The 55,229-nt window shown below is 73.5% G+C and carries 56 protein-coding genes (2 of these 56 cut by a window edge); 23 read left to right on the top strand and 33 right to left on the bottom strand.

Annotated features, from left to right (window positions below; translation table 11 throughout):
* Both ACFWJB_RS08305 and ACFWJB_RS08300 read left to right on the top strand, forming a co-directional pair.
* Positions 1-220 carry the 3' end of an APC family permease gene (locus ACFWJB_RS08305; RefSeq protein ID WP_385457345.1) on the top strand. Its footprint begins 1,160 nt before the window's first position, so 220 of the gene's 1,380 nt are visible here — the last part of the coding sequence; the start codon falls outside the window, past its left edge; it ends in the stop codon at positions 218-220.
* An 82-nt stretch (positions 221-302) separates the two neighbouring features.
* Positions 303-854, top strand: a complete 552-nt coding sequence (locus ACFWJB_RS08300) for a GNAT family N-acetyltransferase (protein WP_385457343.1) — start codon at positions 303-305, stop codon at positions 852-854.
* A gap of 19 nt (positions 855-873) precedes the next feature.
* On the opposite strand, the gene ACFWJB_RS08295 is transcribed toward ACFWJB_RS08300, so the two are convergent.
* The 10 genes from ACFWJB_RS08295 to ACFWJB_RS08250 form a co-directional block, all read right to left on the bottom strand.
* Positions 874-1,167, bottom strand: a complete 294-nt coding sequence (locus ACFWJB_RS08295; RefSeq protein WP_385457342.1) for a DUF1330 domain-containing protein — start codon at positions 1,165-1,167, stop codon at positions 874-876.
* A 33-nt stretch (positions 1,168-1,200) separates the two neighbouring features.
* The gene (locus ACFWJB_RS08290; RefSeq protein WP_385457340.1) at positions 1,201-2,634 is read right to left on the bottom strand and encodes an MFS transporter; all 1,434 of its coding nucleotides are present in this window, start codon (positions 2,632-2,634) and stop codon (positions 1,201-1,203) included.
* Positions 2,631-2,993 carry a MarR family winged helix-turn-helix transcriptional regulator gene (locus ACFWJB_RS08285; RefSeq protein WP_384034395.1) on the bottom strand — a complete coding sequence of 121 codons (363 nt, stop codon included), beginning with the start codon at positions 2,991-2,993 and terminating at the stop codon, positions 2,631-2,633. Before ACFWJB_RS08285 ends, ACFWJB_RS08290 begins: the two co-directional genes overlap by 4 nt.
* 198 nt (positions 2,994-3,191) lie before the next feature.
* The gene (locus tag ACFWJB_RS08280) at positions 3,192-4,019 is read right to left on the bottom strand and encodes an alpha/beta fold hydrolase (RefSeq protein WP_385457338.1); all 828 of its coding nucleotides are present in this window, start codon (positions 4,017-4,019) and stop codon (positions 3,192-3,194) included.
* A 179-nt stretch (positions 4,020-4,198) separates the two neighbouring features.
* Positions 4,199-4,810, bottom strand: coding sequence for a hypothetical protein (locus ACFWJB_RS08275; RefSeq protein ID WP_385457337.1), 612 nt, complete (start codon positions 4,808-4,810; stop codon positions 4,199-4,201).
* Positions 4,807-6,147 (bottom strand): DUF58 domain-containing protein, encoded by a 1,341-nt coding sequence (locus ACFWJB_RS08270; RefSeq protein ID WP_386921041.1) that lies wholly within the window; start codon positions 6,145-6,147, stop codon positions 4,807-4,809. The genes ACFWJB_RS08275 and ACFWJB_RS08270 overlap by 4 nt, the downstream gene beginning before the upstream one ends.
* Entirely contained in the window at positions 6,144-7,142 is a 999-nt protein-coding gene (locus tag ACFWJB_RS08265) for an AAA family ATPase (RefSeq protein ID WP_385457333.1), read from the bottom strand. The genes ACFWJB_RS08270 and ACFWJB_RS08265 overlap by 4 nt, the downstream gene beginning before the upstream one ends.
* Entirely contained in the window at positions 7,139-7,726 is a 588-nt protein-coding gene (locus tag ACFWJB_RS08260) for a hypothetical protein (RefSeq protein WP_385457332.1), read from the bottom strand. Before ACFWJB_RS08260 ends, ACFWJB_RS08265 begins: the two co-directional genes overlap by 4 nt.
* Positions 7,723-8,664 carry a DUF4129 domain-containing protein gene (locus ACFWJB_RS08255; RefSeq protein ID WP_386921039.1) on the bottom strand — a complete coding sequence of 314 codons (942 nt, stop codon included), beginning with the start codon at positions 8,662-8,664 and terminating at the stop codon, positions 7,723-7,725. Before ACFWJB_RS08255 ends, ACFWJB_RS08260 begins: the two co-directional genes overlap by 4 nt.
* A gap of 136 nt (positions 8,665-8,800) precedes the next feature.
* Positions 8,801-9,427 (bottom strand): TetR/AcrR family transcriptional regulator, encoded by a 627-nt coding sequence (locus ACFWJB_RS08250; protein ID WP_385457328.1) that lies wholly within the window; start codon positions 9,425-9,427, stop codon positions 8,801-8,803.
* A 71-nt stretch (positions 9,428-9,498) separates the two neighbouring features.
* Here ACFWJB_RS08250 and ACFWJB_RS08245 point away from each other — a divergent pair, with 71 nt between their 5' ends.
* Positions 9,499-10,353 carry a class I SAM-dependent methyltransferase gene (locus ACFWJB_RS08245; protein WP_386921037.1) on the top strand — a complete coding sequence of 285 codons (855 nt, stop codon included), beginning with the start codon at positions 9,499-9,501 and terminating at the stop codon, positions 10,351-10,353.
* Here the strand turns inward: ACFWJB_RS08245 and ACFWJB_RS08240 are convergent.
* Positions 10,258-11,562 carry an MFS transporter gene (locus ACFWJB_RS08240; RefSeq protein ID WP_385457326.1) on the bottom strand — a complete coding sequence of 435 codons (1,305 nt, stop codon included), beginning with the start codon at positions 11,560-11,562 and terminating at the stop codon, positions 10,258-10,260. The two genes, ACFWJB_RS08245 and ACFWJB_RS08240, sit on opposite strands and share 96 nt — an antisense overlap.
* A 67-nt stretch (positions 11,563-11,629) precedes the next feature.
* On the opposite strand from ACFWJB_RS08240, the gene ACFWJB_RS08235 reads away from it, so the two are divergent.
* The gene (locus ACFWJB_RS08235) at positions 11,630-12,625 is read left to right on the top strand and encodes an ArsR/SmtB family transcription factor (RefSeq protein WP_386921213.1); all 996 of its coding nucleotides are present in this window, start codon (positions 11,630-11,632) and stop codon (positions 12,623-12,625) included.
* Between the two features lie 8 nt (positions 12,626-12,633).
* Here the strand turns inward: ACFWJB_RS08235 and ACFWJB_RS08230 are convergent, their stop codons facing one another.
* The gene (locus tag ACFWJB_RS08230) at positions 12,634-13,086 is read right to left on the bottom strand and encodes a hypothetical protein (RefSeq protein WP_385457324.1); all 453 of its coding nucleotides are present in this window, start codon (positions 13,084-13,086) and stop codon (positions 12,634-12,636) included.
* A gap of 409 nt (positions 13,087-13,495) precedes the next feature.
* Between ACFWJB_RS08230 and ACFWJB_RS08225 the strand changes: the two genes are divergently transcribed.
* The 5 genes from ACFWJB_RS08225 to ACFWJB_RS08205 all read left to right on the top strand — a co-directional run bounded on the left by ACFWJB_RS08225 (position 13,496) and on the right by ACFWJB_RS08205 (position 19,197).
* Positions 13,496-14,857 (top strand): bifunctional o-acetylhomoserine/o-acetylserine sulfhydrylase, encoded by a 1,362-nt coding sequence (locus ACFWJB_RS08225; RefSeq protein WP_386921034.1) that lies wholly within the window; start codon positions 13,496-13,498, stop codon positions 14,855-14,857.
* Positions 14,854-15,999, top strand: a complete 1,146-nt coding sequence (locus ACFWJB_RS08220) for a homoserine O-acetyltransferase (RefSeq protein ID WP_386921211.1) — start codon at positions 14,854-14,856, stop codon at positions 15,997-15,999. Before ACFWJB_RS08225 ends, ACFWJB_RS08220 begins: the two co-directional genes overlap by 4 nt.
* Before the next feature lie 128 nt (positions 16,000-16,127).
* Positions 16,128-16,283, top strand: coding sequence for a hypothetical protein (locus ACFWJB_RS08215; protein WP_386921032.1), 156 nt, complete (start codon positions 16,128-16,130; stop codon positions 16,281-16,283).
* Between the two features lie 39 nt (positions 16,284-16,322).
* Positions 16,323-16,868 carry a GNAT family N-acetyltransferase gene (locus ACFWJB_RS08210; RefSeq protein ID WP_385457318.1) on the top strand — a complete coding sequence of 182 codons (546 nt, stop codon included), beginning with the start codon at positions 16,323-16,325 and terminating at the stop codon, positions 16,866-16,868.
* A gap of 262 nt (positions 16,869-17,130) precedes the next feature.
* Positions 17,131-19,197, top strand: coding sequence for a SpoIIE family protein phosphatase (locus ACFWJB_RS08205; RefSeq protein ID WP_386921030.1), 2,067 nt, complete (start codon positions 17,131-17,133; stop codon positions 19,195-19,197).
* Positions 19,198-19,287: 90 nt separating this feature from the next.
* On the opposite strand, the gene ACFWJB_RS08200 is transcribed toward ACFWJB_RS08205, so the two are convergent.
* From ACFWJB_RS08200 to ACFWJB_RS08185, 4 genes are all read right to left on the bottom strand, one after another.
* Positions 19,288-19,551: a hypothetical protein gene (locus ACFWJB_RS08200; protein WP_386921028.1), complete on the bottom strand. Its 264-nt coding sequence runs from the start codon at positions 19,549-19,551 to the stop codon at positions 19,288-19,290.
* A 29-nt stretch (positions 19,552-19,580) separates the two neighbouring features.
* Positions 19,581-20,810: a PP2C family protein-serine/threonine phosphatase gene (locus tag ACFWJB_RS08195; protein WP_386921209.1), complete on the bottom strand. Its 1,230-nt coding sequence runs from the start codon at positions 20,808-20,810 to the stop codon at positions 19,581-19,583.
* A 142-nt stretch (positions 20,811-20,952) separates the two neighbouring features.
* Positions 20,953-21,399, bottom strand: a complete 447-nt coding sequence (locus ACFWJB_RS08190) for a hypothetical protein (RefSeq protein WP_386921026.1) — start codon at positions 21,397-21,399, stop codon at positions 20,953-20,955.
* 34 nt (positions 21,400-21,433) lie between these two features.
* Positions 21,434-21,901, bottom strand: coding sequence for an SHOCT domain-containing protein (locus ACFWJB_RS08185; protein WP_386921024.1), 468 nt, complete (start codon positions 21,899-21,901; stop codon positions 21,434-21,436).
* Between the two features lie 311 nt (positions 21,902-22,212).
* Between ACFWJB_RS08185 and ACFWJB_RS08180 the strand changes: the two genes are divergently transcribed.
* Complete coding sequence (locus ACFWJB_RS08180) at positions 22,213-23,616, top strand: DUF2252 domain-containing protein (RefSeq protein ID WP_386921022.1); 1,404 nt, start codon at positions 22,213-22,215, stop codon at positions 23,614-23,616.
* Between the two features lie 73 nt (positions 23,617-23,689).
* Here the strand turns inward: ACFWJB_RS08180 and ACFWJB_RS08175 are convergent, their stop codons facing one another.
* From ACFWJB_RS08175 to ACFWJB_RS08150, 6 genes are all read right to left on the bottom strand, one after another.
* The gene (locus ACFWJB_RS08175) at positions 23,690-24,742 is read right to left on the bottom strand and encodes a hypothetical protein (RefSeq protein WP_386921020.1); all 1,053 of its coding nucleotides are present in this window, start codon (positions 24,740-24,742) and stop codon (positions 23,690-23,692) included.
* Between the two features lie 197 nt (positions 24,743-24,939).
* Positions 24,940-25,137 (bottom strand): hypothetical protein, encoded by a 198-nt coding sequence (locus ACFWJB_RS08170; RefSeq protein WP_385457304.1) that lies wholly within the window; start codon positions 25,135-25,137, stop codon positions 24,940-24,942.
* Between the two features lie 131 nt (positions 25,138-25,268).
* Positions 25,269-25,802, bottom strand: a complete 534-nt coding sequence (locus tag ACFWJB_RS08165; RefSeq protein WP_386921018.1) for a hypothetical protein — start codon at positions 25,800-25,802, stop codon at positions 25,269-25,271.
* 19 nt (positions 25,803-25,821) lie between these two features.
* Positions 25,822-27,453, bottom strand: coding sequence for an MFS transporter (locus ACFWJB_RS08160; protein WP_386921016.1), 1,632 nt, complete (start codon positions 27,451-27,453; stop codon positions 25,822-25,824).
* A gap of 118 nt (positions 27,454-27,571) precedes the next feature.
* Complete coding sequence (locus ACFWJB_RS08155; RefSeq protein WP_386921014.1) at positions 27,572-30,244, bottom strand: LuxR C-terminal-related transcriptional regulator; 2,673 nt, start codon at positions 30,242-30,244, stop codon at positions 27,572-27,574.
* A gap of 114 nt (positions 30,245-30,358) precedes the next feature.
* Positions 30,359-30,547: a DUF6381 family protein gene (locus ACFWJB_RS08150; RefSeq protein WP_386921012.1), complete on the bottom strand. Its 189-nt coding sequence runs from the start codon at positions 30,545-30,547 to the stop codon at positions 30,359-30,361.
* 421 nt (positions 30,548-30,968) lie between these two features.
* Here ACFWJB_RS08150 and ACFWJB_RS08145 point away from each other — a divergent pair, with 421 nt between their 5' ends.
* A complete protein-coding gene (locus ACFWJB_RS08145; protein ID WP_385466376.1) occupies positions 30,969-31,241 on the top strand; it encodes a DUF4190 domain-containing protein in 273 nt (90 codons plus the stop codon).
* A gap of 235 nt (positions 31,242-31,476) precedes the next feature.
* Here the strand turns inward: ACFWJB_RS08145 and ACFWJB_RS08140 are convergent, their stop codons facing one another.
* Positions 31,477-31,923, bottom strand: coding sequence for a MarR family transcriptional regulator (locus ACFWJB_RS08140; protein ID WP_386921010.1), 447 nt, complete (start codon positions 31,921-31,923; stop codon positions 31,477-31,479).
* Positions 31,920-32,411, bottom strand: a complete 492-nt coding sequence (locus tag ACFWJB_RS08135) for a MarR family winged helix-turn-helix transcriptional regulator (protein WP_385466370.1) — start codon at positions 32,409-32,411, stop codon at positions 31,920-31,922. Before ACFWJB_RS08135 ends, ACFWJB_RS08140 begins: the two co-directional genes overlap by 4 nt.
* Positions 32,412-32,584: 173 nt before the next feature.
* On the opposite strand from ACFWJB_RS08135, the gene ACFWJB_RS08130 reads away from it, so the two are divergent.
* The 5 genes from ACFWJB_RS08130 to ACFWJB_RS08110 all read left to right on the top strand — a co-directional run bounded on the left by ACFWJB_RS08130 (position 32,585) and on the right by ACFWJB_RS08110 (position 37,906).
* Positions 32,585-33,277, top strand: coding sequence for a response regulator (locus tag ACFWJB_RS08130; protein ID WP_386921008.1), 693 nt, complete (start codon positions 32,585-32,587; stop codon positions 33,275-33,277).
* A 100-nt stretch (positions 33,278-33,377) separates the two neighbouring features.
* The gene (locus ACFWJB_RS08125) at positions 33,378-35,108 is read left to right on the top strand and encodes a GAF domain-containing protein (RefSeq protein WP_385466364.1); all 1,731 of its coding nucleotides are present in this window, start codon (positions 33,378-33,380) and stop codon (positions 35,106-35,108) included.
* A 235-nt stretch (positions 35,109-35,343) separates the two neighbouring features.
* Complete coding sequence (locus ACFWJB_RS08120; RefSeq protein WP_385466390.1) at positions 35,344-36,414, top strand: zinc-dependent alcohol dehydrogenase family protein; 1,071 nt, start codon at positions 35,344-35,346, stop codon at positions 36,412-36,414.
* A gap of 73 nt (positions 36,415-36,487) precedes the next feature.
* Positions 36,488-36,910 (top strand): pyridoxamine 5'-phosphate oxidase family protein, encoded by a 423-nt coding sequence (locus tag ACFWJB_RS08115; RefSeq protein ID WP_385466361.1) that lies wholly within the window; start codon positions 36,488-36,490, stop codon positions 36,908-36,910.
* 132 nt (positions 36,911-37,042) lie between these two features.
* Positions 37,043-37,906 (top strand): CBS domain-containing protein, encoded by an 864-nt coding sequence (locus ACFWJB_RS08110; protein ID WP_385466358.1) that lies wholly within the window; start codon positions 37,043-37,045, stop codon positions 37,904-37,906.
* A gap of 63 nt (positions 37,907-37,969) precedes the next feature.
* Here the strand turns inward: ACFWJB_RS08110 and ACFWJB_RS08105 are convergent, their stop codons facing one another.
* From ACFWJB_RS08105 to ACFWJB_RS08090, 4 genes are read right to left on the bottom strand one after another with little or no spacing between them, the layout of a single operon-like run.
* On the bottom strand, positions 37,970-38,857 hold the full coding sequence (locus ACFWJB_RS08105; RefSeq protein ID WP_385466355.1) for a universal stress protein: 888 nt from the start codon (positions 38,855-38,857) through the stop codon (positions 37,970-37,972).
* A 37-nt stretch (positions 38,858-38,894) separates the two neighbouring features.
* Positions 38,895-39,782 (bottom strand): universal stress protein, encoded by an 888-nt coding sequence (locus ACFWJB_RS08100; RefSeq protein ID WP_386921006.1) that lies wholly within the window; start codon positions 39,780-39,782, stop codon positions 38,895-38,897.
* Positions 39,783-39,828: 46 nt separating this feature from the next.
* Entirely contained in the window at positions 39,829-40,698 is an 870-nt protein-coding gene (locus ACFWJB_RS08095) for a universal stress protein (RefSeq protein ID WP_386921004.1), read from the bottom strand.
* A gap of 26 nt (positions 40,699-40,724) precedes the next feature.
* Positions 40,725-41,234 carry a hypothetical protein gene (locus ACFWJB_RS08090; protein WP_386921002.1) on the bottom strand — a complete coding sequence of 170 codons (510 nt, stop codon included), beginning with the start codon at positions 41,232-41,234 and terminating at the stop codon, positions 40,725-40,727.
* A 357-nt stretch (positions 41,235-41,591) separates the two neighbouring features.
* Here ACFWJB_RS08090 and ACFWJB_RS08085 point away from each other — a divergent pair, with 357 nt between their 5' ends.
* Complete coding sequence (locus tag ACFWJB_RS08085; RefSeq protein WP_386921000.1) at positions 41,592-42,503, top strand: pyridoxamine 5'-phosphate oxidase family protein; 912 nt, start codon at positions 41,592-41,594, stop codon at positions 42,501-42,503.
* Between the two features lie 51 nt (positions 42,504-42,554).
* Here ACFWJB_RS08085 and ACFWJB_RS08080 read toward each other — a convergent pair whose 3' ends face one another.
* Both ACFWJB_RS08080 and ACFWJB_RS08075 read right to left on the bottom strand, forming a co-directional pair.
* On the bottom strand, positions 42,555-43,007 hold the full coding sequence (locus tag ACFWJB_RS08080) for a universal stress protein (RefSeq protein ID WP_385466340.1): 453 nt from the start codon (positions 43,005-43,007) through the stop codon (positions 42,555-42,557).
* An 87-nt stretch (positions 43,008-43,094) separates the two neighbouring features.
* A complete protein-coding gene (locus ACFWJB_RS08075) occupies positions 43,095-44,447 on the bottom strand; it encodes a nicotinate phosphoribosyltransferase (protein WP_386920998.1) in 1,353 nt (450 codons plus the stop codon).
* A 310-nt stretch (positions 44,448-44,757) separates the two neighbouring features.
* Here ACFWJB_RS08075 and ACFWJB_RS08070 point away from each other — a divergent pair, with 310 nt between their 5' ends.
* Positions 44,758-45,750, top strand: coding sequence for an Acg family FMN-binding oxidoreductase (locus ACFWJB_RS08070; RefSeq protein ID WP_385466387.1), 993 nt, complete (start codon positions 44,758-44,760; stop codon positions 45,748-45,750).
* 6 nt (positions 45,751-45,756) lie between these two features.
* Here ACFWJB_RS08070 and ACFWJB_RS08065 read toward each other — a convergent pair whose 3' ends face one another.
* Positions 45,757-46,317, bottom strand: a complete 561-nt coding sequence (locus tag ACFWJB_RS08065; protein WP_386920996.1) for a sigma-70 family RNA polymerase sigma factor — start codon at positions 46,315-46,317, stop codon at positions 45,757-45,759.
* 118 nt (positions 46,318-46,435) lie between these two features.
* On the opposite strand from ACFWJB_RS08065, the gene ACFWJB_RS08060 reads away from it, so the two are divergent.
* From ACFWJB_RS08060 to ACFWJB_RS08045, 4 genes are all read left to right on the top strand, one after another.
* Positions 46,436-47,266, top strand: coding sequence for an alpha/beta fold hydrolase (locus tag ACFWJB_RS08060; RefSeq protein ID WP_385466331.1), 831 nt, complete (start codon positions 46,436-46,438; stop codon positions 47,264-47,266).
* Positions 47,267-47,547: 281 nt separating this feature from the next.
* Complete coding sequence (locus tag ACFWJB_RS08055) at positions 47,548-49,119, top strand: AAA family ATPase (protein ID WP_385466328.1); 1,572 nt, start codon at positions 47,548-47,550, stop codon at positions 49,117-49,119.
* A 168-nt stretch (positions 49,120-49,287) separates the two neighbouring features.
* Positions 49,288-51,618, top strand: coding sequence for a heavy metal translocating P-type ATPase (locus ACFWJB_RS08050; RefSeq protein WP_386920994.1), 2,331 nt, complete (start codon positions 49,288-49,290; stop codon positions 51,616-51,618).
* Between the two features lie 246 nt (positions 51,619-51,864).
* On the top strand, positions 51,865-52,737 hold the full coding sequence (locus ACFWJB_RS08045) for a universal stress protein (protein ID WP_386920992.1): 873 nt from the start codon (positions 51,865-51,867) through the stop codon (positions 52,735-52,737).
* An 82-nt stretch (positions 52,738-52,819) separates the two neighbouring features.
* On the opposite strand, the gene ACFWJB_RS08040 is transcribed toward ACFWJB_RS08045, so the two are convergent.
* Both ACFWJB_RS08040 and ACFWJB_RS08035 read right to left on the bottom strand, forming a co-directional pair.
* A complete protein-coding gene (locus ACFWJB_RS08040; RefSeq protein WP_385466319.1) occupies positions 52,820-53,485 on the bottom strand; it encodes a CBS domain-containing protein in 666 nt (221 codons plus the stop codon).
* A complete protein-coding gene (locus ACFWJB_RS08035) occupies positions 53,485-53,946 on the bottom strand; it encodes a cyclic nucleotide-binding domain-containing protein (protein WP_386920990.1) in 462 nt (153 codons plus the stop codon). Before ACFWJB_RS08035 ends, ACFWJB_RS08040 begins: the two co-directional genes overlap by 1 nt.
* A gap of 424 nt (positions 53,947-54,370) precedes the next feature.
* On the opposite strand from ACFWJB_RS08035, the gene ACFWJB_RS08030 reads away from it, so the two are divergent.
* Positions 54,371-55,229, top strand: the 5' portion of a protein-coding gene (locus ACFWJB_RS08030; RefSeq protein ID WP_385466313.1) for a universal stress protein. It continues 5 nt past the right edge of the window; 859 of the gene's 864 nt are visible here — the first part of the coding sequence; its start codon is at positions 54,371-54,373; the stop codon falls past the right edge of the window.

The raw sequence follows: 55,229 nt of genomic DNA, 5'->3' as shown, positions 1-55,229 counted from the left end.
CGACCACTTCCGGACGCCGACCGTGCTGCCCGTGCTGGGTGCCGCGTCCTGCGTCGTGCTGGCCACGCAGATCGAGGCCGAGGTGTGGCTGCGCGGCCTGGTGGTCGTCGCCGTCGGTGCGGTGCTCGCCGCACTCGGCGCGGCCCGGCGAAGCAAGCACCCGAACGGCGAGGAGACCTCCCGGGCCACCGGCACCGCCCGGGAGCCCGACCCCAGGTAACCGCTGCCCCGTGGGGTGCCGAGCCGGGGGCCGGCCGCCAAATGCATTGCCGCCGGCCGGCCCGATCGGATAGGAAGCTCGCATGCTACGAGGGGGCAAGGTCGGGCTGCGGGCCCGGCACGAGGCGGACATCCCGGTCCTGCGGACCGAGCTCTACGACGACGTGGTCAACTCCTCGCGCGCCGGAGGCCGGCCGTGGCGGCCGATCACGCCGGGTGCGAAGGACCCGCGGCTGGTGGTGGACGACGACGAGGAGGGGCACGTCCCCTTCTCGGTGGTGGAGCTGGACGGCGGCACGCTGGTCGGCACCGCGAATCTGTGGGGCATCGACCTGCACAACCGGTCCGCGCACATCGGCTTGGGGCTGCTGCCGTCCTGCCGCGGCAAGGGCTACGGCACCGACGTGGTCGCGGTGCTGTGCCACTACGGGTTCACCGTGCGCGGCCTGCGGAGGCTGCAGATCGAGACCCTGTCGGACAACGCCGCGATGCTGCGCTCCGCCGAGCGCAACGGGTTCGTCCGCGAGGGCGTGCTGCGCTCCTCGGCCTGGGTGATGGGCGAGTTCCTGGACGAGGTGGTCCTCGGACTCCTCGCCCCGGACTGGAAGCCGGACCCGAGGGACTGGCTTCGGTGAGGATCCGACCGGACCTCGGTCAGTCGATGCCCTCGACGATGCGGAAGTCGCGCTCGACTCCGTCGGAGAGGGCGGCCAGCGCCTCCTGGTAGGCCGCACTCCCGTGCGCCGCGACGGCCTGCTCGAAGCTGTCGAACTCGACCAGGACGGTGCGCTCGGCGATTCCGGCGTCATGCGCCACGACCCGACCACCGCGGACGAGGGTCCGGCCGCCCCCCGCCTTGACGGCCGGACCGGCCAGCTTGTTGTAGGCAGCCAGCTTCTCGGGGTCCGAAATGGTGCGGTAGACGCTGACCCAGTAGCCCTTGGGCACGGAACCTCCAGTGTGGGGATGAGTGCAACCGACTTACGGGTTGGTCCCGGACGAGCGTCGGCGGGCGAGAGTGAGGCTCGTCAGCGTCGTGATCGCCATGGCGCCGATGCCGACCAGCGCCGCGGTGGTGTAGGCGCTGTCGTCGGGGAAGAGGTGGCCGGGGCCGGTGCCCGCGGCGAGGATCAGCCCGCCGATGGCGCTGCCCAGGGAGTACCCGACGCTGCGGACGACGTAGTTGAAGCTCATGGCGCTCGACGTCTCGCTCCTGGGGGTGACGGCCAGGATGACGCCGGGCATCGCGGCCGAGAAGCCGCCGACGCCGAAGCCGAGCACGCCCATCGCCGTGAACAGTTCGGCCAGGTCCGACCGGGCCGCCGCGAACAGGGCGAACCCACCGCCGACCACGACGGCGCTGCCGGCCAGGAGCAGGGGGTCGGAGATCCGCGTCCGGACCCGCGGCGTGAGCTTGCCGGCGACGAACCCCAGCACCGAGAACGGGGTGAGGACCAGCCCGGCGACGAAGGTCGTCAGCCCGAAGCCGTAGCCGGTGCCGTGCGGCGTCTGCGCGTACCGGGTGATGAGCGTGAGCAGGAGGTACATGCCGATCCCGCCGACGAACATGGCGAGGTTCGCCCCGGCGACCGCCGGGTGCCGCACCGCCCGCACATCGACCAGAGGCGTCGTGCTGCGCAGCTCGACGACGGCCCAGACGCAGAGCAGCACCACCGCGACGACGGCGAGGCCCGCCGCCACGGCGCTGTGCCGGCTCCACAGGTTCCGTTCGCCGGCGAGGAACAGCACCAGGAGCAGCGCGGCGGCCAGGACGACAGCGCCTGCCACGTCCACGTGGGCGGAGCGGCCTTCGGGGGCTTCGGGCATGGAGCGCCACGCGGTCAGGAGCGCGGCGGCGGTGACGACCAGGCCGAGGCCGTAGGCGGCCCGTACCCCGCCGAGCTCGGCGAGCAGCGCGGCCAGCGGGTAGCCGACGCCGACCCCGATGATCGAGACCACCGAGATCAGGGCGATCACGGCCGCGCCGCGCTCCTCGGGGAGGTGGTCCCGGGCCACGCCCATCATCAACGCCGTCAGCCCGAGCCCGACGCCCTGGGCCGCTCTGCCGGCCAGCAGCCACGCGAACGGCAGCGGCAGCACGGTGAGCGCGCTGCCGGCGACGACGACCGCCAGCGTGGCGAGGATCGTGGCCCGCCGGTGCGGGCCGGCTCCGAGCCGGCCCAGGACCGGCGTGGCGACGGCGCCGCTGAGCAGCGCGACGGTCAGCGTCCACTGCGCGCTGCCGAGCGAGACGTGGAACGAGGTCGCCACGCTGGTGATGAGCGGCGCCCCGAGGCTGCCGACGGCCGCCACGACCAGAGCGATGAACATCAGGGCGGGGACCAGCAGCCGCGCTTCGGAACGCGCCGCCGGGAACGCCTTCGCCGCGACCCCGCCTACCGGCTGCCCGGTCACTGCTTCGGCCCTTCGCGGTCCTGGCTCTCGAGCTCCGCCAGGTGCTTCAGGGCCGGAAGGGCCGCCACCAGCGCCTCGATCTCGTCGCCGGTGAGCTCGCCGATCAACCGCTCGAACGCGTGGACGCCCGCCTGGTGCCGCGTCCGGACGTAGGAGGCGCCGGCCTCGGTCAGGCACACCAGCGTGACCCGCTTGTCGGACGCGTCGCCCCGCCGCTCGACCAGGCCGGACTCCTCCATCACCCGGACCAGGGCGGTCATCGCGGGCTGGGTGACGCCTTCGACCGCGGCCAGATCGGTGATGCGCCGCGGGCCGGTCCGGTCCAGGGTGGCCAGGGTGGCGGCGGACGTCAGGCTCATGTCCCGGGGCAGGCGTCTCGCGGCCCTGGTGGCCAGGCTGTAGAGGGCTGCGCCGATGGCGGCGGACGCGCCAGGAGCGGTGTCTTGACGACTCATGCTCGAAGCATAACACTTTTATATTCATAGTTTATGTAAATGCTTCCGCCCAGCACCACCCCGCGGCGCCGTCCAGGACCTGGCGGACGGCGGACAGGCAGGTCACCGCTTGAGGAACTCCAGCAGATCCTGGTTGAAGCGTTCCTTGTCGCCCGGCACCAGGGCGATGCCGTGCGAGCCGCCCTCGTAGACCTTCAGCTCGGCGTCCGCGATCAGCTGAGCGGACTTGCGGCCGGTGGCGTCGATCGGGACCACCTGGTCGTCGTCGCCGTGCACGACGAGTGTCGGGACGTCGAACTTCTTGAGGTCCTCGTGGAAGTCCGTCGTGCCGAAGGCGTCGACGCAGTCGACACCGCCTTCGATGGTCTGCGCCATGGCCATGTACCAGAAGGCGTCCTTGTTGCCCTGGGTGACCTTGTCGCCCTCGCGGTTGGCGGAGAAGAAACCGACCGCGGTGTCCTTCCAGAACTGGGAACGCTCCTTGAGGATCCCGGCCTTGATGTCGTCGAAGACGGACTGCGGGACGCCTTCGGGGTTGTCCGGGCCCTGCAGCATCAGCGGTGGGATGGCGGACAGCAGGACGGCGGAGCGGATTCGCCCGGTGCCGTGGCGGCCGATGTAGCGGGCGAGTTCGCCGCCGCCCATCGAGTGCGCCACGAGCGTCACGTCCCGCAGGTCGAGGCCGGTGATCAGGTCGTTCAGGTCGTCGGCGAAGGTGTCGAAGTCGTAGCCGTCGTACACCGGCGTCGAACGGCCGTGACCGCGCCGGTCGTGCGCGATCCCGCGGTAACCGGCGTCGGCGACGGCCTTCAGCTGGTCCTGCCACGCGTCACCGTTGAGCGGCCAGCCGTGGATGAACACCACCGGACGGCCACGCCCCCAGTCCTTGTAGAAGATCTCGACACCGTCTCGCGTCGTGCAGATCGGCATTGCGTGTCCTTTCACCGCAGCGAACAGGGCCCCCGGCCGAGCATCCCTCCCGCCTCCTTCGGACGCCACACGAACTCACCCAGCGTGATGATGTGTCTCCGGACGGGCGTGCCCCGGGCCCGGGGCACGGCTTGCTCGTCGCCGGGTGCGAAGGCGCGAGCCGTGGGCGGGGATCACCGCTACCGGGTCAGGTCCGGGCCCTGTGCCCCGGCCTCCGTCCCCCTGCCGCCCCACCGCCGGGCGCCCATCACCGCGCCACCGGCCACCGCCAACCCGGCGACCAGCCCGGCCGCGACCACCCGACCCAGCCCGGACCCCGTCCCGGTCACCGGAGCAGCCGCGGCAGCCAGCACCAGCCCGGCCCCCGCACAGGCACCGACCGCTTCCGCCCACACCCGCACAGTCCCGCGTCCCCGCCGCCACGGCCACGTCTCGCTCGCCACCAGGTAGGCGACCAGCAGCGTCACCACCCCGGCCCTCTCCCACCACGCGGGGTCCCCGAACGCCGCGATCACCACGACACCCCCCGCCAGCACCGTCGTACGGTGCCGCGACGCGACGTGAGACCAGCGCGCCGACTCCAGCGACGGCCGCCGGTCCACCGCGGGCGCCGCCCACGCCGCGCAGACGACAGCGCACCCGAACAGCACCGCCCCCCGCACACCGGTCACCGTCACCCACGGCCGCCATGCCAGCACGACGGCCGCCACACCGAGCACCCGCACCGGCACCGTCCCGGCCCAGTACTCGACGTACTCGCGGAGGCCCACCCGCGTACCGCGCACCGTCATCGACCTCGCCCCCGGCTCTCGATCCGACCCGCCAGCAACGGCGCCAGCGCCAGGTCCAACGGCTCGCCCACGACGTGCCGGAGCACCGGCACCCCGCTGTCCCGCAGCGCGAACCGCATCGCGTCCCGGTCCGCATGCCACAACCGCAGCCCCAACTCACCCGCGACATCACCGGGTTCGACCTGCGGATCCCCGCTCGGTATCTCGACGACGACCGGACGGCGCCCCCGCCCCTGGAGATCCCGCAGCACCTTCAGCACCCGCGCGTCGCTCAACGGGGTGAACACGTACACCAGCGCTCCCTCCGGCAGCGCCGGCGGCGGCACCCGCTCGAGCCCGGGCCCGTCGAAACGGCGGTCCTTGCGGACGTCGAGGACGCTCTCGACGATGCGGTAGAACGCCGCGTCCCCGGTCCCCGGTGTCAGCCATCGCGTGGTGCCCCCGGTCGAGACGACCCCCACCCGGTCGTGGGTGCGCAGATAGGCCCGGGCCAGTCCGGCCGCGGCGCGCACCGTCTCGTCCAGGGACGACACCCCGGTCACCGGGTCCACGACGTCGCCGAACGCGTCGAGCAGCATCACCGCGTCGGCGGCCCGCTCGGCCGCGAACCGGTGCAGCTGCACGGCCCCGCGGCGGGTCGTCGACGGCCAGTGGATGCGCCGCTGCCGCTCCCCGGGCACCCACGGTCCCACCCCGACGACCTCGACGCCCTCTCCGGCCTCCAGCGAGGCGTGCTCACCGAGCCGCTGCGGCAGCCGCGCCGGTATCGGCGTGAACCGGGCCTGCGCGGCCTGCGGGAACACGGACACCTCGGCCGCCTCGACCCGCACGGTGCGGCGCACGGTGCCCCCGGCGTCGTACACGTCGAGGTCCACCGGACCGAGCGACCAGCGCCCCCAGCGCAACGCGGTGTGACGCAACGTCACCGTCGAAGAACCGACGACGACCTCGTCCAGACGCAGGCCCGGGCCGAGTGTGACACCGGGGTCGAGACGGACGGCACTGCCGTCGTGGGCCACCGAGATGCGGACGGTGACGGTGTCGCCCTCGAAGCAGCGCCTCGGCTCGACGGTCGTCGACGTCTCGATGCGACGCGCGTAGGCGCGGGGCAGTGAGAGCGCGAGCAGCACCAGCGCCGCCGCCGCCGGAGCGAACAGCCACGCCCGGCCGGTGAGCAGGGCGGCGGACAGCGCGACGACGGCGACGGTCAGCAGACGCAACGTCCGCTCGCCCGGACGCGGCCCGCCGGGCGGCGGGGGCGGCGGCTGCGTCGGCGACGTACGACCCTCCAGGGCACGGACCACCGCGGCACTCGGCCGCGACGCGGACGCGGTCACGACGGGACGGCGGCCGTGCGCCGCGTGGACGGCGTTTCGACGCTGTCGACGATCTCACGCAGGACGTCGTCCGTGGACACCTCGCGCACCCACAACTCCGGCCGCAGCGACACCCGGTGGGCCAGCGCGGGCACCGCGAGGCTCTTGAGGTCCTCCGGGACGACGTAGTCCCGGCCGTCCAGCACGGCCCGGGCACGCGCGAGCTGGACCAGGGCGAGTCCGCCGCGGGGCGAGGCGCCGATGCTGATCTGGGGATGGCCGCGGGTCGCGCCGACCAGCGCGACGGCGTACTCCAGCAGGTCGTCGTCGATCTCCACGCGCTCCACGACGGCCCGCCACGCCAGGACGTCGGCCGGCCCGGCGAGCGTGTCGAGCACGGCCTCGGGCGCGGCCCTGTCGATCCGCGCCCGCAGCATCGCCAGCTCCTCGCGGGCGTCCAGGTACCCCATCCGCACGCGCAGCTGGAACCGGTCCAGCTGGGCTTCGGGGAGGGAGTAAGTGCCCTCGTACTCCACCGGGTTGGCGGTCGCGATCACCAGGAACGGTTCGGCGAGCGGCCGGGTCTCGCCGTCCACGGTCACCTGCGACTCGGCCATCGCCTCGAGCAGCGCGGCCTGCGTCTTGGGCGGCGTCCGGTTGATCTCGTCGGCGAGCAGGAGGTGCGTGAAGACGGGCCCGGGGTGGAACACCATCTCGCCGGTGCGCTGGTCGTACAGCGGCGCCCCGGTGACGTCCGACGGCAGCAGGTCGGGCGTGAACTGGATCCGGCGGAAGTCCAGGCCGAGCGTGGTGGCGAAGGACCGTGCGAGGAGCGTCTTGCCCAGCCCCGGCAGGTCCTCGACCAGGACGTGCCCGCCGGCCAGCACGGCCAGCATCACGAGTTCGAGGGCGTCCGACTTGCCCACGACGGCACGGCCGACCTCGCGCAGTACGGCATCGGCCTGCCGGCCGACCTGCTCGGCGGTGCGGGGCTCGGGCACGGAGGGACTCGTCACGTCGCTTCTTCCTTACGGGTACGGGTACGGGGACTCGGAGTTCGCGGTGCGGGTGTGCCGAGTGCTTCGAGCCGGTCGACGAGGTCGCGCAGCACGTCGACGGGAACGTCGCCGTCGGGCCCGGTCCGGGGCGGTTCCGGCCCCAGCCACGGCCACAGTCCGGGCCCGATCAGCTCGGCGGCGCGCTCCGGCTGCTGGTCGAGCGACACATGGTGGTGCTCGGCGAGCACGGCGGCGTACAGGCGGCGCAGTTCGGGCCGGAGCACCGCGCGGTAGTAGAGGGCCCCGTCGGGGCCGGTGGCGGTCCGGATGTTCCGTCGCCACTCGCCCATACCCGGCGCCCGGGTACGCAGCAGCCGTACCTCTTCGCGCCGTCCGTTGTCGAAGGCGGCCGCCCCGGCGACGTACCGGGCGGCCACCAGCGCCGCGACGACGAGCACGGCCACGACGGCACCGGCCGCCACGGGTCCGTCGAGGAGCAGGACGAGCAGGACACCGGAGCCGGCGACCGCCCCGCCGAGCAGCCCGAGTCGGCGCAGCGGGAGCGGTTCCGGCTCGACGAACCGGTCAGCGGCCCGGTTCACCGCGCGGTCTCCCGGTCCTGGAGCAGCGAGGCGATCTCCTCCAGGGCCTCGGCCGCGGCCTCGCGGTGCGGGGCACCCATCGGGTGTGAGGAGTAGCGGGCCTCGCGGAACAGTGCGGTCAGACGCGGCGCGGCCGGACCCGGGGCGAGACCCGCGGCGGCGGCGCGGGTGAGCAGGTCGGCCGGACTGTCGGACGCGTGCCGCCGCACGCCGGACGCGACGAGGGCGTCCTCCATCGCGGCGTAGCAGGCGATGACGGCCGCTCGGGCGTCACCGGCGTCGGCCAGGGCACGCCGGCCCGACCGCACGGCGGACAGCAGCAGCCTCGCGTCGTCGTCCTCCACTCGCGTGTCCGGGAGGTCGGGGCGCGGTGGCACCGTCAGCCCGATCCGTCGCAGGCGCCGCACGACGGCCACCGCGACGATCAGGACGACGAGCACGGCCAGCAGACCGAGCAGGAGGTACAGCGGCAGGGACATGGCGTGCCCCGAATCCTCGCCGGGCGTGGACCTGTTGCGGGCCGGCGGCATGGAGGGCGGCGGCGTCGGGGAGGGCGGCGGGAGGTCCATCGACGGGGGCGGTGTGCTGTCGCGGGTGAACGCGTGCAGCACCAGGGCCAGGACGCCGACGACACCGGGCCCGGCGAGCAGCAGTGGCACGGCGGCCTGCCGCAGCCGTTCCTCGCCCGGTGGCAACCCGACGCGGTCGGCGCCGATCCGCGGCCGCAGACGCTGGGCGGCGTGCATGGCCCCCACCGCCCAGGCGACGGACAGCCCGATCGCGACGATGCCCCAGTGGCCCAGCGGCCCCTTGCCCGCGTGCAGCAGCCCTTCGGCGGGCCGCAGTACGAGCGCGGCGACGGCCAGCACCCCGACGGCCCCGACGGCGACCACTGCCCCGGGTGCCGTCCGGTGCTCCTCCCGCTCACCCTGCTTCATGCCGTCCCCCCGCCGAACCGTTCCCCCGAACGTCGGTTCACCGTATCGTCGCACGCGACGGGCGCCCGGACCGAGGCCTTCACCGGTACCGGGTGACCACGGCCGCCGCCTATCGAAGCCGACCGGTCGGAACCCTTCAGTCGCCCAGTAGTTGGGCACTGAGAGTGTCGTACGCCCATCGCTCCCACTGGGCCGGCGGCCACGCGCGGTCGCGAGTGAGGACCAGGAAGAGCTCCGGGCTGAGGACGGCGTACAGGATGTCCGCCGCTTCCTCGACGGGCAGGTCGGCGCGGGCGCCCGGCTTCCCGGCCAGGGCCTTCGCGGCCGTGGAGATCACCGTGAAGCGCGGGTCCGTCCGCTCCGGCCACAGATCCCGGATCTCCGGGTTGGTCGCTGCCGCGGCCCTGACCATCTCGTTGACGGCCGCGACGCGTTCGAGCGTCCCGCGGGTACCCGTGATCAGTGCGGCCAGCGCGGCCCCGGCCGTGGGCGCGGTCGTGATCTCCGTGAACCAGGGCCGTTCCATCGTCGGGACGGGCTCGTCGTCGCCCGCGATCGCGACGTCGACGAGTTCCTTGAGCAGCGAGGGCTTGTTGCGGAAGACGAAGTAGATGGTCTGCACCGCCACCCCCGCCCGGTCGGCGATCTCCTGCAGCTTCGTCGTCCCGTAGCCCTGCTCGACGAAGAGCACACCGGCCGCCTCGATGATCCGGCGCCGTGTCTCCAGGGCTCTGCCGCCCTGCTTTCCCTTGCCCTCACGCATGTCTGGAGCTTATATCTAGAGTCGAACTCTAGAGGTGGACTCTAGTGGTCGCCATTCATGGGAGGACAACCGTGCATCCGATCGCCAACCGTCAGCAGGCACAGGCATGGAACGACTGGGAGGGCGTCCTCTGGGCGGACCAGCCCGAGCGCTACGACGGGATGATGGGCGCGTTCAACGCACCCCTGTTCGCCGCCGCGGGCATCGAGGCACGGGACTCGGTCCTCGACGTCGGCTGCGGTACCGGCCAGACGACGCGCCAGGCAGCACGCCGGGCGTACGACGGGAACGTCGTGGGAATCGACCTGTCCGCGCCGATGCTGGAACGCGCCCGCCGTGACGCGGCGGCGGAAGGCCTCGTCAATGTCGCCTTCGAGCAGGGCGACGCACAGGTGCACCCGTTTCCCGACCGCGGGTTCGACGTCCTCGTCAGCCGCGGCGGTGTCATGTTCTTCGCCGACCACGTCGCGGCCTTCACCCATCTGCGGAAGGCGCTCGTGCCCGCCGGCCGCCTTGCGTTCCTCGGCCCGCAGCCCGCCGGCCCCGACAGCGCCTACGCCCGGGCGACCGCCGCCCTGTCACCGTTCCTGCGCGAGGCGTCCCCCGCTTCCCGGGGCATGGGGTCACTCCTGCAACCCACCCGCATCCGCCAGGTCCTCGCCGCCAGTGGGTTCACCGACATCGAGGTGGCGCCCTGCGCAGCGCCCATGACCTTCGGTGCCGACGCCGGCGACGCCGCCGACTTCGTCTTCTCCATGGGCCCGACGCGCCACAACCTGCGCGACGTCGACCCGGCGACCGTCACCCGTCTCCGGGCCGAAGTACGGGAATCACTCACCGAGTTCGAGACGGCGGACGGTGTCCGCATCCCCGGGGCGGTCTGGATCGTCACGGCGACACGGAAGCGTGCCTCCTCGAGCGAGTGACGCGGGGTCCCCGGCGTGATCGGCAGGGGGAGCCGACGGACGACGAGGCGACCGGTGGCGGGGCGCACACGCCGCGAGGGCGAGAGTCACGGTGACGGACCCGGCCGCCATCAGCGTCATCGCCGCGGCCGGTGAGGTCAGTTGGGCCAACGCGCCCGCGAGGACGGTCCCGACGCCCTGCAGGGCGGCCATGCCGGTGGCGTGCAGGCCGAGAGCCTGGCCCGCGAGGTGGTCGGGGGTGAGCGACATCAGGCGTTCCTGCAGCACCAGGCTCGCGGCGAAGCCGACGGAGGCGACCGTGACCGCCACGGCCGACAGCGCCACCCCCGGCCGCAGGACGAAGAACAGGTAGGGAACGGCCAGCAGCAGGCGCAGCGGCGTGGCGAGACGGGAGCGCACCGTGGCCGGCACCAGGCGACCCACCGCCAGGTCACCCGCGAACATACCGAGTGCCCCGAGCGCGTACAGCGTGCCGGCGGCTCCCGGGGCGTAGGAGACGTACAGCGAATCACCACCGACGATCAGCCCGTTGGGGACCCACAGACCGAGATACGTCAGACGACGGGAACGCGAGGACCACAGCACGGAGTGGGTGCGCCAGGTCGCCGAGACCGACGGACGGCCCGAGGAGCGCGGCGGCCGGGCGGTGAGACCCAGGCGCGTGACGAGCGCCGACACCGCGTACACCGCCGCCGCGAGGAGCAGGCAGAGACGGGGCGACAGGAGCACCAGCAGCGCGCCGCCCGTCGCGAAACCCGCCATCTGCGTCAGACCCCAGAGCATGTTGTACACCGAACGTCCGAGGACATAACCGTCCTTGGTCAGGATCTCGGTCATCAGTCCCCCGCGCACCCCACCGCCCAGCGACGCCACCAGGCCCTGCAGCAGGACGACGGCGAAGACCGCCCGGACGGGCAGGCCCGGCAGCGCCAGCACCGCCGTACCGGCCGCGAAGGCGAGACCGAGCCCGGACAGGACCGCCCGCGGGGGCAGGCGGTCGGCGCCCGAGAGCAGGAACGCGCCGCCCAGCAACTGCGCGAGCTGCGGGCCGAACATGCTCACCGCCGACAGGAACGGGGAGCCGGTGGCCCGGAACACCAACGTGCCGAGGGCCAGACCGCCGATCGTCTGGGCCACGGCGAAGGCCGCGAAGGAGAGCAGGAACGGAGTGAACTCCGGGGTGCGTAACAGGGACCGGTAACTGCGCATGAGCCGAAGTCTCGGACCGGCCGGGGAGCACGGGTACTGTTTCGCCGACACCCGAAAGGTCGTGCGCATGGGCCTCTGGCAGATCGGCACCGACACCCTCGCCCGCAGCCGGTTCGTACTCTCTCCGTTCGCCGAGACGTTCGCGAGCCTGAAGCTGCTGCACACGGGGACCGGTGCCCATCCGGGCGAGGAGGCATGGCTGCGCGCACACCTGCCCGGCTACCGCGCGCGCCTCGCGGCCGACCCGGTGACCGCCCCGCTCGTGCGGGCAGCACTCGGCACCTCCTGGATCGCCGACTTCTTCTGTCCCACCTCGTGCGTCGGGGAGAGCTTCGAGGAGACCGTGACCCGGGTGCGGGAGACCGGGGCCGCCAAGGCCCGCGCCGACCTCCGGGTGTCCCTCGGAGGCAGGCTCCCCGACGCTCTGGAGCGGGACGACCTGCCCGAGCGGGCGACCGCGCTCCTGGCGTACGTCTGGGAGGAGACCGTACGACCGTACTGGGAGCGCCGGCGGCGCGTCCTGGAGGCCGACACGGTCGCCCGGACGGCGCAGGTGAGCCAGGGCGGCTGGGCCGCCGTACTGGACTCGCTCAAACCGGGAGCGCGGTGGATCGGGGAGAGCCGTCTCCAGGTCAACCCCGACGCCTATCCGCCGCGGCGGATCTCCGCCGGGGCCGATCTGCTGTTCATGCCGGTGACACCGAGGACCAGTTGGGTGTCGTGGGAGGGGCAGGAACGCTACGCCGTCGTCTACCCGTGTCTCGGGGTGCTCGCCGACGACCACGACCGGCGCCCGGTGCCGGCGGCACTCGGGGCACTCGTCGGCACGGCGCGGGCGGGACTGCTGGTGCTGCTGCGAACTCCCATGAGCACGACGCAGCTGGTCGCCGTCACCGGGAAGGGCCTGGGGTCGGTGGGCGGACACCTGCGCGTGCTGCTGGACGCGGGACTGGTGGAACGACGGCGGTCCGGGCGGTCGGTGCTGTACGTGCGGACGGCGGCCGGGGAGGTGCTCGTGAAGGCCTCGGGAGCCGCCGCGGACGACGCCCCGGGGACCGGCTGACCCGGCGGTCAGAGACCGGCGCACTCCGACCGGGCGGCCTCGAGGTCCTTGCGCACTTCGGGCTCGGTGAAGTCGGCGAAGCGGTAGTGCTGGTTCTGCACCCGGTGCATGGCCTCGGCCAGCGGCTTGTACTCGGCGTCACCCGCGGCTGCCGCGTCGGACAGCACGACGGCGGCGGCGAGACGGTTCAGGGCGACGTCGCCCTCGGCGCCCTTGGCCCCGTAGTCGGACTCGTCGAAGCCGCGCAGCGCGTCGCAGGCGTGCCGGGCGTCGCGGGCCGCGTCGTGGCCGGGGGAGTCGCCGTCGCCGCTCAGGGCCCAGGCGGCGCCGATCCCGCCCGCGCCCAGCACGAGTCCCGCGACGAGGGCGACGGCCGGGGCCGGACGCGACCGGCGTGCCGGTGCGGTGGGGGCCGGGTCGCCGGAGGACGTGCCGTGAGCGGGCGGTATGGGGGTCGACATGCCAGGAAGGATACCGACCGTGATCGCCCGCGCCGCGGGCCGGCCGATGCGGCAAGCCCGACCACGTCCACGGCAGTTGTGTTGCGGGCGTGTGTCAGGATCCGCGTCGTCGCCCGCCGTACTGGTGCCACGGCGCGGCGGTGTGCTTCTCTGACGTCATGACCGTGCTCGTGACCCGCCGCCACGTCGACTACGTGCGTGTCACCACCACGGGCTGTACCGCTCAGGGCTGACGCCTCGCCCGGGCCGCTGCCCGTCCCTCCTCCCCGCCGCGCCGACCGCTGCCCTCGTCCGGGCACGACGTTCGGTCCCGCGGTTCTTCCCCCGCGCCGTCGGCGCGCAGCGACGTCCCGCCGCGGCGCGCACCCGCGCGTCACGCACTCCGCCCTCCGTACTAGGGAGCAGCCACATGAGCCAGCCGATCGACTCCGTCACCGCCGGTCACACACCGGACGAGGAGTCCACCGGGCCCGACACCTCGGCCTGGTCCTTCGAGACCAAGCAGATCCACGCGGGCGCCGCACCGGACCCGGCGACCGGCGCCCGGGCGACGCCGATCTACCAGACGTCGTCGTTCGTGTTCCGGGACACGCGGCACGCCGCCGACCTGTTCTCACTCGCCGAGCCGGGCAACATCTACACCCGCATCCACAACCCCACCCAGGACGTCTTCGAGCAGCGCGTCGCCGCCCTGGAAGGCGGAGTCGCGGCGGTGGCGCTGGCGTCCGGGCAGGCGGCGCAGACCCTGGCGCTCCTCACGCTGGCCGGCTCGGGCGACCACATCGTCTCCAGCGCCTCCCTGTACGGGGGCACGTACAACCTGTTCCGCCACACGCTCCCCAGGTTCGGCATCGAGGTGTCCTTCGTCGACGACCCGGACGACGTCGAGGCCTGGCGGGCGGCGATCCGGCCGGGCACCAAGGCGCTGTTCGCCGAGTCGCTGGGCAACCCGCGCGGCAACGTGCTCGACGTCCGGGCCGTGGCCGACGTCGCGCACGAAGCCGGTGTCCCGCTGATCGTGGACAACACCGTGCCCACCCCGTACCTGCTGCGGCCCATCGAGCACGGCGCCGACATCGTCGTCCACTCGGCCACCAAGTTCCTCGGCGGGCACGGGACCACGATCGGGGGTGTCGTCGTCGACGGCGGGACCTTCGACTTCGGCGCCCGCTCAGACCGGTTCCCCGACTTCACCGAGCCCGACCCCAGCTACCACGGCCTGCGGTACTGGCCCGCGCTGGGCCCCGGTGCCTTCGCCGTCAAACTGAGGGTCCAGTTGCTGCGCGACCTCGGCCCCGCCATCTCCCCGCACTCCGCGTTCCTGCTGCTCCAGGGCGTGGAGACACTCAGCCTGCGCATCGGGCGGCACTCCGCGAACGCCCAGGCCCTCGCGGAGTGGCTGGAGCAGCGCGACGAGGTCGCCGCCGTCCACTACCCGGGGCTGCCGTCCAACCGCTGGTACGAAGCCGGCCGGCGCTACCTGCCCCGCGGCGGGGGCGCCGTCCTGGCCTTCGAACTGCGGGACGGCGTCGAGGCCGGCAAGCGCTTCGTGGACGCCGTCGAACTGTTCAGCCACCTGGCCAACATCGGTGACGTCCGCAGCCTCATCATCCATCCGGCGTCCACCACCCACAGCCAGCTGGACGAGGAGCAGCTGGCGGCCACCGGTGCCTCGCCCGGCCTGGTGCGGCTCTCCGTCGGCATCGAGAACCTCGCCGATCTGAAGGCCGACCTGGAGGCCGGGTTCCGGGCGGCGAAGGGCGCGTCCTGAACACCGTACTGACGCCTGCACAGGTCCCCTTCCCGCCGGCCTCCGGGGCCTGGCGGGAGGGGGACCCGCCCGGGCGTCGCCAGTGGTACGAGCGCGAGGCGCCGCTCGGCCTGGAGGCAGGCGGCCGGCTCCCCTTCCTGCGGCTGGCCTTCGAGACCTGGGGGCGGCTCGCTCCGGACCGGTCCAACGCCGTGCTGGTGCTGCACGCCCTCACCGGTGACAGCCACGTGTCCGGTCCCGCCGGACCCGGACATCCGACTCCCGGCTGGTGGGACGGGCTCGTCGGACCCGGGCGGGCCCTCGACACGGACCGCTGGTTCGTCGTGGCCCCCAATGTCCTCGGCGGCTGCCAGGGCAGCACGGGCCCGGCCTCACCGCGTCCCGGCGGACGTCACTGGGGCGGTGACTTCCCGTTCCTGACCCAGCGGGACCAGGTCGCCGCCGAGGCCGGCCTGTCGGACGCGCTGGGCATCGAGCGCTGGGCCCTGGTGGTGGGCGGCTCGATGGGCGGCATGCGCGCGCTGGAGTGGGCCGTCGCGCATCCCGAACGGACCGACGCGCTGCTGCTGCTCGCCACGACGGCCGCCGCGAGCGCCGAGCAGATCGCCTGGGCCGACATCCAGCTGCGTGCCGTCCGCTCCGACCCGCACTGGCGCGGAGGGCACTACCACGCCCATCCGCACGGGCCGCACGCCGGACTCGGTCTCGCCCGGCGGCTCGCCCACGTCACCTATCGCAGCGAGCCGGAACTCCAGGACCGCTTCGGCCGTTCGGCCCAGGCCGAGGAGGACCCGTGGTCGGGCGGACGGTACCGGGTCGGGTCCTACCTCGACCATCACGCCGCCAAGTTGGTACGCCGCTTCGACGCGGGCAGCTACGTCGTGCTGAACGAGGCGATGAACAGCCACGACATCGGCCGCGGCCGTGGCGGTGTGCGGGCCGCGCTGGGCCGGGTGACCGCCAGGACCCTGGTGGCCGGGGTCGACACCGACCGGCTCTACCCCCTGTCGCAGCAGGCGGAGCTGGCGGCCGGCATCGGCACGGCCGACGGCCTCCGGGTCGTCGAGTCCCCCTGCGGCCACGACGGCTTCCTGATCGAGGTGGCGCAGGTCGCGGCGCTGGTGGCGGAACTCCTGCCCTGAGCCCGCCGGACCGGCCGGCCCGCCGCGTCCCCGGCGGGCCGGCGCTGCCGGCACCCGTCGCCCCTCGGAGCGACTCCGCCGGGGCGGGTGTCCCGGTGCGACCGCCCAGCGCGGCGGAGAAGGTGTCCGTGACCTGTCCCAGCGCCTCGGCGGCGGCCGGCGCGACGAGCGGTGAGCCCTGGTCGTCGGCGGCCACGTCAGGATCGAGGGTGAACCAGCCGGGCACGATGTGCGAGGCGTCCGTCGAGGGCTCCGCCTCCGTGACGGGAGCCGAGGGTTCCTGACCACGGAGAAGCCCGCGGGCCCCGTGCGATGATCGCGGAGTGGACGACCTGAGCTTTCGCCTCGCCGAGGACGACGACCTGACCACCCTGGTCCGCCTGCGGGACCAGGCGGCCCGCTGGATGCTCGCCGAGGGCATCACCGGCCAGTGGCAGCCCGGTGAGCTGGGCCAGGACCACTTCCGCAGGATCATGGCGAGCGGAGAGGTCTGGCTCGCCGAGACCGGCGGGCGGGTGGCCGGAGCGTGGGAGCTGTGGTGGCGGGACGACGACGCCTGGGGACCACGGCCGCCGGTGGCCGGTTACGTGCATCGCCTGATGGTGGACCGCGCGAACGCCCGGCCGGGGACGGGGCGTTCGCTGCTGCGCGCCGCGGAACGCCGCGTCGCCGAAGCGGGGCGGGAGTTCGTGCGTCTCGACTGCCTGGCCGGCAACGCGCGGCTGAACGCCTACTACCTGAACGCCGGTTACCGCGTCGTCGGCCACAAGGCCGGCAAGCCGCAGCCGGGTGGCGCGCCGAAGTCGTTCACCCTCCTGGAGAAGACCTGCGGTCCGGCCGCGGGAACCCACGGAGAGACCGCGCCCTGAACCAGTCCGCTGAGCGGCGGACGTCCGGGCATGCGGGACGACGGGGCGGGGGCACGCCCCTGACCCGGAGGCGTCCCGGGGCCAGGAGCGCCGGGATGCGGGTTCACGGTACGTGGGTTACACAGGAGGAAGGGAGCGACGTCTTCGGTCTCCCCGACGGACGGGCCAGGACGGCCGGCCCCGATCGGGCGGCCGTGGCGGCTCCGCAGCTGAACCACGTGGCGCAATGCCGTGGTCATTGCCCTGGTCATCAAGAGACGGCATGCCGGAATCCTGGGCGCGGAAACAGCCGACTGCGGTCGAGCAGGCGGCCTGGTGGGACGTGCTGCCGGTCGCGCTCGTCGTCTGCGACGGCGACGGCCGCACGGTGCAGTGGGCGATGGCGGCGCAGACGCTGCTCGGCTACCGGCCCGACGAGGTCGTCGGCCGTTACGTCACGGAACTCCTCCTGCCGGAGGACCGGGAGGCCGCGCAGGCGCTGAGCGAGGCGATCGCCTCCGGGCGAAGTGTGGCCGGTTCCTTCCCGGTGCGGCACAGGAACGGTTCCGTGGTGAATCTCGAGGTGTGGACGTGTCCCGCCGCGGAAGCCGTGAGCGACGGCCGAGGCATGATCTGCCTCGCCGCCGACGCCCGGGCCGCACGGCGCGCACGCGGAGCCGGCGCGTTGCTGGACGGCCTGTTCGCCCGCTCGCCCGTCGGACTGGCCGTGTTCGACACCGAGCTGCGATTCGAGCAGGTCAACCCCGCCCTGGAGGCCATGAACGGTGTGGCGGCCGCCGGTCATCTCGGCCGCCGGCTCGTCGACGTCCTGCCCGGGGTCAACGCCGAGCAGATGGAGACGGCGATGCGCCGGGTACTGGACACGGGCGAACCGGTGGTGAACTTCCGCCGCGTCGGCCGCACCCCGGCCACCCCCGACCTGGACCGGGTCTGGGCCTGCTCCTACTTCCGCCTGGACGACCCCCGTGGCCGTCCGCTCGGGGTCAGCGCTTCGATCATCGACGTCACCGCGCACCAGGAGGACGACGCGGCCACCTCCGGGGGACGCGCCCGGCTGGAACTGCTGAACGACGCCTCCCTGCGGGTCGGCACCACACTGGACGTGGCGCGCACCGGGCAGGAACTCGCCGACGTCGCCGTGCCACGCCTGGCCGACATCGCCGCCGTCGACGTCCTCGCCGAGGTCATCGAGGCCGCCGACCCCTTGACGGGCCTGGTGTCCGGCGCGGTCATGCGCCGGCTCGGCAAGGCTCCGGCCCGCGCGTCGACGGCCGCGGACGCCCTCGCCCCGGTCGGCGCCACTCTCCACTTCCCCATCGGTGCGCCCTACGCCCAGTCGCTCATCGACCGCCGCCCCTACCTGCTGGAACACTTCGACGCCGCGACGCTGGCCCGGGCCGCCCGGCACACCGCCACCCCGGGGCGGCTCCACCGGCTGGGCGTGCACTCGATGATGATGGTCCCGCTCATCGCCCGGGGCTTCGTCCTGGGCGTCGCCACCCTGCTGCGCGGCGCCGGCAGCCCCGCCTTCGGCACCGCCGACCTCACGCTCGCGGGGGAGCTCGCCGCCCGTGCCGCGCTCAGCATCGACAACGCCCGGCTCTACCACCGCGAGCACGACACCGCCCTGATCCTGCAGCGGAGCATGCTGCCCAGGCACCTGAACCCGCCGCAGGGCATGGAGATCGCCCACTGCTACCAGCCCGCCTCGGACGTCAACGAGGTCGGCGGCGACTGGTACGACGTCGTCCCGCTGGGTCCCGGTACGGCCGCTCTGGTCATCGGCGACGTCATGGGCCACGGCATCACCGCGGCCGCGGCCATGGGGCAGATCCGCACCGCCGTGCGCAGCCTGGCCCACCTCGGCCTGCCGCCCGACCAGGTGCTCAGCCACCTCGAGCGCACCGTGCAGGAGATCGACGACGCGATGCTGGCCACCTGCCTGTACGCGGTCTGCGACGCCACGACCGGACACTGCCGGCTCGCGTGCGCCGGGCACCCGCCGCCCGTCCTCATCACCCCGGACGGCACCGCACGCCTGCTCGGCCTGCCTCCCGGGGCCCCACTCGGGATCGGCGACATCCCCTACGTCACCACCGACGTCGTGCTGCCCCCGGGCAGCGTCCTCGTACTCTTCACTGACGGTCTGATCGAGACCAGAGGCGGTGACCTCGACCAGCGCCTGCGCGACCTCACCGGTCTGCTCAGCGGCGGCGACCACCCACTGGACCGCATGGGCGACACCCTGCTCGGCCACTTCGCCCCCGCGCCCGCCCAGGACGACATCGCCGTCCTCCTGGCACGCATCGGACGGCCCGGTCGGCAGTGACGAGTCCCGCGGCCGCCGGAGGCCACCGTGCCGGGGCCGTTCCACTGGAGCCGGTCGACGCGTACCGGCGTGCCGGCCGGCACCGCCGCGTCACCCCATCCGGCGTGAGTGCCGGCTGGACCGCCGGCGCACGGTGAAGAGGCAGGCGAGCATGCCGAGGCCCCAGGCGATCAGGAGCGCGCCCCACAGCGGCATGGTCACCATCGGCACGAGAAGGCGGATCTCGACACTGGCACGGTTCTCGAGGATGAAGATCAGAGCGATCGCGGTGATCAGGGCGAACGGTATGAGGCGGCGGACGCCGGGGCGGGAGAAGAACGGCGTGTGCGCCTTGTCCGTGCTGGTCCGAGTCATGGTGTCTCTCCGTTCACGCGGCGGGCCGCTCACAGGCGTACGACGACGATGGCCGTGTCGTCGGTGTTGCCGTCGTCGCCCAGCAGATCGGCCAGGAGGGCGTCGGCCAGGGGTTCGGGGTCGGCCCGGCGGTGGCGGGCGAGGCAGTCGGCGAGGCGGGCCAGGCCGACGTCGATGTCCTCGCCCCGGCGCTCGATCAGGCCGTCGGTGTACAGGACCAGGGTGGCCCCCTCGGCGAAGGGGAGGGTGGACTGAGGGCGGGGGACGTGCTCGGGGCGGGCGCCGAGCGGCGGGTCGGTGGCCTCGTCGAGGAAGGTCGTCGTGCCGTCGGGGGCGAGCAGCGCCGGAGGGGGATGCCCGGCGCTGCTGTAGGTGACGGTGTGGTCCTGCCAGTCGACGAAGGTGGTCGCCACGGTGGTCGACTCCGCGCCCTCGACCGAGCGGGCGTACAGCCCGAGGACCTCCAGGACCTGTGCCGGGCCGCCGGCGACGAGGGCCGCCGCGCTGAGCGCACTGCGCAGTTGACCCATGACGCAGGCCGCGCCCAGGCCGTGGCCGACGACGTCCCCGACGGCCACCGCGATGCGGTCCCCGGGCAGGTCGACCAGTTCGTACCAGTCGCCGCACACCCGGAGCCCGCCGACCGCGGGCCGGTACCGCACGGCCGCCCGGTGGTGTCCGACGGGCCTGGGGGAGGGGAGCATCGCCTCCTGGAGGGCGAGGGCCACCTGCTGGTCCCTGGCCTGCGACTCGCGCAGGCTCTCGTTGGCCGCGTGCAGCTCGCGGGAGCGGGTGTACAGCTCGGACTCCAGGACACGCGCACGGTCGCCGTCCCCCGCGCCGCCCCGGGCGCGGATGAGCTGGGTGACGTCCTCCACCCGGTGCACGATCAGTGCCACACGGCCGTCGGGGCCCGTCACGGGCGCGTTGACGGGGCTCCAGAAGTGTTCCCGCCAGTGGCCCGGACGGTCGGAGTCCTCGATGTCGTAGCGGAGCACGGCCATGGTGTCGCGATCGCCGGTGGCCATCACGCGCAGGAGGGACGCCCGGGTCTCACGCATACCGGTGGCGGCCCGCTCGTCCGGGTTCTCGGGGAAGACGTCGAAGATGTGGCGGCCGATCAGCGTCTCGCGGGGGCGGCCGGTGAGCCGGGTGAAGTCCTCGTTGACGTCGACGTAGACGAGGTCGCGGTCGAGGAGTGCGACCATGCCGGGAAGGGCGTGGAACACCGCCGCGTAGTCGACCTGCTGTCCGTCCATCGTGCTGCCCGCCTGCTGCCGACCGTCTCGTGTGCTGTTCACGGTAGGCGCGAACGCGACGTGCGGGCCGGGACACTGCTCCTTCCGGTCCCGGACCGTCACCTCGTGACCGCACCGGTCGGTCCCTGTTCCCGCCTCACGGCTAGCGCGTCCCGCGGTCACCGGAGGTGTCGTAGAGGTTGCTGCCGCGCTGCACCACGCACAGGGCCCAGATGACGAAGCCGGAGATGGTGATCATGACGACGGACCACACCGGGGAGTACGGCAGGGAGAGGAAGTTGGCGATGATCACCAGTCCGGCGATGGCGACGCCGAGGACCCGGGCCCACAAGGCCGTCTTGAGCAGTCCGACGGCGACGGCCATGGCGAGCGCGCCCAGCGCGAGGTGCACCCAGCCCCAGCCGGTGAGGTCGAACGCGAAGACGTAGTTGGGCGTGGTGACGAAGACGTCGTCCTCGGCGATCCCCATGATGCCCCGGAAGACGTCGAGCAGTCCGACGAGGAAGAGCATCACGGCGGCGAAGGCGGTCAGACCGGTCGCCCAGTCCTGCCTGGCGGTGTGTGCGGGACGGGTGTGTGTTGCGGTCATCTTCTTCGGCCTCGATTCGTGGTGTGCGGTTGCCTCAGCGGGCGGAGGCGCCGGTGCCGGTGGTTCCCGGGTGGTCCGACGGACCGTGACCGGTCAGCACCAGTTCCTTCGCCCGGCGGAACTCCTCGTCCGTGATGACCCCCCGGTCCCGGATCTCGGAGAGCCGGGTGAGTTCGTCGACGCTGCTGGAGCGGCCGCCGGCCGCGGTCTTCCTGATGTAGGAGTTGAACTCCTCCTGCTGCGCGCGGGCCTGTGCCGCCTCCCGGCGGCCCATGTTCCTGCCGCGGGCGACGACGTAGACGAAGACGCCCAGGAAGGGCAGGACGATGCAGAACACCAGCCAGCCGGTCTTCGCCCAGCCGCTCAGCCCGTCGTCGCGGAAGATGTCGGTGATGATGCGGAAGAGCAGGATGAACCACATGATCCACAGGAAGAACAGCAGCAGGGTCCAGAAGGCGCCCAGCAGCGGATAGTCGTACGCCAGGTAGGTCTGTGCGCTCATGTCCGTCCTCCGTTCCGGGCGGGGCCCGGCAGAGTCGTTCCGTACCGCTTCCAGAGTGGTCACGAGGCGCGCCGGGTCACATCACCCGGCGCGGGTGAGTATGGCGGCCGTGCACGGCGTCCCTTCACCCGGGACGGTCCCGCGGCGGCACCGGGATCACCCCTCAGGGGTGATCCGTCCGAGCCCTCGGGGCGGTGGGCTGAAGACCCGGGCCGTCGGCCGGACCGGTGCCGACGACACGAAGAGACGCGGGACGAACCGCACGGGCACGGGCGGTGGCGACGCCGGTCCCGCGGAACCGGAGGCACACCATGACCGCAGCCGGCGCCTTCACCGCCTCCCTGACACCGGCCGAGCGAGCCGCCTACGGCAGGCAGGCCCGCAAGCGGGCCTCGCGGTCGTGCCACGGCTGGTACGAGCCCGGACAGCGACGCCCCGATCCGGTCGGGCTCGTGGAGAGCCAGTCCGCCGAGCGCGTACCGGAACTGGTGCCGATCCGCTACGGCCGGATGCTGGAATCGCCGTTCCGCTTCTACCGCGGCGCAGCGGGGATCATGGCGGCGGACCTGGCGCCGCTGCCCGGCAGCGGACTCCAGGTGCAGCTGTGCGGGGACGCCCATCCGCTGAACTTCCGGCTCCTGGCCTCGCCGGAGCGCCGCCTGGTCTTCGACATCAACGACTTCGACGAGACCCTGCCCGGACCGTTCGAGTGGGACGTCAAGCGTCTGGCCGCGGGGTTCGTGATCGCGGCGCGCGAGAACGGGTTCTCGGCCAAGGAGCAGAACGGCACCGTGCGGGCCTGCGTGGGGGCCTACCGGCGGCGCATGCGCGAGTTCGCCCGCATGCCCACCCTGGACATCTGGTACGCCCAGGACGACGCCGACCACGTGCGAGAGCTGCTGGCGACGGGGACGGGGGCGGGAGGCCGCCTCCGCGACGCTGCCGCGAAGGCCCGCACCCGGACCCACATGAGGGCGTTCGCCAAGCTCACCCGCCTCACGGCGGAGGGCCGGCGCATCACACCGGACCCACCGCTGATCACCCCGCTCGAAGACCTGCTGGCCGACCCGTCCGAGGCCGGCCGGGAGAAGGAGCTGCGGTCCCTCGTCGAGGGTTACGCGCGGACGCTGCCCGCCGAACGCCGGCACCTGCTGCGCCACTACCGGCTGGTGGACATGGCCCGCAAGGTGGTGGGCGTCGGCAGCGTCGGCACCCGCTGCTGGGTGCTCCTCCTGCTCGGCAGGGACGACGACGACCCCCTGCTGCTCCAGGCCAAGGAGGCCTCGGAGTCGGTACTGGCCGCCCACACCGGCGGTGAGCGCTACGACAACCAGGGCCGCCGCGTCGTGTCGGGGCAGCGCCTGATCCAGACCACCAGCGACATCTTCCTCGGCTGGACCCACGTCACGGGCCTGGACGGGCAGGGCCGGGACTTCTACGTGCGCCAGCTCTGGGACTGGAAGGGCATCGCGCGGCCGGAGACCATGGGTCCCGACCTGCTCTCGCTCTTCGGCCGCCTGTGCGGGGCCTGCCTGGCGCGGGCCCACGCCCGTTCCGGCGATCCCCTCGCGCTCGCCGCCTACCTGGGCGGCAGCGACCGTTTCGACCGCGCGCTCGCCGAGTTCGCCCAGTCGTACGCCGACCAGAACGAGCGGGACCACGAAGCCCTGAACGCCGCCTGCCGCTCGGGCCGGATCAAGGCGGAACGTCGCTGAGGGCGGGGTCGCTGCGGAGGTGTCGGAGAACCACTTGTCGCGTCGGGCAGGGGAAACCGGGTCCTCGGCGGCCCTACCGGATACCCGGGTGCTGGGCAGCCCTCTGTTGCCCGAGGGCCTGGTAGTGGTTCGCCAGGGCGTGGAACGCCTCCTTCGGTTCCCAGGGCATGTCGGGGTACCTGCGCGCGTCCGCCGGGTAGTCGCTGTGCTCGTCGAGGATCTTGACGATGCCGTAGGAGGCGAGGTCGGGATCCGGTCCGGACAGGCGGTGGGGGGTGCCGAAGCCGGCGAAGCTGAACCAGAAGACGGAGTCGACGCCTTCGTCCTCGAACACGGGCATGAGCTCGTCGAGACAGCGGACCTGCTCGCTCTCGTCGCGCACCAGGTCCGGCTTGGGGGTGACACCGTCCGGTTCCATGGCCACGTACCAGCCCGAGCCGCCGTAGTCACCCGCCCCGTGGAAGGTGCAGCAGCCGACCTCCATGATGGCGACCGGCTTGCCGTGGACGAACTCCTTACGCAGGTCGTCGCGGTAGGTGGCGGCGTTGCGCAGGCCCCGGAAGGCGTCCAGGCCGACGATGTCGAACAGGCTCCAGTCCACGCCGTCCAGGGGGCACGAGGCGTAACTGACCGGTCCGCCGAAGAGGGGGCGGACGGTGCGGACGGCCTCGCCGAGGAAGGCGTTGACCTTCTCGGGGAGGGGCCGGAGCGCGGCCTCGCGGTCGGGGCCGGCCAGGACCGGGATGCGCTCGTCGAAGGTGTCGCCGGGCAGGTATCCGCGGGCGAACAGGCTCAGTTCGCAGCCGGTGACAAGGACGACGTCGGCGCCGTCACGGCGTAGGCGCTCGGCTCGCTCGGCGCAGTCGGCGAAGTACGGAAGCATCTGTTCGTCGGTCATCTCGCACGGGAACGGCGAGAACCACACCTCCAGCCCGGCGGCCGCCGCATGCCGTGCGGTGGTCTCGATCCGCTCCGGGTCACCGCCCGTGATGCGGATCGCGGTGCAGTGCAGATCATCGGCGATGACCCGTACGTCCCGCGCGACGACGTCGGCGTCGAAGACGGGGCGGGAGGTGTCGCCGTTGGGAAAGGTGCCGGTGTCGTAATGAATGCCTCTGCCTCGCATGTCCTGCGCCTCCGATGACGATCCGTGTGTTGCCTACAGCGCGATCGTCGTGTCTCCAGCGGCGTCAGAGTCAAGCCGGGACGATGCCCAGCCGTTCGGAGCGGACGGGATCAAGCGCTCGCCGGGACGTGCGGCGGCACCGCACTACGACGCACCGGATACGGGACGTCACTGATCACCGGCTCCGACACGCGTTCTCACTCCGGGAGCTGCCGCATCTCGACGACACGCAGCCCCAGCGACTGGCAACGCGCGAGCAGACCGTACAGCTGCGCCTCGTCCACGACCCTGCCGAACAGAACGGTCTGGCCGGACATCACCACGTGTTCCAGTTCCGGGAACGCGTTGGCCAGCGTCTCCGACAGGTGTCCCTCGACTCGGATCTCGTAGCGCACGTGCGGTCCCTCCCACCGGACGGGCTCGGAACTCCTCCGCGCTCGGGCGCGGACGGCGCTCTCCACCTCCGATCATCCGTTTCGCGGCCCTCCGCGTCCTCACCCTGTACAGGTGACTCGCCGGCGCGGCCTCAGTGCGTCACCGCGATCTTGAAGACGACGATCAGCAGGCCGAGCAGTACGTTGACCGACGCGGTGGTGGCCATCAGCCGCCCCGAGGCACCCGCGCGGTGGGCCGCGGCGACGGACCAGCCCACCTGGCCGGCGACGGCGACGGACAGCGCCAGCCACAGGGCACCCTGGACGTCCAGCCCCAGCAAGGGACTCACGGCCACGGCCGCGGCCGGCGGTACGGCCGCCTTGACGATCGGCCACTCGTCCCGGCACACGTGCAGGATCTCCCGACGGTCCGGTGGGTTCCTGGCGAGCCGCGCGCCGAACAGCTCGGCGTGGACGTGGGCCAGCCAGAACACCAGGCCGGTGAGCAACAGCAGCAGCACCAGCTCGGCACGGGGGAACGATCCCAGGGCGCCCGCGCCGACCACGACGGAGGCCGCGAGCATGGAGCCGTAGACGCCGCCGGTGTAGTCGGCGTGCGCCCGCCGCTCGGTCCGCCGCTCCCGCCGGCCGGCGGCGCCTCCGGCTCCGCTCTCGGCTCCGGACATCCGCGTTCCCCTTCCCCGCTCAGCGCGTCGATCCGGTCGTCCCGGCGGGATCGGCGTCGGGCACGGGCTCGTCCGGACGGCCCGCCCGGGCGGCCGGCAGGTGCGAGGTGACCAGGAAGGTGACCAGCGCGACGCCGCCCGTGGCCAGGATCGCCGCCTTCAGCCCGTCCAGCTGGGCGGAGGCGTAGGAGTCGGTGACGGCGTCCACCTCGGGAGGTGGCAGTCCGGCCTGCTCGGCCGCGGTGCGCACCTGGTCGGTGGAGACGAAGGTGACGCCGGCCTCCAGGCGGATCCCGACCTGCTCGCGGGCCGCCGGGGACAGCCGCGGGTCGTCGGCGACCTGGCCGGTGAAGGCGTGGGCCAGCGCGCCGACCAGAATCGAGCCGATGAGCGCGGTGCCCAGCGCCGAGCCCAGGTTCTGGGCCGTGAACTGGAGCCCGCCGGCCTCGCTGCGCTCGTCCTCGGCCACGCCGGACTGGACGATGTTGCCGAGCTGCGACGCGAGGAGGCCGACGCCCACGCCGAGCACGGCCATCGCTCCCGCGAACTGCGCGTCGTCGATGACCGGGTCGATGGTGGCCAGCAGCCACACGACGGCGGCCACCAGGATCGCCAGGGCCAGCCGCACAACCCGGCGCGGTCCCACCCTCCGCCCCAGCGAGGATCCGCACAGGGAGGTCACCAGCATGGTGGCGGACACGGGAAGCAGCCGCAGCCCCGTCTGGAAGGCGTCGAAGCCCTGCACCACCTGGAGGTACAGCGGGATGGCGAAGAACAGCCCGAGGAGGATCAGGTTCTGGCTCAGCAGCGTCGTCAGACCGGCCCGCAGCACCGGCCTGCCCAGCAGGGCCAGGTGGACCAGCGGGTCGGCGCCGCGGCTCTCCCGCCGCCGCTCCCAGGACCGGAGGACGGCCAGCACGGCGATCCCGGCGCCCACGACGAACAGGGTGGGGGAGAAGCCGAGGACGGTGAAGGGCGGGTTGCGGGGCTGCACCCGGCCCCAGGTGCTGCTCTGCAGGACCCCGAGTACGCCCAGTCCCAGCCCGGCGGCGGACAGCACCGCGCCGACGCCGTCCAGCCGGGGACGCGGTCCGGCCGGGGCAGGCGTCGCGATCACCCTTCGGCACAGCAGCACGGCCACGACGACCAGGACCTCGCCGGCGAAGACCAGCCGCCAGGTGAGGTACGTCGTCATCCAGCCGCCGAGCAGTGGTCCGACCGCGATCCCGGCTCCGGCGAGCCCGCCGACGACCGCGTAGGCGACGGCCCGGTCCCGGCCGCGGTAGGACTCCGCGACCAGCGCCGCCATGGCCGGCAGCACCATGGCGGCTCCGAGCCCCTCGACGACGGACCAGCCCAGCGTGAGGACCCACAGCGTGGGCGCCACGGCGGTGACGGCCGACCCGACACCGTAGACGGCCAGCCCCGTGAGGAACATGCGGCGCCGCCCCACGATGTCGCCGAGCCGGCCGCCGATGAGCATGAAGGCGGCCATGACCAGTGCGTACAGGGTGATCACGGCCTGGATGGCGGTGACCTCCGTGTCGAAGTCCTCGACCAGCCGGCTGATCGACACGTTCATGACGGACGTGTCCAGGACCATCAGAAACTGGGCCGTGCCCAGGACCATCAAGGCCCGCCAGCGTTTCACGTCGTCCACCTCGCCGAGTCGGCGTTCCCGCGTCGCGGCGTACGTCCTTCCATCGGACCCGACGCGGGCGCCGGGTGCCTCACCCTCCACGGGGGAGGGCCACCGCCCGGGCGCGTTGTCACAGCAGGCCGAGGTCGCGAGCCCGGTGCACCGCCTCGTTGCGCCGGTTCACCGCCAGTTTGCGGTACGCGCTCTTGAGGTGGGTCTTCACCGTGTTGGCCGACACGCACAGATCGTCGGCGATCTCCTCCGTCGACATCATGCGGGCCAGCCGCCGCAGGACGTCACGCTCGCGTGCGCTCAGTTCCACCGCCACCAGGGGCTCGTGGCCCGGCTCGGGCCGTGGTCGATCACCCCGCCGCCGCGGTGGGCCGGTGACGAGCCAGCCCGCGGCCAGGTCGCGCGACGGGGCCGTGGCCAGCAGCGGCCCGATCCAGTCTCCTGCCTTGAGGAAGGGTCGCCGCAGCCGCTCGCGCCGGGCGTCGAGCAGCGCCCGTGCGACGAGCCCGCGGGCGGCGGCCGCGTTCCCCGACTCCAGGGCTGCCCGGGCCCTCACCAGTGCCGCCCCCACGCTCACCACGGGGCCGGCGCGTCCCTCGGCGCGAACGGTGTCGAGCAGGTCGACGGCATCCCGGGTGTGTCCCGCGGCGCTCCGGATCGCCGCGGCCTCCACCGCGCACACCGGCTGGTCGCCGGAGACGCCGTGGAGCGTCCGGACGGCCTCGTCCGGCCGTCCTTCGGCCAGAAGGGCGGCGGAGACGACGAGCGCCGCGTGGCTCTCGGCCCAGGGCGATGCCACGGCCGCGGCAACCACGGGCTCCGCGGCCCCGACGGCCGAGCCCACGTCGCCGCTGTCGAGAAGCAGGCGCGACGTGACGAGGGCCCGCCCCGCGGTCGGCACCGGATCGTGCTCCCGCGCCGGGAGCCGGGCCGTCTCGTCGAGCAGGGCCCGGGCCCGGTCCAGTTCATGGCGGTCCACGGCCACCGCGGCCAGGACCAGCCGGCCGAGGCCCGCTCCGGGAGGCCGGGGCAGACCCGCCCGCTCTCCCTCCGACACCGCGGCCAGGGCCCTGCGTTCCGCGCGGCCGAGCCAGCCGTTCAGGTAGTCGAGCAGCGCCAGGTGTCCCACGGAATCCGTACGGGGCAGGACCGTGGCCGCCCCGCCCGGGGTTCCGGCCACCCTCGTGAGGACGGCGCGCGCGTCGTCGAAACGCCCTTCCCAGAGACGCGTCGAGCCCACATGCGTCATCAGCAGCGCGGTCAGCTCCGGGTGCCTGTCCAGCAGTTCCGCCGGCAGTTCCCGCAGCAGCTCCTCGGCGACCGCGCAGGCCTGCTCGGCCCGTGGCGGACATCCGGTCAGCCGCGCGGCGAGCGCCTCGAGCAGCGTGCAGCTCAGCCGGGCCGGTCCCTGGCCGGGTGCGCTGTCGGACAACCGCTCCTCCGCGCGCCGCAGCCGCGTCAGCCCCTGGTCGAGGTCGCGCCGGGACAGCGCGCCGGCCGCCCGCACGAGGTCGCTCGCCGGGCTCCCGGCCCCGGACCCCATGCCGGCGAAGAGCTGCGTCAGGCCGTTCGCGTGCAGGCCCGTGAAGAGCTGGCCGATCGCGAGGTCGTCGACGAGCGCGCCGGCGGCGAGGTCCCAGTCGCCGCCGGCGGCGCCGTGCGCGAGCGTCTCCGGGAGGAAGCCGGCACCGCGCAGCCACCGCGCGGCCCGCCGGTGCAATTCCGGTTCGGCGCCCGGCATGCGTTCGCGCAGATGGGCCCGGAGGATCTCCCGGAAGAGCGGGTGCAGCCGGTACCAGGCGTGCCCGAGCCGCTCGATGAACGCGTTCTCCCGGTGCAGCCCAGCGAGGAGGGGTTCGGCGTCGGTCCGCAGGGTCAGGGCGTCGGCCAAGTCGGGACAGAAACGGTCCAGGATGCTGACCCGCAGCAGCAGGTCCTGCGTCTCCTCCGTCCTGCCCTTCAGGACCTCGGCCAGCAGGAAGTCCGCGACCGTGCTGTGGCCCGCCTCGAACTCCTTCAGATACCGCTCGGGGTCGGTGGTCTCCCGGGCCGCAAGCGCGGACAGGCGCAGCCCGGCGGCCCAGCCCCGGGTGCGCTCCACCAGGGCGGACGCGGCGTGTGCCGGGAGGTGCAGGCCGTGTCGCCCCAGCAGGACGCCGGCCTCCTCGGGAGTGAACGACAGCTCGGCGCCGCGGATCTCCGTCAGCTCTCCGGCGGCCCGGTAGCGGTGCAGCGGAAGCAGCGGTTCGGTGCGGGTGACGAGGACGAGACGCAGTCCCCGTCCGGCGTGGTGCAGTACGAACTCCAGCTCCTCGGCGACCTCGGGGGAGGTCATCCGGTCGTACTCGTCCAGCACCAGGACCACGGGACGGTCACGGGAGTCCAGCTCGGCGGCGAGCGAGGCCAGCAGCCCGCGCCCCACCCCGCCCGGGTCCGCGGGGGCTCCGACCACGCCGGCCGCCCGTGCCCCGCAGGCGTGCAGGGACTCGAAGACGTAGGCCCAGAAGACCCCGGGCCGTCGGTCTCCCGCCTCGACGGTGAGCCAGGCGACCGGTTCGCGCAGTCCGGAGGCCCAGTCGGCCGTGAGCAGGGTCTTGCCCGCCCCGGCCGCGCCGTTGACCAGGGTCAGCGGTGTGGTGAGCGCCCGGTCGAGATGCTCGACGAGCCGCTGCCGGCGCAGGAACGTGGCCGGCCGCGCGGGCACGGCGAACCGGGTACGCAGGAACGGATCGCCCGGGGGACCGGCGTACGGGGAACCTGTTCCTCCGGAGTTGTCATCGGCTTCGGCCACGGTGTCCACCACCCCGTCCGCCCTCGCCACGTCACGGGTGGCGCCCTGCCTCCATCTTCCCAGCACTCCCTTCCCGGCGCGCGCCGCACCGGCCCACGCCGCCGGGGGCGGTGTCTACTCCGTGGGGTAGATGTCCCCGCTGCGCATGCCGCTCTCCTGCTCGCAACGGGACTCCAGCGAGCGCGACTCCTCGCGAAGACGGGCACGCTGCTGCGGATCGCCGGCCCGCTCCGCGGCGGCGGCCAGGTTCCTGGCCTTCTCCCGCATCAGCCGGAGCCGTTCGCGCGTTTCGTCGGAGCTCATGGTCGGTCACCTCGTGAGTGGGAAACTCCAGGACGAGCGCGGTCGGGGTGCCGCGCAGCGGTACGCCCCGGGCGCCGTACCTCCCAGGGTGCGCCGGTGACGTCGCACGCGCAGCCCGGGGCGGCCGCTGGCGTCCACTCCACCACGCCGTCCACCGGTTCCGCGCTGAGGCTCCCCGCGGCACGCTGAGCCGCGCAACCGGCCCGGCACAGCGGCACCCTCCTTGAGACGCGGACCCCCGCCCGCGCTGGGAGTGGCCAATCCTGTGCCGTGCCACGGGTGCCGTGTCCGTAGGCGGCGGGCTGCCGGACAACTTTTCGCCGGGTCAAGGAAGTTGGGAGGCATGACCCGGCAGGGACGGGCAATCCGAAAGGAACCGAAGGCATAAAAGAAGCCAACCGCGACAGTTTGGGAGATACCGATGTCGTCCTACAGCCGAACGAGCGCGCACAACACGAGCCGGACGAGCGGCCTGGCGATCGCGGGACTGGTCTGCGGCATCGTCGGCCTGTTCGCCCTGCCGATCGTCCTCGGTCCGCTGGCCATCATCTTCGGTGCCGTGGCCCTGCGGCAGACCGGTTCCACGATGGCCAAGTGGGCCATCGGGCTCGGTGTGGTCGACATCGTCCTCATGATCGTGATGTTCGCCGTCGCGGCGAACAACGGCGGCAGCTTCACGTGGCAGGTCGGCTGACCCGCGCCCTCCCGCCGCGCCCGCCCCGCGCCGCTTCGGTGGCCGGGGCGGGCGGCGCTGTGTGCGGGAATGCAGGCGCGGCCGTGAGTGTTGTCGCAGGTGTGGCTGTGAAGGGAACTGTGACCCCGGGCCTCATCTCATACCTGCGGGGACGATCGTTCGGCTGAAGCCCCGCAGTGCTCTACGCCGCGGAGGCGACCGCCCTTCACAGCCACCCTCCCGCCCCGCGGCCCGGTCAGGCGGTAGGCGCGGCGAGTTCCGCGTCGGCGCGCTCCTTGACCAGGGCGAGGACGCGACCGGCTGCCGCCAGGTCCTCGGCCGGTATACCGCCCCAGATGCGGGCGCTGACGGGGGCGGTCTCGGCGCCGACGGCGGCCGTCAGTTCACGCCCCGCGTCCGTGGGGAGCAGGTGTGTGCCGTCGGCGACGAGGAGCTGCTTGGCCAGCAGTTCGTCGAGGGTGGCGCGGATGGCGGCCGGATCGGCCTTGAGTGAGTCGCGGACCCCGGCGACGAGATCGTCCGGTGTCCGCGGGGCGTCGGCGGTGAGGGCGGCGCGCAGGGTGATCTGCTGCTGGAACGTGATGCCGTGCCGGGCCAGGACATGCTCCAGGACGCCCCGGGCGGCGTAGTGGGCCAGGGCCAGGGAGCGGGCGTCGGCGGCGGTCGAAGCGGAGGTGGTCATGGTGTCCCCTGAGTGCTCTCGTCGTTCGGTGCGGAAGGTGCGAGAGGTGCGTCGAGCAGGGTTCTCAGCTCGTCGGTGAACGCGCGCGTCCGTGCGGACCCGAGGCCGCCGAGCGGCTCCAGAAGCTGCTGGAGCAACTCCTGGACCACCTCGACGGCCCGCCGCGTGACGACCTGCCCCTCCTCGGTGAGGGCGAGCTGCACGGCGCGCGGATCGCGGGGATCGCGGGCGCGCTCGATCAGGCCGGCCGACTCCAGGGCCCGCGCCAGCTTGGAGACGTACAGGGCCTCCAGGCCGGTGTGGTCGGCGAGCCGGCGCTGACTGGGCCTCTCACCGGTGCGCTGCATGCCGTGCAGTGACGCGACCACCGAGTACTGCGCGTGCGTGAGACCCAGTGGGGCCAGCGCGCGATCGACCGCGACGCGCCACTTGTTGGCGAGCCGCCAGACCAGAAAGCCGGGGGTGGGCCCCGGTGAACCCTCGCTCATGGCAATAGAGTACATGGACACTATAGCCATGGCTACTAATTACGTTGTCCCGTCGGCAGACGGCTCCCTCCAGCACGTGGGAGCGGGGCGTACAGGGCCGACCGGCCCTGGTCGCGGAATCCGGATGCGAGCCAGACTGGTACTCGCGTCCGTACTCACGCCGAGGAGAGCCGATGGTGGACAGCGAGCGAGCCGGCGGGACGACCTCGACCAGGGTCTTCCTGCTGGACGACCACGAGGTGGTCCGGCGCGGAGTGCACGACCTCCTGGACGACGAACCGGACATCACCGTGGTCGGAGAGGGAGCCACCGTCGAACAGGCTCTCGTGCGGATACCCGCTCTGCGGCCGGACGTGGCGGTGCTGGACGTCCGCCTGCCGGACGGCGACGGGGTGACCGTGTGCCGCGAGCTGCGTTCGCGACTGCCGGACCTGGCCTGTCTCATGCTGACGTCGTTCGACGACGAGGAGGCGCTGCTCGACTCGATCATGGCAGGGGCCTCGGGGTACGTGCTGAAACAGATCGGGGGATCGGACCTCGTCTCGGCCGTGCGTACGGTGGCCCGCGGCCAGTCGCTGCTCGACCCCACCGCCACGGCCAAACTGATGGCCCGGTTGCGGGGAGGCAACGAGCCCGAGCGGGAGCCGGACGCCCTGCCCGGACTCACCGAGCGGGAGCGGGAGATCCTCGCCCTGATCGGGGAGGGACTCACCAACCGCGAGATCGGCCAGAGGCTCTACCTGGCCGAGAAGACGGTGAAGAACCACATCTCCCGCCTGCTCGCCAAACTGGGCGTGGAGCGCCGCATCCAGGCCGCCGTCATCGCCACTCAGGCCCAGAGCGGCATGCGGTCCACAACCCACTGACCGAGGACCGGCCGGAGCCGGACATCCACCTTCGCCCTGAGCCGTTACCGTGGCAGGAGAGCGGGAACGGTCGGGACTCCAGGGCCACGGAGGCGGAGCGGTGGGAAGCTCGGAACAAGCCCGTGAAGCGCGGGTGCGGCTGCCCCAGCTGAGGCTGGACGAGCTGCTGGGGGAGCTCCAGGCCCGCCTGGACGCCGCCCGTGGCACGCGGGACCGTGTGCACAGTCTCCTGGAGGCGGTGCTCTCCGTCGGGCGGGACCTGGAGCTCGAACAGGTGCTGCGCACCATCGTCGAGGCCGCGGCGAGCCTGGTCGACGCCGAGTACGCCGCACTCGGCGTGATCGGCCCCGACGGGCAGCGGCTGTCCGCCTTCCACACCGTGGGCGTCGACGAGGAGCAGATGGCGGACATCGGCCACTTCCCGGAGGGGCACGGCATTCTCGGCGAGCTGATCCGGAATCCCGAGCCACTGCGGCTGGTGAAGCTGTCCGAGCATGCGGCGTCGTACGGATTCCCGGCCCATCACCCGCCCATGAACACCTTCCTGGGAGTGCCCATCCGGGTGCGCGGCCAGGTCTTCGGCAACCTGTACCTGACCGAGAAGCGCGACGGACTGCAGTTCGACGAGGACGACGAGTCCGTGCTGTCGACGCTGGCCGTGGCGGCCGGTGTGGCGATCGACAACGCGCGGCTGTACGAGGAGTCCCGGCTGCGCGAGCGGTGGCTCCAGGTGAACGCCGAGATCACGCACACGCTGATGTCCGGCGCCGACCAGGGCGACGTGCTGGGACTGATCGCCGAGCGGAGCCGGGAGATCACCGCCGCGGCGCTGGGCATGGTGGCCATTCCGGTACGCGGCACCGACTCGCTGACGGTCGAACTGGCCATCGGGACCGGGGCCGAGGTACTGCGGGGGATGGTCCTGCCCGTCGAGGGCAGCCTGGTCGGCCAGGCCTTCGCCTGCGGCATGCCGGTGAGCAGCCCGGACGTGTCCCGGGACAGACGCATCTCGGCCGGACCACGGCGCTTCGACGGCCTCGGCCCAGCGGTCACCGTTCCCATCGGCTCGGGCGGAGACGTGCGGGGCGTGGTCCTGCTGGCCCGGGGGACCGGCAGCGAGGAGTTCAGCGCACAGGAGACGGAGTCGTTGCAGGTCTTCGCCGCTCAGGCGGCCGTCGCGATGGAGCTGGCGGACCGTCGTCGCGACGTCGAGCAGATCGCCCTGCTGGAGGACCGCGACCGGATCGCCCGCGATCTCCACGACCTCGCGATCCAGCGCCTGTTCGCCACGGCGATGACCCTGCAGAGCGCCGGCCGGTTCATCGAGCACGGGACGGCCAAGGAACGCGTACTGCGTGCCGTGGGCGATCTGGACGAGACCATCAAGATCATTAGATCGACGATCTTCGGCCTGCGTTCCCGCGACGACGGCACGACTCCCGGCCTGCGCGCGCGGGTGGTGCGGGCGGTCGGTGAGGCCGCGCCGCTCCTGGGCTTCGCGCCCGGTGTCCGCATGGAGGGTCTGCTCGACACGTACGTGTCCAAGGAGACCGCGGACCACATCATGGCGGTGCTCTCCGAGTCGCTCACCAATGTAGCCCGCCACGCACGCGCCGAACGTGCCGACGTGGTGCTCGAGACCGACGGCAAGCTCGTGCGGGTCGTGGTCAGTGACGACGGAGTCGGCCTCGCGCCCGGAGGACGCCGCAGCGGCCTGCGCAACATGCGGGAACGCGCGCGGACGCTGGGCGGGGACCTCGAACTCGGCAGCCGGGAGGGCGGAGGCACCCGCCTGGTCTGGTGGGTGCCGGTAGGCCGGTCGGAGCGGTGACGGAACGGTGAGGGGCGGGGGCCGGCCGGCCTCTTCCGCGACCCCGGCGGACCGGCCTCGCCGAGGAGGTCGGGCCCCTTGAGGGGCCAACCGGCCCAAGCGCGCCGTCGTCGCTCCCGACAGGCTGGAATCCGTGGACATCCGCCACCGTGCCGGCCTGCGCGGATCAGCGCCAAGGCGGGCCGGCGGCGCTTCCCGAACACCTCCGGACAGCCGCGAGAGGGTGAGCAACGAGATGAAGGGTTACGTGTTCCACGGCCCTGGGAGCTCCGCCTGGGAAGAAGTACCCGACCCGGAGATCGACGAGCCCACGGACGCGGTCGTCAGAGTCGACGCCGTCACGATCTGCGGGACCGACCTGCACATCCTCAAGGGTGATGTCCCCGAGGTCCGCCCGGGCACCGTCCTCGGACACGAGGCGGTCGGCGAGATCGTCGAAGTGGGCGGCGACGTACGTACCGTACGTCCGGGGGACCGGGTGCTGGTGTCCTGCATCACCGCCTGCGGCAGGTGCCGGTACTGCAGGGAGGGCGCGTACGGTCAGTGCCGGGGAGGCGGCGGCTGGATCCTCGGGCACCTGATCGACGGGGCGCAGGCGGAGTATGTCCGCGTCCCGCACGCCGATCTCTCCGTGCACCCCCTGCCCGGCGCGGTGACCAACGAGGACGCCGTGATGCTCGCCGACATCTTCCCGACGGCCTACGAGGTGGGGGTGCTCAAGGGACGCGTACGCCCCGGAGACACGGTCGTCGTGGTGGGCGCCGGTCCCATCGGACTGGCCGCCATCGCCACCGCCCGCCTGTTCGCACCCGAGCGTGTCATCGCCGTGGACGTGGCGGCGTCCCGGCTGGAGGCCGCCAGGAAGCTCGGCGCGGAGGTCGTGGCCGACGCCCGGGAGGGTCCCGAGCAACTGGTCGAGGATCTCACCGACGGCCTCGGCGCGGACGTCGTCGTGGAGGCGGTCGGGGTGCCGGAGACCTTCGAGACGTGCACGCGCATGGTGCGCCCCGGAGGACACGTCGCCAACATCGGCGTGCACGGCAAGCCGGTGACACTGCACCTGGAAGACCTGTGGATCAAGAACGTCACCATCACGACAGGTCTCGTCGACACCCACTCCACACCCACGCTGCTGCGCATGGCCACGGCCGGCCGGCTGCCCCTCACCCAGCTGATGACGCACACCTTCCCGCTCGACCGCATGGAGGAGGCGTACGACGTCTTCTCACGTGCCGCCGACACCGGGGCGCTCAAGGTCGTGCTGGGCGGGCCCCGACGGGACGTGGTCACCGCGGACGCGGGCTGAGGCCGCCGCCCCCGGCCGCCGTTGGACCGGAGGGCGGAGGGCCGCCTTCGGACGCCTGAAGGACGACAGGCTCATGTACCGCAACGACGGATTCCGCGAACTGGATCTGGAGGAGTGCCGGCAGCGGCTGGCGCGGGCGGCCCTGGGCCGTATCGTCCACACGCGCGACGCCCTCCCGGCGGTTCTCCCGGTCAACTACCTCCTGGACCCGGACGGCGCCGTGCTGCTGCGCACGTCGGCGGCCTCGGAGCTGGTACGTGCCATCGACGGAGCCGTGGTCGCCTTCGAGGCCGACGAGGTCGACGTGGCGTCCCGCTCGGGCTGGAGCGTCGTCGTCACCGGACCCGCGTCCGTGGTGACCGACCGCACCGAACACGAACGCCTCGTGCGCACCGGCCTCCTCTCCTGGGTCGCCTGGCCCGTCGAGGTCTTCGTGCGCATCGAACCGGAACTCGTCACCGGCCGGGAACTCGTCGGCCGGTACCCCGCGGAATGATCCCGCTCCCGACGGCTCCCCCGGCACGAGGGCTGGTCGGCCGGGTACAGGGCCCGGGCGGCCCTGTACCGGGGCCGGCGCCGGAGGGACGGTGGAACCGGGGACGGAAAGCGTGCGGCGAGGGAGGCTGCCATGACGGACCCGGAGACCGGAGAAGCCGGTCGGACGCCGACGCCGGCGCGCCGTGCCGTACCGTCCGCCGTGCGGCCGGCCCCGCGGCACCGGCAGGACTTCATGGTGCGCTACCTGCAGGCCATGGCGTCCCACTCGTCCGGGACCACCGCCGAGGAGCCGTCACCGGAGGGCGGCCCGGACGCGGGCGGACCTCACGTCGCGCAACGGCCGACCCCGGACGTCGGCCTCCAGGTGTCCGACATCATGAAGCGGTCCTCCGCCGTGCCGACGGTCACGGTCGACACCCCGTACCTGGACATCGCGCGCACGATGGCGCGGCGGCAGGTGGGCGCCGTGCCGGTGACCGACGACGAGCGGCACGTCGTCGGCGTGGTGGCGGAGTCCGATCTGCTCGCCCGCGCCGCGGCCTTCGCCGGGGCGGAGAAGGACCGGGGGCTGCACGCCCTGCTGTTCCCCGGTCACGTCCGCGGCGACGAGGCCGCGACGGCCGCCGCGCTCATGACGGCGCCGGCGGTCACCGTCAGGCCGTGGACCACCGTGGTCGAGGCCGCGCGGCGGGCCGCCCGCTCCCGTGTCCGGCAGATCTTCGTCACCGATCACCACGACCGGCTGATCGGCGTCGTCAGCCGCAACGAACTGCTGCACGCCCTCGTGCGGGACGACACGGCCATCCACGACGAGATCGTCGCCCGCGTCCTGCGTGAGCTCGGCATTCCCGCCGCACAGGTGAGAGTGCGGGTACGCAACGGCACGGTCACCCTCACCGGTGCGCTGAAGTCGGAGCGCATCGCCGCCCTGACCGGTGCCGTGGAGCGCATCGCCGACGTCAACGAGGTGGAGGACCTGCTCACCGAAATCTGACGGGCGGCACCGGTGTCCCAGGGACGCCCGGACCCCGACGGGCCGCAGCCGGGCTCACCCCACTCACTCGTGCCGTTGCCGTGCGACGACGAGGGGACAGTGCGCGTGGTGCAGCAGGGCCTGGCTGACCGAGCCCAGGAGCAGGCCCGTGAAACCGCCCCGGCCCCGCGCGCCGACCACCAGCAGCTGGGCCTCCGCGCTCGCGTCGATGAGGGCACGGCGCACGGGGCCCACGACCGGCAGACGACGCACGGACACCTCCGGATACCGGTCGGCGAACCCGGCCAGCGCGGCGTCGATCACGTGCTCGGCGTGAACGCGCGGCTCTCTCTGTCCGCGCGTCACGAACGGCGGGTCGGCAGGCTCGTCGTAGGCGTCCGTGTGGCCCTCCCTGCTCACGTGCACCGCCAGCAGATCGGCGTGGCGCATGGACGCCTCGGCGAACGCGAAGCGCACCGCGCCCTCGGAGGCGGGTGCTTCGTCGACGGCCAGCAGCACGGGACCCGCCGGGTCGTCCCGGCCCCGGACGACGAGGACCGGGCAGCGGCCGTGGGCCGCCAGGTGTCCGGCGGTCGAGCCGAGCAGAAGGCTGCCGAAGGTACTCAGTCCGCGGTGGCCGACCACCACCAGGGATGCCGTGCGCGACGCGATCTCCAGCACCATCAACGGCTCGCCCACACTGACCTGGCGGGCCACCGTGACCTGCGGAGCCACTCGGCGCGCCAGTTCCTCGGCCTCGGCCAGGGTGCCGTCCACCAGCTCGCGGACCCCTGTCCCGCCGGGGTTCCAGGGCGGGCCGCCCGGAGGCACGTGCGGGACGGTCCAGCCGAAGGCGTGCACCAACTGGAGCTCCGCACCCCGGAGTCCGGCCTCGTGTGCCGCTGTCCTGACCGCTTGCCGGCTCGACGGGGAGCCGTCGACTCCCACCACCACCGACGGCGTCGGCGTCATGATCGTGCCCCTTCCTCCATGGTGGCCGCCCGCACGCTCACCGGTCCCGCCGGTGGGGCACCGTGATCACGGAACAGCGTGCGTGGTGCAGAACGCCCTGACTCACGGAGCCCAGCAGCATGCCGCGGAAGCCGCCGTGCCCACGGGTGCCCACGACCAGGCCGAGGGCGTGGGCCGATGCCTCGGCCAGTACCTGCACCGGGTGTCCCTTGACGACCTCGTGGTGCAGCTCCACCTCCGGATGGGCGGCGGCGCGCCCCGCCACCGTCTCGGCGAGGACCCGACGGCATTCCTCGAGCGCCGCGTGCTCGTCCAGGACCCCGAGCAGGGGGGTGTGCCACACGTACAGGGCACGCAGGTTCGCGCCGTGCAGTCCCGCCTCCTCGAAGGCGAAGTCGACGGCGGCCGCCGAATGAGGGCTGCCGTCGACACCGACCACGAGGTACGGCGGCTGTCGGGTGGCGTGGTCCGAAGGCTCACGCAGGACGACGACCGGGCAGCCGGCGCGGGCGGTCAGGGGCAGCGCGACCGCGGCGGAGGGAGCGGGATCCCCCGTTCCGGTCAGGTGCCGGGAACCGATCACCACCAGTTCGGCGTGCCGCGACTGCTCGGCCAGCACCCATGCCGGACGCCCCTCGGCCAGCACGACGGAGATCTCCGTGGCGGGCAGGCGGTCCTCGACGAAGGCGAGCGCCGTCCTGAGCACGTCGTCGCCCGTGACGTGCAGTTCCTCCGACCACTGCTCCCACGAAGGACGGCCGCCCTCGGGCCGGTATCCGGGGACCGGTTCACCCTGCGCGTACACCATGGTCAGGGGACGTCCCCGTAGCCGGGCCTCGTCGGCGGCCCAGGCGAGTGCCATGCGCTCGTCCGGATCTGGATCGACGCCGACGACGATCGGGGCGGGACTCGTACCGGTGCTCATGGTCGGCACCTCACTCCAGAGGGTTCGCCCGGCCGTGCCGGGAGGGTCATCCCCGTACGACTGCCACAGGGCTGTGTGCGTGATGGAGGACGGCCTGGCTGACCGAACCGAGCAGCAGCCCGGTGAAGCCCCCGCGACCCCGGGCGCCGACCACCGTGAGGCGGGCCGTGCGGCTCGCCTCGATCAGTGCCGGACGCGTCGGGCCGTGCACGGTCCTGCGTTCCACCTTGATGTCGGGATACAGGTCACTCGTGCCAGCCAGGGTCTCTGCCAGGAGCCGCTCCTCCTCTGCGGCCAGCACACCGGGCCCGTACGCGTAGGGCTCGGACGGATCCGCCGGCGGCGGCACGGGGGCGTTCCACGCCGTCCAGGCGTGCAGCGCCACGACGTGGGCACCCTGCGCCGCGGCCTCCTCGAAGGCGAACCGCAGGGCCGCCGATCCCGCGGGCGAACCGTCCAGGCCCAGGACGATCGGGCCGACCGGCGCCTCCGGTTCCCGGACGACCAGCACCGGGCACCGGGCGTGGGCGGCCAGCCCGGTCGCCGTGGACCCCGTCAGCGGTCCCGCGAACCCGTTCAGGCCGCGATGTCCCACGACGATCAGCTCGGCGGTCCGCGACTCGGCGGTCAGGACGCCGAGCGCCTCTCCGGGTCGGACCAGTCCCGACACGTCGACGCCGGGTGCCGTCGTCCGGGCCCTGAGCACCGCTTCCTCCACCACCGCGTCCGCCCCCTGGCGGAAGTGGTCCCTGACCGCCTTCGGCAGGGCGGTGTCCAGCGGAAGGCGCGCCGGCCTGGCCAGCGCGTGCACCACCCGGAGCGCGATCCTGCGCAGCGCGGCCTCACGGGCCGCCCACGCGACGGCGTCGAGGGCCGGAGTGGAACCGTCCGTGCCGACGACCATGAAGCCGCTCATCGCGTCTCCTCTCCGCACGTTCCGCTTCAGCTGGCTGCCCGCCCCCACTGGGAACCGATCTCCTGCCATTCGCTCTCCCAGGCGGCAAGGCGCCGCCGATCGAGCACCAACCGGGCTCCGCAGTACCCGGTGGCCGCCGCCGCGACGACGGCGAAGGACGAGGCGGCACCCATGAACGCGGCGTCCAGTCCGGCCTGGGCCGCGGTGGGCGGCGCGGCGGCCGGACGGTCCTGCCGGTCCGTCCACACCGTCACCCGCGAACCGGCCTTCAGCCCTTTGTCGACCGATGCCTTCCCCGAGTGCTGTGTCCCGTCGGAGGCCGTCCAGCGCACCGCGGTGTCGACACGGCCCCCCGTCGTCCCGCCGACCGGAGCACTTCCCGTGGCGTCCGTGACGAGCGTGGCCGTGACCGCGTGACGGTCCGCTCGCCGCTGTGCGGCCTCGTCCGCCCCGGCCTGGGCCCCGAGCACTCCGGCCACGGGACCGGCCACCGCGATCGCCAGCCACATCACCACCAGGAACCAGGCATCGAGCACGTCCTCACGGCGGCGCAACGGATTGCGGCGCCAACGCCACAGAGACCGCCGAGCGGTCCGGGCTCCACGCATCGTGCTCACCTCCGGCTGCCGTCTCCAGCCTGACGCCGGCCGGAGCGGGAGTGCAGGGGCCGTTCGGGCACCGCTCGCGACCCACCTGGGCCGGAAGGCCCTGATGAACCCGGGTGCACGGGGTGGGCGGCGGCTCCGTCCCCGGGGCGCCCGCCGCCCTTCGGGGCCCGCCCGCGACGAGAAGGGCCGTTCGGCAGGGCCCGCAGGGACCGTCAGCCGTCTGGTGGACGCGGCGCCGGCGCGTGACGCTGGACCGAGAGACCCGTCGACGGAGAGGGCACGGTCATGTACGCACACCTGGGCGACCGGCTGATCGTCGAAAGTCCGGCCGACGGTGTCGCCCGGCGGGACGGGGAGATCGTCGGTCTGCACCACGACGACGGAACGCCGCCGTACGACGTCCGCTGGTCCGACACGGGTGATGTCACGCTCGTGTTCCCGGGCCCGGACGCACATGTGCACCACGGCGGTCCGGAGGGACCGGCACCGGGCGGGGGTGCGCTGCCGGAGGCGTCTCACGGGAAGCCGGCGGAGCCCGCGGTGCGGACCGGGCAGGCCGGTGACATCGGACGGCGTCTTGCCGCTGCCCGGTGGCGCGAGGGCCTCGGCCTGGATGAGGTGGCCCGCCGCGCCGGCATGGCTCCGCAGTACCTCGCCTACCTGGAGACGCACACGGCCGATCCTGGGTTCGGTTCACTGGTGCGGCTGGCCGACGCGCTGGGCACCACGTACACCGAGCTGCAGGGAGGCGGCGCTGACCGCCCTACCGGCCAGGGCCGGGCGCTGCGCGACCCGCTGCTGCGGGACCTCGACGCGCAGGAGTGCCGCACCCTGCTCTCGACGCACGGCGTGGGACGGCTCGCGCTGACCACGCGGCAGGGCCCCGCGGTGCTCCCCGTCAACTACGAGGTGACGGACGGGACGATCGCCTTCCGCACCGCTCCCGGTTCGGCGGCCACCGAGGCGGTGGGCCAGGAGGTGGCCTTCGAGGTCGACCACATCGACGACGCGATGAGCCGGGGCTGGAGCGTCCTGGTCGTGGGCAGGGGGCGGGCCGTGACGGACCCCGAGACGGTGCGCGGGCTGGACGAGGCGGCGCACACCGAGCCCTGGGCCGGGGGAGGGCGTTCCATGTGGCTGGTCGTCGACATGGAGCGGGTGACCGGGCGGCGCATCGTTCCGGCCGGTGGCTCGTGAGCCCGTGGACCGAATGAACTCGTGACCGAGTGAGACCGAACGAGTGAGAGGTCAGTGCGCCGGATCCTGCTCCTGCCGGACGATCACGACGGGACAGGCCGCGTGCTGGGCGCAGCGCTGGCCCACGGATCCCAGCATCGCCCTGGCGAAGGCTCCCCGGCCCCGGCGTCCCACGACGAGGATGTCGGCTCCCTCCGAGGCGAGGACCAGGGCCTCCGAGGGGTCGCCTTCGACGAGTACCTCCGTCAGTCCCGGCGGCCGCTCCTCCGGGAAGACGGCGCCCAGCTCCTCCGCGAACCGCTCACGTGCCTGCTCCAGGTCGAAGTCCGGGTCGATGGCCGGCCCGGTGAAGCCCGTGGCGGACGGGGTGTCCCAGACGTGGATCGCCTCCACGACGCCGCCGACGGTCCGCGCGTAGCGGGCCGCCCAGCGCAGCGCCGCGTACGAGGACGGAGACCCGTCCACACCCACGACCACCCGTGGTACCGCCTCAGAGGGTTGCATGGTCACCTCGCATGAGTGTTGTCCGCTGTGTCCACGCTGCCCGGTGCCGTGCCGCCGCGCCAGCCGGCGGGTCGGCCACGCGGCCGGTCAGCCGGACGAGCCACGGGCGGAGGCGACCACGTCGGGGCTTTCGAGACGCCCGCGCAGGTCCGCGGTCAGTCCGGACAGCTTTTCGGACACCACGGCCCGGCACGGCTCGGGAGCACGGACGCGCAGCGCCTCGGCGGGAAGCGCGGCCAGGTCGGCCGTCAGGCGTGCGTGCGCCTGCGGCAGCGTGTCCGGCGGGTCGAGACGGCGCCCACCGCTCATCACCGTGCGCAGCAGTTGTTCCGAGCCGGCCGGCCCCGCCTCCTCCAGGAGGGCGATGACATCGCCGCCCCCCGGACGGCGGAACACCTGCTTGCGTCCCGGCAGCGTCTCCTTGGCGGACGACAGCTTCAGGACCGGGCGGCCGTCGTAGTCGACCAGCTTGTAGGCCGAGTCGAGGTAGGGGGCGTCGGCCGCGGTGCCCACGCGGGTGCCGACCGCGTACACGTCGATGGGGGCCCCGGAGCGGACCAGGGCGTCCACGGCGTACTCGTCGAGACCGCCGCTGACGACGATCCGCACGTCGGGCAGGCCGGCGGCGTCCAGGTCGGAGCGCACCAGGCGGGCCAGGGCACCCAGGTCGCCGCTGTCCAGCCGTACCGCACAGCCCGGCCCCCGGTCGAGGTCGCGCAGCACACGGGCCGCCGTGCGCGCACCCCGCACCGTGTCGTACGTGTCCACCAGAAGGGTGACGGGACCCGGGTGGGAACGGGCGAAGGCACGGAAGGCGGTCTCCTCGTCCGGGAACGCCTCGACGTACGAGTGCGCCATCGTGCCCGAGGCGGGCAGCCCCCAGCGGACCGCCGCCGCCACGTTGCTGGTGCCCGCGAAGCCCGTCAGGGCTCCCAGCCGGGCGGCCTGCAGACCGGCGCCGGGCCCGTGGGTGCGGCGGAGGGAGAAGTCGACCACCGGACGCCCTGCCGCGGCCAGAACGGACCGCACCGCCTTCGACGCGACGGCGGTCTGGTGCGAGACCTGGTTGAGGAGGAAGGTCTCCACGAGCTGGGCCTGCGCGATCGGCGCGGTGACCTCCAGCAGCGGCTCTCCAGCGAGGACCACCCGTCCCTCCGGCACCGCGCGGACCTCGCCGGTGAACCTCAGGCCGCGCAGAGCGGCCAGGGCAGCGGGCGGGCGGCCGAGCGCGGCGGCGAAGTCCTCCACGTCCGCGGGCGTGACGAGGTAGTCGCTCAGATGGTCGAGGGCCGGTTCGGCTCCTGCGCTCACCAGGAAGCCGCGTTCCGGCGGCAGGGCGCGCACGAAGAGGCTGAACGTCGCGGGCCGGTCCATGCCCTCGTGGAGGTAGGACAGCGCCATCGTCACCTCGTACAGGTCCGTGGTGGTCACATCCGACATGACGCTCACCTCGCCCGGTCCGGCGTGCGCCGGATCGGTTCCCAGCGTCGCCCGCCCCCGGCCCGGCGGGAAGGGCCGGCCGGCCGTCGGCACCGGGCCGCTCGGCCCATGCCTCGGCCGTCCCGGCGGCGGGATCCTGGTGTGCGACGGGGGCCGGCCACGCCCACCGGCCGGGACTCCCGTCGTCACCGGCCGGAAGCGCGAAGTCCTGGAGGACGTCATGGAACACCCCGAGACGTACCCGGGCCTGACGCAGCACTCGGACGCCCGGCGCACCCACCCTCACCGGCCGGGTCACGAGGAGGACCCCATGGCGCGGGCCGAACTCGACGCGAACACGGTGACCAGGCTGGTCGCCGACGCCACCGCCGCCCCGTCCATGCACAACGCCCAGCCGTGGCGCTTCCGCTTCGTGGCCGACGAGCGCCTCCTGCTGCTGCGCGCCGACCCGGAACGGAGCATGCCGCGGTCCGACCCCGGGAACCGGGCGCTGCACATCGGCTGCGGCGCGGCCCTGTTCAACCTGCGTGTCTCCGCCGTGCACGCCTCTCTGGTGCCGCGGACCCGCCTGCTGCCCGACCCGAACGACCCGCTCCTGCTGGCGGCCGTGCGTCTGGCCGATCCGACGCACGCTCCGCAGCAGAAGGACCTGTGGCGGTTGTACCCGGCCGTCCCGCAGCGCCGCACCAGCCGCCACCCGTTCTCCGAGGAGGACATCCCCGAGGGCGTCCGGCTCGCTCTTGAGGACGCGGCGGCCCGGGAGGAGGGGGTCCTGCTCTTCCCCGGACGCTGGCACACCGACACCGTTCTCGACCTGGTCCACGACGCGGAGAGCCGCGACCTGATGCACCCGGAGACCAACGAGGACCTGGTGCGTTGGACGAGGCTGGGCAGCGAGGCGGACACGGCCACCGACGGCGTCCCCGAGTACGCCTTCGGCCCGCGCAAGAAGGACGGCAAGGCCCCGGTGCGCGACTTCTCCGGACGCAGGCCGGTGGCCGACCGGGGCAGTACGGCCTTCGAGCGCACTCCGCACCTGGCCCTGCTCAGTACCCGCGGCGACGGCCCCGCCGACTGGCTGAGGGCCGGCCAGGCACTGGAGCGCGTCCTGCTGGAGGGCACCCTGGCCGGTCTGTCCACGTCGTTGACCTCGCACCCCCTGGAGGACCGGGGGCTGCGCCTGCTGGCCCGCGATCCGGGTTCGGGTGTCGGTCACGTGCAGATGGTGCTCCGTCTGGGGTACGGGCCGAAGGGGCCGGCCACACCCCGCCGGCCGGTGGGGGACGTACTCGCGTTCACCTGACGCGGGTCAGGAGTCGTCTCGGAGCGCGTCGCGCTGGATCTGGTGCGCGAGGGCACGGCGCACGGAGGCCGACGCGGGGGCGGTGACGTTCGCGGGGACGTCGAGACCGCGACTGATCGCGTCGTAGGCGTCCCGGTAGCCGCCGGGCATCTCCGCCCGGTGCAGCATCAGGTCCGCTTCGACGAGACGACGCAGCTCGTCGACGTTCTGAGGCGTGAACCGCTTCCTCCCCCGGGCGAGGGCGTGGACGTAGCGCGTGCAGCGGGCGGTGTCGTGGTTCTCCGAGATCTCCTCGGCGAGGCCCCAGAGGCGACCTTCGAGCCAGGGCACGTCCTGCTGGTCGAGCGAGAGCTTCGCCGGGGGCGCCGGGTCGCCCGTCCTGTGCTTCGCCACCTGCTTGGAGACGGCGGGCTGACTCATGTCGGTGAGCCGGGCGATCCTTTCCTGTGTCCAGCCGAGATCGGCGAGCAGCCCGATCATCTCGGCGCGCAGCCTGCGCATCTCCTCGCCCGCGCGAATGACCTCGTTCATGCCGGCGAGCATCCGTTCGGCCTGTTCCTCGGTCAACGTCCCGAGGTTTCCGGGTGTGTCCTCCACGTGCGTCACAGCTCGGTTATATACCCCCGTGGCGCCGCCGCCTATAACCGGGTTGTACAACTCGGTTATGGGTGGCAGGATCCGCGGCATGCCCACCTTCTCCGCACCCGACGGAACCCGGCTCGCCTACCGCGTGACCGGAGACGGCGACCCGCTGGTCTGCCTCCCGGGAGGTCCGATGGACTCCCGCTACCTCGGCGACCTGGGCGGCCTGTCCGCGCACCGCCGGCTGATCGTCCCGGATCTGCGCGGCACCGGCCGTTCCGCGATCCCCGAAGACACCTCGTCCTACCGCTGCGACCGCCTGGTCGACGACGTCGAGGCGCTCCGTGAACACCTCGCGCTCCCGCGGATGGACCTGCTCGGCCACTCCGCCGGCACGAACATCGCGACGCAGTACGCGGCCCGGTACCCGGCCCACGTCGGCAAGCTCGCCCTGATCGGCCCCAGTCCCCGGGCCGTGGGCATCACCATCAGCGGGGAGACGCGGCGCGAGCTGGCGAGGCTTCGTGCGGACGAACCGTGGTTCCCCGAGGCGTTCGCCGCTCTGGAGGCCGTCGCGGCGGGCACGGGCAGCGACTGGGAAGCCCTCGCCCCCTTCTTCTGGGGCCGCTGGGACGCCGCGGCACGGGCCCACCAGGCGTCCAGCCGGCCGGAGAACGAGGAGGCCGTCGCCCTCTTCGCGGCCGAGGGCGCCTTCAGCCCCGAGGCCACGCGTGCGGCGCTCGCCGGGTACGAGGCTCCCGTGCTGCTGCTCGCCGGAGAGTTCGACCTGAACAGCCCGCCCCGGTCGACGGCCGAGTTCGCGGCACTGTTCCCCGACGCCACGCTCGTGGTCCAGCCGGGAGCGGGCCACTACCCCTGGCTCGACGACGCCGGCCGGTTCGTGACGACCACCGAGGCGTTCCTGACCGGCTGACCCTCCCTTCGCGGCCGGATCGGGTGCGCGCCTGCCGGCGACTCCGCCGGGCCAGCCGCATCACCGGTCCGGCCGCACCGCGCGGGGGTGCCTGCCGTCCGACCGGACGCCCGCGAGCCCTGAACGGCCGCGCCGGGGCACTCCCCGCCGTCGGTGACGTCCGCATGCGTCACGCACGCGCATGCGGTACTCCTCGAAGGGAGAACGCACCATCTCGGCACAGCGGAGGCTGCCTGTGATGCCGTCCTGGTCGGCCGACGCGACCGCGGGAGCGGTGCCCCATGACTGAGCCGGGGCGCCACGAGGACCCCGTGCGCCCCCTGCACCCGCCCGTCTCCGCCGGCCGGCGTGACGGTGACGTACCGGAGCGTGCGGACGCCCGTGAGACGCACACCGCGATGCTCTTCTTCGCGGGAGACCGCGTGTACAAGCGCAAGAAGCCGGTGGACCTCGGCTTCCTGGACTACACCACGCCGGCGTCCCGCCGTGCGGCCTGCGAGCGCGAGATCGAGCTCAACCGGCGGTTCGCACCGGACGTGTACCTGGGGCTGGGCGAGCTCCGCACCCCGGGCGAGGAAGAGGCCGAGCCGCTCGTCGTGATGCGGCGCATGCCCGCCGGCCTGCGCCTCGCGCATCTGGTGCGGACCGGGGCTCCCGTCGACAGCGCCCTGCGGGCCGTGGCCAGACAACTCGCCGTATGGCACGCCGCCGCGCCCCGCGACCCCGTCATCGCCGAACAGGGCACGCGGGAGGCCCTGTCCTCGCGCTGGGAGGCCGGCTTCGCTCAGGTCGCCGCCCTGGCCGACGAGGGCCCGGCACTGGACGGCACGGCGGAGACCGAACGGCTGGTCCGCCGCTATCTGGCGGGCCGCAAGCCGTTGTTCGACGCTCGCATCGGGCAGGGGCGCGTGGTCGACGGGCACGGGGACCTGCTCGCCGACGACATCTTCTGCCTCGACGACGGACCGCGGATCCTCGACTGCCTCGAATTCGACGACCGTCTCCGCCATGTCGACGGCCTCGACGACGCCGCGTTCCTGGCCATGGACCTCGAACGACTCGGCGCCCCCGAGTCCGCGGCGTTCTTCCTGGCCCAGTACGGCGAATACTCCGGGGACCCCGCGCCGCCCTCCCTGTGGCACCACTACGTCGCCTACCGCGCCTTCGTCCGCGCCAAGGTCTCCCTGATCCAGGCCCGGCAGGGTGCGCCCGGCGCGCAGGCGGTGGCACAACGGCTCGCCGCCATGGCGCTGCGCCACCTGCGCACCTCCGTCGTCCGGCTGACGCTCGTCGCCGGACTGCCCGGCAGCGGAAAGTCCACGCTGTCCGGCGCGCTGGCCGACAGACTCGGCGCCGTACTGCTCAGCAGCGACCGCCTGCGCAAGGAAATGGCCGGGCTCCCCGCCGAGCAGCCCGCCGCCGCCGGCTACGGCGAGGGCCTGTACTCGCCCGAGTGGACGGCCAGGACCTACGCCGAGCTGCTCGACCGCGCAGGCGCCCTCCTGCTCCAGGGCGAGTCCGTGGTGCTGGACGCCACGTGGATCGACTCGGCCCAGCGCGAGAGAGCACTGCGGACGGCCGAACGCACCAGCGCCGACCTCGTGGCCCTGCACTGCCACGTTCCCGAGGAGACGGCGGCGGCCCGCCTGAGCACACGCGCCCCCGGCGCGTCCGATGCCGACCTCGGCGTGGCCGGCGACATGGCGGCCAGGGAACAGCCGTGGCCCGAGGCGGTCGCGGTCGACACCAGCGGCTCACTCGAGTCCGCGGTCGCACAGGCGTTGGCAGCCGTCCGGCCCTGGGGACCGGATCAGGCGAAGATCCTTCGCCGTCCCTACATGGAACCGGACTGAGGAACCGTCCGGCGCGCCGGACCATGCACCCGCCGCCCTGCCGGCCGCCACGCTGTTGTCCGACCGGCCCTGGCGGAGGGCCGGTCGTCCCCTGCCGCCGGGACCGCGCGCCGCGTTGTGATGGAAGGAGCGGCTCGACGCCGCCGCGCCGTACGGACCGAGGTGCCCATGAACCTCTCCCTCCCCGTGACGCGACTGCGCCGCTCGACGGCGGCGCACGCGGTCCCGCGGCTCGAGGCCGGTCTCCTCGCCGTCACGACTGCGGCTCTCGTCGCGGGCGGCATCGCCCGGCTCTCCGGCGCGGCGGGCCTCGCGGACCTCTTCTGGGGGCTGGGCACCGTGTCGGCCGCCGTCCCCGCCGTGGTGTGGGTGGTGGCCGCACTGCGGCGCGGGCACGCGGGCGTCGACCTGATCGCCGTACTGGCGCTCGGCGGCACCCTGGCGGTCGGTGAGTATCTGGCCGGGGCCCTGGTCGCGTTCATGCTGGCCACCGGCCGCGCCCTGGAGGGAGCCGCCCAGCGGCGCGCGTCGCACGATCTGCGTGCGCTCCTGTCACACGCGCCGCGCTCGGCCCGCCGCCGCACCGAAGGCCAAGTGACCACGGTGCCGCTGGGCGAGATCACCGTCGGAGACCTGCTGGTCGTCGGACCCGGTGAGGTGGTCCCGGTGGACGGCCGCGTCGAGAGCGCCGCGGCCGTCCTCGACGAGTCGGTGCTCACGGGCGAGGCCCTTCAGGTCGTACGGCGACGTGGTGAGGGAGTCCGCAGCGGCGCCGTGAGCGCCGGCGGCGCCTTCGAACTGCGCGCCACCGCCACCGAACGGGACAGCACCTACGCCGGCATCGTGCGCCTGGCACAGCAGGCCGGGGCGGAGGCCGCGCCGGTCGTGCGGCTGGCGGACCGGTACGCCGCCTGGTTCCTGCCCCTGACCCTCGCCGTGGCGGCACTGGCGTGGCTGCTCGGCGGCTCCGCGGTGCGCGCGGTCGCCGTCCTCGTGGTCGCCACCCCCTGCCCCCTGCTGCTGGCGGCACCGGTCGCCGTCGTCTCCGGTCTCTCCCGCGCGTCCCGCCTCGGCGTGGTCGTCCGCGACGGCGGCGCGCTGGAGAACCTGGGCCGCGCCCGCACCCTCCTGCTGGACAAGACGGGAACCCTGACCCGGGGCCGTCCCGGCGTCCTGGACGTCACGGCCGCTCCCGGCCGCACGGCGGCGGAAGTCCTCCGGACGGCGGCCTCGCTCGACCAGTACTCCCCCCACGTACTGGCCCGGTCCATCGTCGATGCCGCGCGGGCGCGCGACCTGGAGTTGTCGGTGCCGGCGGACGTCACCGAGGAACCCGGCCGCGGGGCAGGCGGCACCGTGGACGGCCATCGCGTCTTCATCGGCCGCACCGGCACCGCCCGGGCGCGGCCCGCCTGGGCCGAAGCGGTCGACAACCGCGCCCTGCTCGACGGAGCGGCCGTCGCATGGCTCACCGTCGACGGGCGCCTGGCCGGCGCCGTACTGCTGCGCGACCCCGTGCGCAGCGACGCTCCCCAGGCCCTGCGCCGGCTCCGGTCGGCCGGCATCGAGCGTCTGCTGATGCTGACGGGCGACCGGGCGGAACCCGCGCAGGAGGTCGCGGCCGTGCTCGGACTCGATGGCGTCCACGCCGAACTCGGCCCCGCCGACAAGGTCGCCGCCGTGCGGGCCGAGCGTGAACGCGCCGTCACCGTGATGGTCGGAGACGGCGTCAACGACGCACCGGCCCTGGCCGCCGCGGACATCGGCGTCGCCATGGGTGCCCGAGGCTCCACTGCCTCCTCCGAGGCCGCCGACATCGTCCTGACCACCGACCGCGTCGACCGCCTCGCCGACGCCGTCGCCGTCGCCCAGCGGTCGCGCCGCATCGCCGTGCAGAGCGCCCTCGGCGGCATGCTGCTGTCGTTGGCCGCCATGGCCGCGGCCGCCGTCGGTCTCCTCCCGCCCGCGACCGGCGCGCTGCTGCAGGAGGCCATCGACGTCGCCGTCATCCTCAACGCCCTGCGGGCCCTGCGCCCCGGCCGGGCCGGGCGGCCGGCCCTGACGCCCTCCACCGAAGCGCTCATCCACCGCTTCGCCGCGGAGCACGACGATCTCCAGGACGTGCTCCAGGCGGTCCGCGACGCCGCCGACCGCCTCTCCGACACTCCGGGCCCGGCGGCCCTCAAGGCCGTCGAGGAGGCGCACCGACTGCTCACCGAACGGCTGCTGCCGCACGAGTACGCCGAGGAGCACCAGCTCTACCCGGCCCTCGCCCCGGCTCTGGGGGGTCCCGAGGCGACCGCCACCATGAGCCGGGCCCACGCCGAGATCGGACGCCTCTCCCGCCGCATCGCCACCCATCTGGAACTGGCTCGCGCGACCGGCGGCCTGGCCGGCGAGCAGACGGACGACCTGCGTTCCTGCCTCTACGGACTGAGCACCGTACTGCGCCTGCACTTCACCCAGGAGGAGGAGAACTACTTCTCCCTGGCTCCGTGACGCGGCCCGCGGCGGCCGGTCCCGGCGCCGCGGTGGATGCCGGTACCTCCGGCCGTGGCGCGGCCCCGGAGGACCCGCGGCCCGGCCGGCCGGAACGACCGGTGGGGCATCCCCGGGCTGTGCGGGCGGACGGACAGGGCCCATCGGCCCGGATCGGGGCCGAACCACCCAAGCCGCGCCACGGCCGCGGTGGGAGCCTGACGGAAGGAGCCCCGTGCTGCTCTGCGCGCAGCCCGACGAAAGGTGGTGGGGACGGTGGAGTTCCCCCTGGTCGTAGGAGTTGATGGGTCCACCGCGAGCTACGCCGCTCTCGACTGGGCGGTGGACTGCGCCGCCCGGCACGGACTGCGGCTGCACCTGGTGTACGGCTCCCTCTGGGAACGCTACGAAGGCGCCGTCCCCTCCGGCCTCGCCCGGCCGTCGGGACAGGTGATGGCCGAGAACGTCGTCGCCGTCGCCGCCGAACGCGCCGGCCGTCGCAGCCCGGAGGCGAAGATCACCACCGAGGTGGTCCCCGAAGACCCCGTGCACGCCCTGCTGGAGCGGGGCCGCGACGCGTTCGCCGTGGTGACCGGTTCACGTGGCCGCGGTGAGATCCAGGGCCTGCTCCTCGGATCGGTGGGTCTGGCGGTGGCCGCGCGGGCCACCTGCCCGGTCGTCGTGGTCCGTGGTGACCAGGCCGGCCTGGCGGGCTCCCATCAGCGGATCCTCCTCGGCGTGGGTGACGCGGAAGCCGGCGACGAGGCCGTCCGGTTCGCCTTCCGCGAGGCCGAGGCACGCGACTGTGCCCTCGACGCCGTCCGCGCCTGGCGGCGGCCGGCCGGACAGGACGCCGGCGGAACGGCCGGCCCCACGGACACGGAGGAGGAGAGGGCGGCGGCCGCGCTGGACGCCGCACTGCGCGAGGCGGAGGCCGCCCACGCGGCGGTGAAGGTCCGCCGCAGCACGTTGGAAGGACCCGCCCGCTCGGTGCTGCTCCACCGGTCGGCGGCCGCGGATCTCGCCGTCATCGGCGCCCGGCGTCGCCGTGAGCCCTTCGGGCTGCAGTTGAGCCGGGTGGCGCACACACTGCTGCACCACGCCGACTGTCCGGTCGCGGTCGTCCCGCACGTCGAGTGACCCGCGCCCCGGCCGGTGCGCGCCCCGTCGCCGAAGGAGCGCGGGGCGCGCGGCCGCGGGGACACGCGTCGGGCCGGTGCCCTCATCCGCTCGGGCCGTCGGCTCCCGACAACTCGAACCGCACGTCCACCACACCCTCGACGGCGCGTGCCAGCCGGGCCGCCACCGGCACCAGCGCCCGGTCCCGCACCCGGCCCCCGAGCCGTACGACCCCGTCGTCCACCCGCACGGTCACCGCGGAGTCGGGAAGCGGGAAGAGGTGGGCCACGATCTCCCGCCGTACCTGCTCGGCGATGTCCTCGTCGTCCCGGAGGAACACCTTCAGCAGGTCGGTGCGGCTGACGATGCCCACCAGCCGGCCCGTGCCGTCGACGACGGGCAGACGTTTGACGTGGCCCCGGGCCATGATCCGAGCCGCCAGGGCGAGAGTGGCGTCCGGGGGCACGGTGAGCGCGGGGGACGTCATCGCCTCCTCGGCCGTCACCGATCCGGCCTTGGCCAGGTCGGCCAGCCGCCGCAGCTGGGTGGCCCGGTCGGGGTCGCTGTCGCGGAACTCCTCCTTGGGCAGCAGGTCGGCCTCCGAGACGATCCCCAGGACCCGGCCCGAGCTGTCCACCACGGGCAGAGCGCTGACCCTGCGGTCGCGCAGAGTCCGCACGATGTCCTTGAACGCCGCCGCCCCGCCCACGGTGGCCACCTCCCGTGTCATCACGTCACCGACGACGTGCGGGATACCGGCCGGGATCATCACAGGCTCCCGCTGCCGTGGGGCGCGTACAGGTCCAGCAGGTGGGTGCGTGCCGCGTGCAGCCGGCGGGTGACGACACCGCCGACCCACACGGCGACGTTCATGCCGAGGTCGGTGTCCTCACGGCACATCTCCCGCACCCGCGCGGCGTCGAACTCGAAGGCGCGTACCGGCGTCACCGCCTCCGCGCCCAAGTGCCACACGTGCGGCGGGTACAGCCACGACCAGCCCACGAGCTCCTGGTGCCCGAGTGACTCCACGACAGCGGCCCGCCGGCCCGGGACGCGCAGGTCCAGGTCGACCGTGCCGGTCCGGATGATCCAGAACCGGTCGGCACGACCGCCCTCCTCGAAGAGGCGGGCGTCCTGGGGGAACGCCGTCTCGTGGGCCGCCTCGAGCAGCCGCTGCCGGTGTTCGGGGGGCAGGGCCCGCTGCGGCATCGTGGTGAGGGGAGCGTTCATGGCACGCCTCCGGAAGGGTGACGGGAGTACCACCACCAGTCTGGACAGTGTCACCCGACCGGCCCATGGGCCGGTCGGTCCCCGGCCCGGCCCGACCGGCGGCCGCGTCCGTCCGCCCGGGGCCGGTCGGTCGCCACCCGGGACCTGCGGCCCCTGGAGACCTGAGGCAGGGTGCTGCGACGCTGGAGACAGGGTGTCCGGCGAAGGGATCGATCATGGTCCGAACTCTCGTGGCAGGCCGGGAAGGTCCCGCGGAGAGCCGCGCAGTGGCCGGGAGGGCCACGCGCGACACGCGGGTGGAGCCCGTGCACGTCCGCACCGTGGGCGGCCACGCGTTCCGTCCGCTGCCCGCCGTCGCCGGGACGCCGCGCGGGCCGGGCGGCTCCCGCGTCCCCGTCGGCCCGGGCGCCGGGCGGTGAGTGCCGTGAAACTCCCTGTCGTCGTGGGCGTGGACGGTTCCGAGGCCAGTCTTCGCGCCGCGGAGTGGGCGGCCGACGAGGCCACGCTGCGCGGACTGCCCCTGCGCATCGTGTACGCGTCGCTGTGGGAGCGGTACGAGGGCACAAACCTCGCCGAGGACCTGGCCAAGCCGCCGGAGGAGGTGCGTGCCCAGGACATCGTCGACACCGCCGCGCGGCGGGCCGTACGCCGCCGGCCGGATCTCGGGGTGACCACCGGCATCCTGCCTGAGGAGGCGGAGCACGCCCTGGTGGGGGAGGGGCGCAACGCCTCCCTGCTCGTCGTCGGCACCCGCGGCCGCGGCGGTCTCACCGAACTCCTGCTCGGCTCGGTCAGCCTGGGCGTCGCCGGGCATGCCGACTGCCCGGTGGTCGTACTCCGCGGCAGTCACGACAACCAGGCCGGACGCGCCGTGCGGGGGCGGGTCGTCGTGGGCGTCGGCGAAGGCGCCGCCGACGCGGCCGTGGTCCGCTTCGCCGCCGAGGAGGCGCTGCGGCGCGGTGTCCCGCTGGACGCCGTGCGCGCGTGGCGGCGCCCCGCGCACGAGACGGCGGAGCCGACGACGGGAGAGCCGGCCGGGACGCACGAGCGGGAGGCGGCCGAGGTCCTGGACGCCGCGCTGACGGGTGTCCCGCCCGAGGTGCGGGTCCACCGGCACACGGTGGAGGGGCACGCCCGGAGCGTCCTGGAGGCCGCCTCCCGCGAGGCCGACCTGCTGGTCGTGGGAACGCGGATCCACCGTGGTCAGTACGGGCTCCAGCTCGGCCGGGTGACGCTGGCGGTACTGCACCACTCCACCTGCCCCGTGGCCGTCGTGCGGCACA

Origin of the sequence: Streptomyces sp. NPDC127100 (assembly GCF_042724095.1) — a bacterium.
Taxonomy (GTDB): Bacteria; Actinomycetota; Actinomycetes; order Streptomycetales; family Streptomycetaceae; genus Streptomyces.
This window is presented reverse-complemented; position numbering and strand designations above follow the sequence as displayed.

Excerpts from the sequence above, each read along its gene's own strand:
- ACFWJB_RS08085 (WP_386921000.1), top strand. The coding sequence starts at position 41,592 with ATGTACGCACACCTGGGCGACCGGCTGATCGTCGAAAGTCCGGCCGAC.
- ACFWJB_RS08195 (WP_386921209.1), bottom strand. The coding sequence starts at position 20,810 with ATGGACGGACAGCAGGTCGACTACGCGGCGGTGTTCCACGCCCTTCCC.
- ACFWJB_RS08235 (WP_386921213.1), top strand. The coding sequence starts at position 11,630 with ATGGGCCTCTGGCAGATCGGCACCGACACCCTCGCCCGCAGCCGGTTC.
- ACFWJB_RS08275 (WP_385457337.1), bottom strand. The coding sequence starts at position 4,810 with ATGACGGTGCGCGGTACGCGGGTGGGCCTCCGCGAGTACGTCGAGTAC.
- ACFWJB_RS08225 (WP_386921034.1), top strand. The coding sequence starts at position 13,496 with ATGAGCCAGCCGATCGACTCCGTCACCGCCGGTCACACACCGGACGAG.
- ACFWJB_RS08185 (WP_386921024.1), bottom strand. The coding sequence starts at position 21,901 with ATGAGCGCACAGACCTACCTGGCGTACGACTATCCGCTGCTGGGCGCC.
- ACFWJB_RS08040 (WP_385466319.1), bottom strand. The coding sequence starts at position 53,485 with ATGATCCCGGCCGGTATCCCGCACGTCGTCGGTGACGTGATGACACGG.
- ACFWJB_RS08200 (WP_386921028.1), bottom strand. The coding sequence starts at position 19,551 with ATGACTCGGACCAGCACGGACAAGGCGCACACGCCGTTCTTCTCCCGC.
- ACFWJB_RS08190 (WP_386921026.1), bottom strand. The coding sequence starts at position 21,399 with ATGACCGCAACACACACCCGTCCCGCACACACCGCCAGGCAGGACTGG.
- ACFWJB_RS08280 (WP_385457338.1), bottom strand. The coding sequence starts at position 4,019 with ATGCCGATCTGCACGACGCGAGACGGTGTCGAGATCTTCTACAAGGAC.
- ACFWJB_RS08175 (WP_386921020.1), bottom strand. The coding sequence starts at position 24,742 with ATGCGAGGCAGAGGCATTCATTACGACACCGGCACCTTTCCCAACGGC.
- ACFWJB_RS08145 (WP_385466376.1), top strand. The coding sequence starts at position 30,969 with ATGTCGTCCTACAGCCGAACGAGCGCGCACAACACGAGCCGGACGAGC.
- ACFWJB_RS08120 (WP_385466390.1), top strand. The coding sequence starts at position 35,344 with ATGAAGGGTTACGTGTTCCACGGCCCTGGGAGCTCCGCCTGGGAAGAA.
- ACFWJB_RS08250 (WP_385457328.1), bottom strand. The coding sequence starts at position 9,427 with ATGCGTGAGGGCAAGGGAAAGCAGGGCGGCAGAGCCCTGGAGACACGG.
- ACFWJB_RS08055 (WP_385466328.1), top strand. The coding sequence starts at position 47,548 with ATGACTGAGCCGGGGCGCCACGAGGACCCCGTGCGCCCCCTGCACCCG.
- ACFWJB_RS08230 (WP_385457324.1), bottom strand. The coding sequence starts at position 13,086 with ATGTCGACCCCCATACCGCCCGCTCACGGCACGTCCTCCGGCGACCCG.
- ACFWJB_RS08070 (WP_385466387.1), top strand. The coding sequence starts at position 44,758 with ATGGCGCGGGCCGAACTCGACGCGAACACGGTGACCAGGCTGGTCGCC.
- ACFWJB_RS08080 (WP_385466340.1), bottom strand. The coding sequence starts at position 43,007 with ATGCAACCCTCTGAGGCGGTACCACGGGTGGTCGTGGGTGTGGACGGG.
- ACFWJB_RS08100 (WP_386921006.1), bottom strand. The coding sequence starts at position 39,782 with ATGAGCACCGGTACGAGTCCCGCCCCGATCGTCGTCGGCGTCGATCCA.
- ACFWJB_RS08240 (WP_385457326.1), bottom strand. The coding sequence starts at position 11,562 with ATGCGCAGTTACCGGTCCCTGTTACGCACCCCGGAGTTCACTCCGTTC.
- ACFWJB_RS08050 (WP_386920994.1), top strand. The coding sequence starts at position 49,288 with ATGAACCTCTCCCTCCCCGTGACGCGACTGCGCCGCTCGACGGCGGCG.
- ACFWJB_RS08075 (WP_386920998.1), bottom strand. The coding sequence starts at position 44,447 with ATGTCGGATGTGACCACCACGGACCTGTACGAGGTGACGATGGCGCTG.
- ACFWJB_RS08060 (WP_385466331.1), top strand. The coding sequence starts at position 46,436 with ATGCCCACCTTCTCCGCACCCGACGGAACCCGGCTCGCCTACCGCGTG.
- ACFWJB_RS08300 (WP_385457343.1), top strand. The coding sequence starts at position 303 with ATGCTACGAGGGGGCAAGGTCGGGCTGCGGGCCCGGCACGAGGCGGAC.
- ACFWJB_RS08105 (WP_385466355.1), bottom strand. The coding sequence starts at position 38,857 with ATGACGCCGACGCCGTCGGTGGTGGTGGGAGTCGACGGCTCCCCGTCG.
- ACFWJB_RS08150 (WP_386921012.1), bottom strand. The coding sequence starts at position 30,547 with ATGAGCTCCGACGAAACGCGCGAACGGCTCCGGCTGATGCGGGAGAAG.
- ACFWJB_RS08180 (WP_386921022.1), top strand. The coding sequence starts at position 22,213 with ATGACCGCAGCCGGCGCCTTCACCGCCTCCCTGACACCGGCCGAGCGA.
- ACFWJB_RS08135 (WP_385466370.1), bottom strand. The coding sequence starts at position 32,411 with ATGAGCGAGGGTTCACCGGGGCCCACCCCCGGCTTTCTGGTCTGGCGG.
- ACFWJB_RS08095 (WP_386921004.1), bottom strand. The coding sequence starts at position 40,698 with ATGAGCGGCTTCATGGTCGTCGGCACGGACGGTTCCACTCCGGCCCTC.
- ACFWJB_RS08285 (WP_384034395.1), bottom strand. The coding sequence starts at position 2,993 with ATGAGCCTGACGTCCGCCGCCACCCTGGCCACCCTGGACCGGACCGGC.
- ACFWJB_RS08110 (WP_385466358.1), top strand. The coding sequence starts at position 37,043 with ATGACGGACCCGGAGACCGGAGAAGCCGGTCGGACGCCGACGCCGGCG.
- ACFWJB_RS08130 (WP_386921008.1), top strand. The coding sequence starts at position 32,585 with ATGGTGGACAGCGAGCGAGCCGGCGGGACGACCTCGACCAGGGTCTTC.
- ACFWJB_RS08140 (WP_386921010.1), bottom strand. The coding sequence starts at position 31,923 with ATGACCACCTCCGCTTCGACCGCCGCCGACGCCCGCTCCCTGGCCCTG.
- ACFWJB_RS08205 (WP_386921030.1), top strand. The coding sequence starts at position 17,131 with ATGCCGGAATCCTGGGCGCGGAAACAGCCGACTGCGGTCGAGCAGGCG.
- ACFWJB_RS08035 (WP_386920990.1), bottom strand. The coding sequence starts at position 53,946 with ATGAACGCTCCCCTCACCACGATGCCGCAGCGGGCCCTGCCCCCCGAA.
- ACFWJB_RS08115 (WP_385466361.1), top strand. The coding sequence starts at position 36,488 with ATGTACCGCAACGACGGATTCCGCGAACTGGATCTGGAGGAGTGCCGG.
- ACFWJB_RS08165 (WP_386921018.1), bottom strand. The coding sequence starts at position 25,802 with ATGTCCGGAGCCGAGAGCGGAGCCGGAGGCGCCGCCGGCCGGCGGGAG.
- ACFWJB_RS08255 (WP_386921039.1), bottom strand. The coding sequence starts at position 8,664 with ATGAAGCAGGGTGAGCGGGAGGAGCACCGGACGGCACCCGGGGCAGTG.